The sequence below is a fragment of the Aerolutibacter ruishenii genome, from assembly GCF_007830115.1.
In the GTDB taxonomy this organism is placed as follows: Bacteria; Pseudomonadota; Gammaproteobacteria; order Xanthomonadales; family Xanthomonadaceae; genus Aerolutibacter; species Aerolutibacter ruishenii.
The window spans coordinates 54,420-112,090 of record NZ_VLKP01000006.1 but is presented as its reverse complement, the minus strand read 5'-3'; the positions used below and the strand labels follow the sequence as shown (position 1 = coordinate 112,090).

The window sequence follows — 57,671 nt, the reverse complement described above, 5'->3', positions numbered from 1 at the left end:
CACCGCGCGTAGCCAGGGTTGCGTCTCGGACGAATTCCCCGGCGAACGACCCCTGCGCACGGCCCCTGCGACACTGTGTCGCATCCCTGTTCAGCTGGAGACTTGGTGAAATTTGCCCAGTGATCCAGAGGGCAGATTCCATGCGTTCCCATCCGCTTTTCCTCGCGCTGGCCGGCGTGCTGTTTGCCGTGCCGGCCGTCGCCTTTGCGCAGGCCGGACCATCCGAGGCCGGGGCGTCCCTCGTCGCACAAGCGGCGGTTGCCGGCCCCGGTGCACCATCGGCGTCCGACGGCCCGGGGGCGACACCATCCACGCCAGGCACGGCCGGCGCAGCTGCACAGGACCCCGCTGCCGTCACGCTGCCGACGGTGGTCGTGACTTCGCTGGCGCCTACCGCGCCGCTGACAGTCGCCACCGACCCGCGCCTGCCCCGCCAGCCGGTGCCAGCCAGCGATGGCGCCGACTACCTCAAGACCATCCCCGGCTTCACCACGCTGCGCAACGGCGGCACCAACGGCGACCCGGTGCTGCGCGGCATGTTCGGTTCGCGCCTCAACCTGATCGCCAATGGTGGCGCGCTGCACGGCGCGTGTCCGTCGCGCATGGACAACACCCTGTCGTACGTCGCGCCGGAAACCTACGACCGCCTGACGGTGGTGAAAGGGCCGCAGACCGTGCTGTGGGGCCCCGGTGCGTCGGCAGGCACGGTGTTGTTCGAGCGTGATCCCGAATATTTCGAAGCGCCGGGTGTGCGGTTGCGCGCCAGTGCGCTGGCCGGCAGCCGTTCGCGCAACGACCAGGTGCTGGATGTCGCCGCGGGCAAGCCGTTGGGCTACGCGACCGTGTCGGCCAACCGATCCGAGTCCGGCGATTACGTGGACGGCGATGGCCGCCGGGTGCATTCGGCCTGGAACAAGTGGAACGCCGACGCCGCGCTCGGCTGGACGCCCGATCCCGACACCGTGCTGGAACTCAGCGCCGGCATCGGTGACGGCGAGGCGGCCTACGCCGGCCGCAGCATGGACGGCACCCGCTTCCGCCGCGACAGCCTGGGCCTGCGCTTCGAGCGCGGCGGTTTCGATGGCGCGCTGCAACGCGTGAAGGCCAACGTGTACGACAACCGCGTCGACCACGTGATGGACAACTACACCCTGCGCGATCCCGACCCCAACAGCCGCATGCCGATGGCGATGGCCTCCAACGTGGGCCGCCAGACGCAGGGCGGTCGGTTGGCGTTGTCGTGGGCGTGGACCGGGTTGGAACTGGAAGCCGGCCTGGACCACCAGCGCAACGAACACCGTCGGCGCAACGCGCCGGGCCGCCGCGCCTACCTGCTGCGCCCGTGGCTGGAGGATGCCCGCCTCGAAAACACCGGCGTGTTCGCCGAGGCCACGTTGCCCTTCGGTGAGCGCCAACGCTGGGTGGCCGGCGCGCGCATCGACCGCGCCGAAGCCACCGACCAGCGTCCCGACACCGGTGGCATGATGCCGCGGCCCAACCCGACGTCTGGCATGACCCGCGAGGAGACGCTGCAGGCCGGCTTCGTCCGCTACGAGCGTGAGCTGGCCAACGTGCCGCTGGGCTGGTACGCGGGCATCGGCCGCAGCGAGCGCATGCCCGACTACTGGGAGCTGTTCTCCCCGACCAACGGTCCGTTCGGCAGCGTCAATGCCTTCGTCGGCGTGCAGCCGGAAACCACCACGCAGCTGGATTTCGGCGTGCACTACAAGCACAGGCGCTTCGAGGCATGGGCATCGGCGTACGTGGGCCGCATCGACGATTACATCCTGTTCCGCTACGGCACCGGCACCATGGCCGGCATGACCCGCGCGCTCAACGTGGATGCCGACATCCGTGGCGGCGAAGCAGGCATCGGCTGGCGTCCGGCCGAGGGCTGGAAGCTGGACGGGTCGCTGGCGTACGCCTGGGGCGAGCAGCGCGACACCGGCCGCGCGTTGCCACAGATGCCGCCGTTGGAAGCGCGCCTGTCCGCATCGTATGAAGGCCAGGCCTGGTCGGCCGGTGCGCTGCTGCGCGGCGTGGACGACCAGTCGCGGACCAGCGTCAACGAAGGCAACGTGGTGGGGCGCGACATCGGGCCCAGCAAGGGTTTTGGCGTGTTCTCGGTCAATGCGGCGTATCGCATCGGCACGCGCATGCGCCTGAGCGCGGGTGTCGACAACCTGTTCGACCGCGGCTACGCCGAGCACCTGAACCTGGCCGGCAACAGTGCGTTCGGTTACCCGGGTGACCCGGTGCGGATCAGCGAGCCGGGCCGCACCGCCTGGCTGAAACTCAACGTGGAGTACTGATACCGAGATGATGTGTGCAGCCTGGACCTCCGGCCGCGCAACGCACCCGGTGCCGGAGGATCCGGGGTCCAGTGGCCGCTAGCCGGTGGAGGGCCATGCGCTACTCGTCGCGCGGTGTGCGCTCCGGGCCCGGTCGCTTGGCCAGCTTGCGCTGCAACGAGCGGCGGTGCATTCCCAGCAATCGCGCGGTGGCCGACACGTTGCCTCCGGTGTCGTTGAGCGCTTGCTGGATGTGCTCCCACTCCAGCCGGGAGAGCGGGGTCATGGTGTCCGGCGCGGCACCAGCCTCGTCAACCGCCTCGTCCGCCACTTCGTCGGGTGCCAGCGCCAGCGCGCGCAGGATCGCGGTGAGCGTGGCGGGCTTGGGCAGGTAATCGTCGGCCCCGCGCTTGATCGCCTCCACGGCGGTGGCGACGCTGGCGTAGCCGGTCAGCAGCAGGATGCGCATGTCCGGGCGTAGCGCGCGCAACGGTTCAATCAGCGCCAGGCCCGATTCCTGCGCCAGTTTGAGGTCCAGCACCGCGAAGTCCGGCGGCGCGGCGCGCGCCAGCGCCAGCGCGGAGTCGATGTCGAGGGCGGTGTCGGCCTCGATGCCTCGCCGCGCCAACGAGCGTTGCAGCGTGCGCAGGTACAGCGCGTCGTCGTCTACCAGCAATCCTTTCACGCGGCGCCCCCGGGAACCGGCAACCCCTTCATGTCGGTGGTCCCGGGGGCGAGGGGCACGCGAAAGCGCACGCAGCTGCCTTTCGCGCCGCTCGATTCCACCCACAGGTCGCCGCCCAGGCGTTCAGTCGTGGCGTGCGACAGCGCGAGGCCGACGCCCATGCCGTTCGCCTTGCCACTATGGAACAGCTCCGGCAGGAAGGGCCGGTCGGGATCGAAGCCGGCACCGTGGTCGCGCACGCTGCCTGCCAATGCGTTGCCATCGATGCGCAACGACAGATCGACGTGCGCACTGCCGGTGGCCAGCCCGGCATCGGCCGCGTTGTTGAGCAGCGCCAGCAGCAGGTGGCCCACGCCCGGATCGACCCGCGGAGTCGCGCCCGATGGGCCTTCGCGATGCAGCGTGACCTCGGGCCGCACCAGTTGCCACCGCGCGATCGTCTGTTCCAGGTCGACCGCGTCGTGCTGGGCGTGGTCGGCGGGGCGTGCCAGTTCGCGCACGCGTTCGCGACAGACGTCCAGCAACTGGCGCATGGTCGCTACGTCATCGCGGCTGTCCGCAGGCAACGGACTGTCCAGCAGGTCATCGGCCAGCAAGGTCAGGGTGCCGAGCGGCGTGTTGAGTTCATGGGCCACGGATGCAGCATGCGTGGCCAGGGCGACGATGCCTTCGTTGCGCACGAAACGCTCGCGCAGGTCGGCCAGTTCGCGTTCGCGCTGGCGCAACAGGCCCACCAGACGCATGGAGAAGTACAGCACCACGCCCACCATCACCAGGAAGTTCACCGCCATGCCCCACAGGTGCAGGTTGAAGCCTGCGGCGGGTCCGCCGTGCACGTGCGGCAGATCGTGGCCGAAGGTGGCCACGGCTGCGTAGGCCGCCAAGCATGCCGCGGCGGTGGCGGCCACCCAGCGCTGCGGAAGCGCCAGCGTCGCCAGGGCCAGTGGCATCACCAGCAGCGACGCGAACGGGTTCGCCAGTCCGCCGCTCCATGCCGCCAGCCACGCCAGCGCGGCGATGTCGACCAGCAGGTGGATGAAGGCTTCCACGTTGGATGCCGAGCGCGCGTGCCGCGTGCGCAGCGTCGCGACCAGATTGAAGATGGCCAGTGCGGCGATCCCGCCGTACAGGGGCGCTCGCTCCAGCGCCAGACCCATTGGCCCGGTGACGGCGGCCACGGTCAGCAACTGGCCGGCAATGGCCCACCAGCGCAGGTGGCAGAGGGTGCGCAGGAACGGCAGGGTGGAAGCGCTCATGGACGTCATGCTACCCATCGGCCACCGGCGCGGGTATGCGCTGGATCAAACCCGGCGGCGGTGCTATGACGGATGGGAACCGCGACGGGCCAAACGCAACAGGCCCGCGCGGGGCGGGCCTGTCGTTGCGCGAAACGTCGGGGATCAGCGCCCGAGTTCGAATACCACGTCGAGGTTGACGGACAATGTCGTCTCGCCCGGCTCGACCTGGGTGTCTGCCGCTTTCTCCGCTCGTGCCATCGCCATCATCGGGATCGGCCCGGGGCGCCCGAACCCGCCGCCCTCGCTGATGCTGACAATGCGGCGCACGCGCAGTCCCAGCGTCTTTGCATACATCTCGGCGCGCTGCTGCGCCTTCTTGATGGCATTGCGGCGTGCCTCGTCGTAGGCCGACTCCTTGTCGTCCACGTCGAAGTTGGGGCCGTAGACCTGGTTGGCGCCGGTGGCCACCAGCGCGTCCAGCAACTTGCCCAGCTTGCCGATGTCGCGCGCGGTGATGGTCACCGTGTTGCTGGCCTGGTACCCGGTGATGACCGGCGGCTTGTCGGGGGCGTACTGGTATTGCGGGCCCAGGTTGATGCCACTGGTCTGGATGTCGCGCTCGGCCACGCCGGCGGCCTTGATCGCGGCCACCACCTTGGCCATCTGCTCGGCATTGGCGCGCATGGCGCTGTTGGCGTCGGCGGCCTGGGTGACCACGCCGGTGGACACGGTGGCGATGTCGGGGACGCGCTTGGCTTCGGCCTGCGCCGACACCGAAAGCAGGGTGCCATCGGCGGATATCATGGCCGGCGCGGTCTGGGCGGAGGCGGTCATCGTCGCGGTGGCTCCCAAGGCAAGGGCGGCGGCCAGCGCCAGCGGGCGCAAGGTCGACCGGAACGGGGTTTGGATCATGTTCAACTCCATTTGTGGTGGTGGGAAGGGTCTTGCGTGGACGGTTAACGGTTCGTGAGCCGTCCAGGGGTTGGGGTGACCTTGACGCGTCAAGCGCAGGTTGCCATTTGGCGCGTCGTGCCGCACCGGTAACTGGAACGTCCGTCGCCTTTGGTTCAGGTGCCGAAAGGCTGCCGACGCGGCGGGCAGGCTATCCTTGGGCGATGCTCTATCTTGCCTCCCAATCCCCCCGTCGCCGCGAACTGCTGGGCCGCCTTGGCCTGGACTTCGGCGTGCTTGACCTCGACATTCCCGAGCAGCGCCAGCCCGGGGAGCACGCCGATGACTATGTTCGGCGGGTGGCGCGCGAGAAGGCGGGTGCGGGCCTGCTGAAGGTCGTGGCCACGCCGGGCGCCGTGGTACTGGGGGCCGATACCGAGGTGGTGCTGGACGATGAGGTCTTCGGCAAGCCGCGCGATGCGGAAGACGCGGCGGGCATGCTGCGTCGCTTGTCCGGCCGTACCCACCAGGTCGTGTCGGTGGTCTCGCTGGTCACGGCCGGGCGCGAGGCGCAGGCGGTGTCGGTGTCGGAGGTGACCTTCGCGCCGCTGGCCGAGGCGCACATCGCCGCGTACGTGGCCACCGGCGAGCCATTCGGCAAGGCCGGCGCCTATGCCATCCAGGGCGGTGGTGAAGTCTTCATCAGCCACTTGTCGGGCAGCTACTCCGGGGTGATGGGATTGCCGCTGCACGAGACCGCGCGGTTGTTGCGCGAATTCGGCATCGACTGCCCGCGCGTGCCGGTCGCCGCGGCGGCGCACGGCTGAGGCGCGGGCATGTCGGAAGAAATCCTGGTCAACGTCACCCCGCGCGAAACCCGCGTCGCCGTCGTCGAGAACGGCATGCTGCAGGAACTGCACATCGAGCGCGGCTGGTCGCGCGGCGTGGTGGGCAACATCTACAAGGGAAAGGTTCAGCGGGTCATGCCCGGCATGCAGGCGGCCTTCGTCGACATCGGCCTGGAGCGCGCGGCGTTCCTGCATGCCGGCGACGTGGTCAAGCCGGCGCAGATCGGCAGCGAGGAGGGCGGCGAGGCGCCACTGCCACCCACGCCCACCCGCCCGATCACCGAGCTGCTGCGCGAAGGCCAGGAAATCGTGGTGCAGGTGGTCAAGGACCCGATCGGCACCAAGGGCGCGCGGCTGACCACCCAGCTGAGCATTCCATCGCGCTACCTGGTGCTGCTGCCGCGCACCCGCGTGGTCGGCGTATCGGCGCGCATCGAGGACGAGGCCGAGCGCATACGGCTGAAGTCGCATGTGACCGCGATGGCACCGGCCGATGCCATGCACGGCTACATCGTGCGCACCAATGCCGAAGGCCAGCCCGAGGAGGCCATCGGCGAGGACATCGCCTACCTCAACCGCGCGTGGGCGCTGATCGAGGAAAAGTCGAAGTCATCGCGCGTGGGCGAGCGCGTGTACGAAGACCTCAGCCTGCCGCTTCGCGCCGTGCGCGACCTGATGCGCCGCGACGTGGAGAAGGTGAAGGTGGACTCGCGCGAGACCTGCGAGCGCCTGCGCAGCTTTGCCGCGGCCTACATGCCGGGGCTGGCGGAGAAGATCGAGCACTACACCGGCGAGCGGCCGATCTTCGACCTGTACGGGGTGGAGGATGAAATCCAGCGAGCACTGGAAAAGCAGGTGCCGCTCAAGTCCGGGGGCTACCTGGTGATCGACCAGACCGAGGCGATGACCACGGTGGACATCAATACCGGCTCGTTCCTCGGCCAGCGCAACCTCGAGGAGACGGTGTATCGCACCAACCTGGAGGCCGCGCAGTCGGTCGCGCGCCAGCTGCGCCTGCGCAACCTGGGCGGCATCATCATCATCGACTTCATCGACATGACCGATGCCGAGCACAAGCGCCAGGTGCTGCGACTGCTGGAGAAGGCGCTGGCGCGCGACCACGCCAAGACCACGGTCTACGATTTCTCGCCGCTGGGGCTGGTGGAGATGACGCGCAAGCGCACCACCGAGAGCCTGCAGCGCCAGCTCAGCGAGCCCTGCCACGAGTGCAGTGGCCGCGGCACGCTGAAGACGCCGGAAACGGTGACCTACGAGATCTTCCGCGACATCGTGCGCCAGGTGCGCCAGTTCGATGCGCAGCGCCTGCTCGTCATTGCCTCGCCCAAGGTGGTCGCGCGCATCACCGACGAGGAATCGGCGGCGGTGGCGGAGCTGGAGGAGTTCCTCGGCAAGTCGATCCGCTTCCAGGCCGACGAGCAATATGCACAGGAGCAGTTCGATGTCGTGCTGCTCTGACGCCCCGCGCAGGGCCGGCTGATGCCCACGCCGTTGCGCCGCCGCCTGCGCCTGGCCCGCCGGGGCCTTGGCTACACCATTGCCATCGCGCTGGTGCTGGTGGCGTTGTTGCTGGGCATCGTCAGCCAGGTGCTGCCGATGGCCGAACACAATCCGGAGCGCGTCGCCGCATGGCTGAGCGAGCGTGCCGGGCGACCCATCAGTTTTGACCGGGTGGAAACCGCGTGGACCCGGCGGGGTCCGCTGCTCAAGCTGGCCAACCTGCGGGTGGGCGAGGGCGCGCAGGCGTTCGTGGTGGGCGACACCGAGATGCTGGTGTCCCTGTACGCCGGACTGTTGCCGGGGCGTTCGTTCTCCGAACTGCGCCTGCGCGGCGTGGACCTCACGCTGGAGCGATTGGAGGATGGCCGCTGGCAGGTTCGCGGGCTTCCCGGCCAGCAGAAGCCGGGTGGCGATCCGTTCGCCGCGCTGGAGGGACTGGGTGAATTGCAGGTCATCGGCGGCAAGCTTGCGCTGATCGCACCTGCATACGGGCTGGATGCTCGTATTCCGCGCATCAACCTGCGCCTGCAGGTGAATGGCGAACGCGTGCGCGTGGGCGCGCGCATCTGGCCCAGGCTGGATGCGATGCCGCTCAATGGCATGCTCGATTTCAACCGTCACAGTGGCGACGGCCGCGTGTATGCGGGTGCGCGAAAGGCTGACCTTTCGGCGTGGTCGTCATTGCTGCGGCTGGCTGGCGTGGTGGGCGAAGCCGGCACCGGCCGTGCCGAAGCCTGGGGCGAGTTGCGCGGCGGCCGCATCGTGCTGGTCACGGCGGATGCGCAACTGGAGGGCGTGCGCCTGCGCGGGGCTGAACTGGCCGCGGAGGACGGGACCCGATCCACCCCGCGCGTGGACTTCGACACGGTGCAGGCGAAGGCGCGCTGGCGCGTGGTGCGCGGCGGCTGGCGGCTGGATGCGCCAACGTTGCGGATCGGCTCGGGCGCATCGCAACAGACGCTGGACGGGCTGCTGCTGGCGGGTGGCCAGCAGTTCGCCATCGTGGCGGATCGGCTGGATGGCGCTCCGCTGGTGCAGGTGCTGGCCCTGAGTGAACGCGTCGCGCCGGGGCTGCGGCATTGGCTGCTGGCTGCCAAGCCGCGTGCGGCACTGCAGCGCATCGCGATCATCGGTCGTCGCGGCGGTCCGCTGCATGCGCGCGCGCGCATCGATTCGATCGGCTTCGATCCGGTAGGCAATTCGCCCGGACTGGATGGGCTGGCCGGCGCCTTCAATGGCGATGCCGATGGCTTCGACCTGCAGCTGGATCCCGGTGCGGCGCTGCACTTCGACTGGCCACGTGGTTTCGGCGTGGTGCACGACGTCAAGCTCGACGGCCGCATCGGTGGCTGGCGGGAAGGCAAGGGCTGGCGTTTCGCCACGCCTGCGCTGCGCGTGGCGGGCAAGGGCTATGCCGCGACAGCGCGCGGCGGGCTATGGTGGCAGGGCGACGGTACCCGCCCCTGGATCGACATCGCCGCGAACATCGAAGAGGCGACGCTGCCGGCGGCCAAGGGTTTCTGGATCCATTACCTGATGCCCAAGCCGGTCGTGGAGTGGCTGGACATGGCACTGGTTTCCGGCCACCTGAGCAATGGCCGTGCCATTGTCTCCGGCGACCTGGATGACTGGCCGTTCGAGAAGCGCAACGGCCGTTTCGAAGCCAACGCCCACATCGGCAACGGCGTGCTGAAGTTCCAGCCCGACTGGCCGGCCGCGGAAGGCGTGGAGGCCGAGGCCAGCTTCATCGGCAATGGATTCACCGTCGATGGCACCGGCCGCGTCGGTGGCGTGGCTATCCAGCGGTTGCACGCCGGCATCGACAGCTACCGCGATGGTCGCCTGTCCGTCCGCGCCAGCGGCTCCGGTGACGCCGGCAGCATGCTGGACGTGCTTCGCCAGAGTCCGCTGCAGAAGCTGGACCCGGACACGTTCGCCAAGGTGTCCGCCCGCGGACCCGCCGAGGTCGACTTCAACCTGCTGATGCCGCTGGGCGACGCGCACCAGACACGGGTGGAGGGCGCCGTGCGCCTCAAGAACGCGCACCTGGCCGACTCGCGCTGGAACCTCGCGTTTGACCAGGTCAACGGCGCGGCAACGTACTCGCTGAAGGGCTTCGAGGCCGATCGGCTGGCGGTGCGACACGAAGGCTTGCCGGGTCGGCTGTCGCTGCGCGTGGGCGAGGCCTACATGCATGACCGGGCCAACGTATTCGAGGCCGCACTCGATGCCACGCTCAGCGCGGGCGCATTGCTGGACCAGGCGCCCGACCTGGGGTGGCTGAAGCCGTACCTGCACGGTCGGTCTCCCTGGACCATCTCGGTGGGCGTGCAGCCCGCGCGATCGGGACGGCCCGCCGTGACCCGGCTGCAACTGGCGTCACAGCTGCAGGGCACCGCGATCTCGTTGCCCGAGCCCTTGCGCAAGCCTGCCCATGAAGCGCTGGCGACCACCATCGACACGCCGTTGCCGCTGGGTGCGGGTGAAGTGCGTGTGGCGCTGGGCACGCGCGCGGCGCTGCGTGCCCGCGCGCAGGGCAACCAGACGGGGGTGCGTGTGCAATTGGGTGGTGGCCTGCCCAGTACGCCGCCCCCCGCCAGTGGACTGGTGGTAGGAGGCCGGAGCGATCGCCTGGATGCCATTGACTGGGTGGCCATCGCGCGCGGCGGCACCGGCAGCGGTGGCGGCTTCCCATTGCAGCGCATCGACGTCAGAGCCGCGCGCCTGCAGTTGCTCGGCGGCGTGTTTCCCGACACCCGTGTCGTGGTCGTTCCGGCGGCGGAAGGAGCCATCGCGGTGCGGGCCGAGGGTCCGTCGTTGGAAGGTGCCCTGCTGGTTCCCTCCAGCAGCAGTGCGGCGATCGCGGGACGCTTCGAGCGCGCGCATTGGCGGCCGGCCACGGAGGCCCCTGCCGCGGAGGGTGCGGTGCCGCCGGCCCAGACCCACGGAACGGTGGCGGGCAATGCGGGCGTATCCGGGCGTGCGACAGTGCAGGCTGTCGCAGGCGACCCGATCAATCCCGCCAACATTCCCCCGCTGGCGTTCGACATCGATGACCTGCGCGTTGCCGCCGCGAGGCTGGGCAAGGCCACGGTGCGCACGCGGCCCACGGGCAGGGGCATGCGCTTCGAGCAGGTGCAGACGCAGGCTCCCGGCCAGCGCATCGACGTGGGCGGCGAATGGTCCGGGACGGGTGGCGCCGAACGGACGCAGATGGATATCCGCATCGACAGCGACGACGTGGAAGCGCTGCTTGAGGGGTTTGGCATGCGCGGGCAACTGTCCGGCGGCAAGGGCAGCGCGCATTTCGATGCGGTGTGGCCGGGCAGCCCGGCCGGGTTTTCGCTGTCGAACCTGGAGGGACGGCTGACCCTGGACGTGCGCGACGGCCAGTTGCTGGAAGTCGAACCCGGCGCCGGTCGTGTACTGGGACTGCTCAGCATCGCGCAGCTGCCGCGGCGCCTGACCCTGGATTTCCGCGACTTCTTCTCCAAGGGGTTTGCCTTCGACCGCGCTGGTGGCACGGTGCAGTTCGCCAATGGCATTGCCCGCAGCGATGATCTGGGCATCCGCGGCCCGGCTGCGGACATCGATATCCGCGGCACCACCCACCTGCGCGCGCAAACCTTCAACCAGACCATCGAAGTGCACCCCAAGGCCGGTAACCTGCTGACCGCCGTCGGCGCCATCGCGGGTGGCCCGGTGGGCGCGGCGATTGGCGCGGCGGCCAATGCCGTGCTGCAGAAGCCGCTGGGCGAAATGACGGCCAGGACCTACCGGGTGACCGGACCGTGGAAGGAGCCCAAGGTGGACGTTGTCCGCGAGCCGGCACGCAAGCCGGCTGGCGAAAACACCACGGCCGAGGGCGATTAGGGCGCCAAGGCCGGCTGCAGGCCTCGAATCCCCGGCGGCTGGCACTCTCCCGTTGAAGTGGCCGGCCGGGGCCCGCATATAGTGCGTTCAACGAACGCCGTGCGTTTACATGGCGCTGTCGGCCACCCATGACGCTGCACCGGGCGCGGCCGGCAACCAGGCAGCCGGTTCAGCTCGAAGCCCGGGCCCCACGGCACCCACAACCGGATCCCACCATGACCCAGTCGCTCCAGCTTGCCGAATCCCGTCTCCTCCTGCCCGCCGGCCTTGACGCGGGCGGCCTCGAACGCGCCTTCGGCACGTTGCTGGGCCCGGGCGTGGACTTCGGTGACCTGTATTTCCAGCACGCGCGCCGCGAGAGCTGGACGGTGGAGGACGGCATCGTCAAGGACGGCGCCCACTCCATCGAACAGGGCGTGGGTGTGCGCGCCATCAGCGGCGAGAAGACCGGATTTGCCTATTCCGACGAGATCAATGGCGAGGCGCTGATTGCCGCGTCGAAGTCGGCGCGGGCGATCGCGCGTGACGGCCGCAGCCAGGCGCCGCATGCGCTGGTGCGCGGCGGCGGGCGTTCGCTGTACCCCGGCGTCGACCCGGTGGATTCGTTGGGCAACGAGGACAAGGTCGAGGCGCTGCGCCGTATCGACCGCATGCTGCGCGCGGCCGACCCGCGCGTGCAGCAGGTGGTGGTGAGCCTGTCGGGCGGCGTGGACACGGTGCTGGTGGCGCGCAGCGATGGCGTGCTGGCCGCCGACGTGCGCCCGCTGGTGCGACTGAACGTGCAGGTGATCGTGGAGCAGGACGGGCGCCGTGAGATGGGCTATACCGGTGGCGGTGGGCGCTACACCTACGCTGAACTGCTCGGCGGCGGCAAACCGGAAGCCTGGGCGCGCGAGGCGCTGCGCCAGGCGTTGGTCAACCTCGAAGCCGTCGATGCCCCGGCCGGCGTGATGCCGGTCGTGCTGGGCAGTGGCTGGCCGGGCGTGCTGCTGCACGAGGCGGTGGGCCACGGTCTTGAGGGCGACTTCAACCGCAAGGGCACGTCAACGTACGCGGGCCGGATCGGCCAACGCGTGGCCGCACCCGGCGTCACCATCGTCGACGATGGCACGCTGGAGGGCCGCCGCGGCTCACTCAATATCGACGACGAAGGCACGCCCACGCAGTGCACCACGCTGATCGAGGACGGCATCCTGGTCGGCTACATGCAGGACACGCTCAACGCGCGCCTGATGGGCATGGCGCCCACCGGCAACGGCCGCCGCGAGTCATTCGCGCACCTGACCATGCCACGCATGACCAACACCTACATGCTGGCCGGCACCCATGACCCGGAGGAAATGATCCGCTCGGTGAAGAAGGGCCTGTACGCGGTCAACTTCGGCGGCGGCCAGGTGGACATCACCAGCGGCAAGTACGTGTTCTCCGCGACCGAGGCTTACCTCATCGAGGACGGAAAAATCACCGCACCGGTGAAGGGCGCCACGCTGATCGGCAACGGCCCGGAAACCATGCAGAAGGTGCGCATGATCGGCCACGACCTCGCGCTGGACGAGGGCGTGGGCGTGTGCGGCAAGGACGGACAGAGCGTGCCGGTGGGCGTGGGCCAGCCGTCGTTGCTGATCGATGGGCTGACCGTGGGCGGCACGCAGGCGTGAGCGTTTTGGTGGCTGGCTTCGGGTGGGGCCGCCGGCATGCATGGGTATTGCTGCGCGGCTCCGTCCGCGCATCCATGCGCGGAGTCGCCGCCGTGCGCCATCCATGGCGCACTCTCCGCAATACCCATGCATGCCGACGGCCTGCCGGCCGCCAGGCAACCCGGTTTCGGAGAGGTAGAAAGACGTCAGTCTTCTTCGGGCGGGATGTCGTACAGCGGCGTCTCGCCGGAGTCGGCGTCGCCCGCGTGGCCTTCGACGATCAGTTCGCGCAGTTCACGGTACAGCTCACGGAACGCGCGCGGGGGCTTGTTGCGCTTGCGCTCTTCCAGGGCGTTGCGGGTCAGTTGCCGCAGCGACTGGCGATTGGCACCCGGGTATTCGTCCAGCAGCTGCGCCAACGCGGCGTCGCCCTCGTCGAGCAGGCGTTCGCGCCACTTCTCCACGCGGTGCATCGCCGCCACTTCGCGGCGGGCCGCCTCGCCGTCTTCGTCAAGGGCGTCGCGGATCGCCTCCAGTACCTCGTCGTCCTCGCGGCGCATCTGCTTGGCCAGGAACGCCAATTGGCGCTTGTGCGCGATATGCGAGGTGATGCGCCTGCACTCGCGGATGTGCGGCAGCAGCGAGTCGGGCACCGGCAGCCTGGCCAGTTGGGCGTCGGTCAGCGCCGCCAGCTTCTCGCCCAGCGCGAGCACTTCCAGCGCGTCGCGCCGGTTCGCGCTGCGGCTGGCGCTCAGGTATTCGCCGGTTTCGGGGTCAATGCCGCGCATCGTGTTCGTTCCTCTTTCTCCGGCCTGCGCGGTGGTTGGCGCGGCCGTTTCCGTCATTCCAGTTCCGCCGGCGCTGCCCGCGGAATCAACGTTGCAAGGATAAGCCATTGAACGCCCTGATCCCCGAACCGGCCATTCATGTCGACAGCCAGGCGCGCCTGGATACGCTGGCCGACCTGTCCCAACGCCTGTTGGCCAGTGCGAGGCGTCGCGGCGCCAGCCAGGCCGAAGTCTCGTGCTCGGAAGATGCAGGCCTCAGCGTCAACGTGCGCATGGGCGAGGTGGAAACGGTGGAGTCCACCCGCGACCGCGGCATTGCCGTGACGGTGTACTTCGGCAAGCGCAAGGGCAGTGCCAGCACCGCCGACCTGCGCGAGGACAGCCTGGAGGCCACCGTCGAGCAGGCCTGCGCCATCGCCCGCCACACCGAGGACGATGATGCGGCCGGCCTGGCCGAGCCCGAGCTGATGGCCACCGACCTGCGCGAGTTCGACAGCTGGCACCCGTGGGCCATCGACGCCGACCGCGCGATCGACCTGGCGCTGGCCTGCGAGCAGGCCGGGCGCGATACGGACCCGCGCATCGGCAACTCCGATGGCGCCTCGCTGGGCACGGGCACCAGCGTGAGCGTGTACGCCAATTCCCATGGCTTCGTCGGGCGCGAGCGCAGCACCCAGCACAGCATCGGTTGCGCGCTGATCGCGGGCGAAGGTGAGGCGATGCAGCGCGATGGCTGGTACAGCATCGCGCTGGCGGCTTCGGACCTGGAGGACGTCACCGACATCGGCCGCAAGGCAGCCGAACGGGCCGCCGCACGCCTGGCGCCGCGCCAGGTCGCCACCGGCGAATACCCGGTGCTGTTCAGCGCCGAGGTGGCGCGCTCGCTGATCGGCCATCTGCTCGGTGCGGTGTCGGGCGGCGCGCTGTACCGGAAGGCCAGCTTCCTGCTCGACAGCGTGGGCACGCAGCTGTTCCCCGACTGGTTCTCGATCGACGAGCGGCCGTTCCTGTTGCGCGGGTTCCGCTCCGCATCCTTTGACGCCGACGGTGTGGCCACGCGTGAATCGCCGCTGGTCACGGCCGGTGTGCTGCAGCGTTACATCCTCGGCACCTATTCGGCGCGCAAGCTGGGCCTGCCGACCACCGGCAATGCCGGCGGCGTGCACAACCTGCAGGTGGCGAGCAACGCCGACGACTTCGACTCGCTCGTGCGCGGCATGGGTCGCGGCCTGCTGGTCACCGAGTTGATGGGGCAGGGCGTGAACAGCATCACCGGCGACTACTCGCGCGGCGCGTCGGGCTTCTGGGTGGAGGACGGCAAGCTGCAGTACCCGGTCGATGGCGTGACCGTGGCGGGCAACCTCAAGCGCATGTTCAACGCCATCGAGGCGGTGGGCAGCGACGTGGACTTGCGGTCGCACATCCGCACCGGCTCGATCCTGGTGGGGCGGATGACGGTGGCGGGTGAGGGCTGAGCGGCCCCGCTACAGCGGAATGCGTCATCGGTTCGCGCTATGCTTCGGACCGCGGCAATTGATGCCGTCTTGACCTGACTGGGGAAATTCATGGATCAGAACGAAACCGTTGCCACGCCGCCACCGTTGCCTATGTCCGGCCAGCCTTCCAAGGAAGAGCGCCAGTGGGCCATGTTCGCCCACCTGTCGGCGCTGGCCGGCGGCTTGCTGACCTCGGCGCTGGGCGGCTGGGGCATGTTTCTCGGGCCGTTGGTGATCTGGCTGATGAAGAAGGACGAAATGCCGTTCGTGGCCGACCAGGCCAAGGAAGCGTTGAACTTCAACATCACGGTCGCTGCAGTCCTGTTGATCCTGACCGTGCTGGGCTTCGTGACACTGATGATCGGATTCATCCTGATCCTGCCGATCATGGTCCTGATCGGTCTGGCCGCGTTGGTTTTCATCATTCTGGCGGCCGTCAAGGCCAATGAAGGCGTTGCCTACCGCTACCCGCTGACAATCCGCCTGATCAAGTAAGCGCTGGCGACAGCAAGGCAGGACTGCGAGCCCGGGCGTGCCCGGGCTCGTTCCTTTCCAGGGCCCGTTCGTTTCCGCGCCACGGGCCTCCGTAGCCATCCGGGCCGTGGCAAGGGGCGGACTGCATCACAGGACCAGCTTCCTGCTCGCCAGCGCCGGCACACGGCCGTACCACATCGCCGCTGGTCATGGTCGGCAAGCTGCAGTACGCGGTCGATGGCGTGCCGTGGCCGGCAACCTCAAGCGCACATTCAACGGTATCGAGGCGATGGGCAGCGATGTGGATTCGCAGTCGTACATCCAAGCTGGCTTGACCCTGGTGGGCGGGATGATGGGCGGTGACGGCGGAGTGACATGCACTGCATGGCGCTGGCGCGGGGGGGTGCCGTAAGTTGGCTTGCGTCCCGCAGGCGATGTCTCAATATCAGGGTTGAGGCCGGAGTGTTTCCGGAAGGAGGCCGTCATGACCGAGGCTTATACCAACCCGCCCCCCGTCAACCTGACCGAGAACGAGCGCCTGTGGGCGGCCGGCGCGCACTTGGCCGCACTGGCGCTGGCCCTGCTGACCAGCTGGATGGCCGGCATCGCCGGTGGGCTGGGCGCGCTGGGCATCTGGATCCTCAAACGTGACGAGTCGGCGTTCGTGGCCGAGCACGCCAAGGAGGCCGTCAACTTCAACCTGAGCATGTTCATCTACGCCTGTGCGGCAGGCCTGATCGGTTTCCTGCTGGTCGGTGCCACGATCCTGACGCTAGGCGTGGGCATCATCCTGACCGCGCCGGCAGGGATCGTGCTGCTGTTGGCCATGGGTGCGATCGCGGTGATGTGGCTGGTGTGCAGCGTGATCGCCACCTTCAAGGCGTACAACGGCGAGAGCTATCGCTATCCGCTGACGATCCGCTTGCTGAAGTAACGCTTTCCCGCCAGATGTGTTGATACGGAAACGGCCGCGTCGCGCGGCCGTTTCCATTTGGAGCTCCGAGTTGGCGCTTCGAGTTGCCGTTGCCGGCCAGGCCAGGTTCACCCCACCACCAGGTTGGTGCTGAAATCGTCGGTGAGGCGCCGGGAGTCGTTGGGCGAAACGCAAATCGTCGGAAGGGTCAGCCCTCAGTGCTTGCGCTCGATGGCCAACCTGCCAAGTCCGGCCAGCGCATCCGCCTTCGCGCCGAACGGTGCCAAGGCGTCCTGCATCTCCGCAGCCAACTGCTGCAATCGCGCCTTCGACGCCTCCAACCCGATCAACGCGGGAAAGGTGGCTTTGTCCTGCGCGGCGTCCTTGCCCGCGGTCTTGCCGAGGGTGGCACTGTCGCCTTCGACATCGAGGATGTCGTCGCGGACCTGGAAGGCCAGGCCGAGCGCAGTGGCGAAGCGGTCCAGCGCTACGAGTTCGGCGTCGGTGGCGCCGCCGCACAGCGCGCCCATGCGCACGGCGGCGCGGATCAACGCGCCAGTCTTGAGCGCGTGCAGGCGCTCAAGACTGGCGACGTCGAGTGTGGTGCCATTGCCGGTGGCGTCCAGGTCCAGCGCCTGGCCGCCGCACATGCCGGCGGCGCCGGCGGCTTCGGCCAGCGTGCGCAGCAGGGCCACGCGCACCGCATCGGTGGCAGGCGCGTCAGCGATCACGGCGAACGCCAACGACTGCAGCGCGTCGCCGGCAAGGATGGCGGTAGCTTCGTCGAAAGCGACGTGCACGGTGGGCTGGCCGCGGCGCAGGGCGTCGTCGTCCATCGCCGGCAGGTCGTCGTGCACCAGCGAATAGGCGTGGATCAGTTCCACCGCGGCGGCGGGCGCGTCCAGCAGCGTTTCGTCGGCGCCGAACAGCGCACCGCTGGCATGCACCAGCAACGGGCGCATGCGCTTGCCGCCCAGCAGCACGGCGTGGCGCATGGCGGCGTGCAGGCGCCGGGGCGATTGTTCGGGGTCGGGCAGCACGCGCGCGAGCGCAACGTCGGCGCGGTGGCGCCAACCGATGAGGCGGTCTTCAAGCATCGGGCGCGGCGGCGAAGGGTTCTGCGCTGGCCGGGTCCTGCGGGTCGCTGAGCAGCTTCACGCGCAGCTCGGCCTGTTCCAACGCGGTCTGGCAACGGCGGTAGAGGCCCACGCCGCGCTCGTAGGCGGCCAGGGAGTCTTCCAGGCTCATGTCGCCGTGTTCCATCTTCTCGACGAGCTGTTCCAGCTCGTCCAGCGAGGCTTCGAAGTCGGCGACCGGCGATGGTTCGGATGCGGATTTGCGGGCCATGGGTGAAGTGTGCGGCGCAGCTTGCGGGCGGTCAATCGCGCGGCGTGCCGGTCGGCGGTCGCCAGTGCAGGCGGGCGCCGTGCTGGCGCAGCCACGCATCGAAAACCGACGAGTACGTCAGGTCGCCGGCCGCCAGTACGTCGCCTTCCGCAGACCGCAGCACCGGCAGGTGTTCGCGCTCCCACGGCGGCACGCCGAGGTCCTGCAGCACGTGCTTGAGTGCGTGCGAATGGGTGCGGCCCGGCAGGGTGATGCGCTCGCCGCCGTCGCGCAGGCCGACGATGGCCGGTTGCGGGAACTGTGCGGCGCCCTCCAGATGCAGGGAGCCACCGCCCGGAATGGCCAGCGGTGCATCGCCCGCCCAGAGGGTGTGCCAGCCAGCGGGTGGCGGCGGGGACAGTGGAGCCGCGTGCAGCAGATCGCGCCAGCTGCGCACCGCAGCACCCTCCCACGCGAACATCGCGCGCGCATCGGCCCGCGCGGGCAGTACCTCGTGTTCGATCTGGGCGACACCTTCCGCCGGCAGCGGCGGCAGTCCCAGACTTGCGATCCACAAACGCAGCACGCGGGCGCGACGCGTGGGGGGCAGTCCCCGCAGCACCGTGCGCGAGAGGGTCGCGGGGTCGGCGGTGGCCGCTTCGGCAAGGTGGCGTTCGTCTTCGTCGTGCAGCAGTGCCGTTGCGTCCTCGCAATGACCGGCGGCCTGCGCGAACGCGGCGCCGGCGGCCGGCCAGCGATCGCGCAGCAGTGGCATCACCCGGTTGCGCAGGAAGTTGCGGTCGAACGCGGTGTCGGCGTTGCTGGGGTCCTCGAGCCAGTGCAGTCCCCGCGTGTGGGCGTGGGCGAGCAATGCATGGCGTGGCGTTGCCAGCAGCGGGCGCCAGATGCGGTGGTCGCCCAGCGCGCTCCAGCGTCGCATGGCGGCCAGCCCATCGGGGCCGGAGCCGCGCAGCGCGCGCAGCAGGAAGGTTTCCGCCTGGTCGTCCTGGTGGTGGGCCAGTACCAATACCTCGCCGCGGCCCAGGTGCCGGGCATAGGCGGCGCGGCGCGCATGGCGTGCAGCGGCCTCCGGGCCTTCGCCGGAGGCGGCAGGCACCTGCACGCGATCCACCAGCAGCGGCACGTCGAGTGCGGCACACACCTCCACGCAATGCGCCGTCCATTGGTCGGCGTCGGCATGCAGCCCGTGGTGCACATGGAGGGCGCGCAGACCGCTTGCACGTACACCGGGCAGCGCGGCCAGCGCATGCAGCAGCACCGTGGAGTCCAGCCCGCCGCTGTACCCGACGCACAGGGGTGCCGCGGGCAGGTCGCGGAACGTTGGCGCGGGCAGCGGGGCGGTGGGAGCGGGCATCCGCGGATGGTGCCAGACATCGCGGGCGTCGGCGTTGTTGCCGGAATTGGAAAACAGCGGGCCATGGCCGTAACTTCCCTTTACCGCACCCGTCCCCATGTCGTCATTCCCAACCCGGTGAGCCATCCCGTGTCCAAACTGTTCGAGCCGCTGGCGCAGCGGTCGCTGCAGCTGCGCAACCGCATCGTCGTCTCGCCCATGTGCCAGTACTCGGCCGAAGACGGTGTTCCCAATGATTGGCACCTCGTGCACCTGGGCAGCCGTGCGGTGGGCGGCGCAGCCGTGGTGGTCGCGGAGGCCACGGCAGTGTCGCCGGAAGGGCGGATTTCCCCGCATGACACCGGCCTGTGGAACGAGGCGCAGGTGGTGGCGTGGGCGCGGATCAATGCTTTCATCGCGGAGCATGGGGCCATCCCGGCCGTGCAGCTTGCACATGCCGGACGCAAGGCCAGCACCGATGCGCCCTGGCACGGGCATGGTCCGGTGCCCGCCGCGTTGGGGGGCTGGACGCCGGTGGCGCCTTCGCCGCTGGCGTTCGATCCCCAGTCACCGGTGCCGCTCGCGCTGGACGAGGCGGGTCTGCGCAAGGTGGTCGATGATTTCGTCATGGCAGCGGGTCGCGCGTACGCGGCGGGCTTCCGTATCGTGGAGGTGCATGCCGCGCATGGCTACCTGCTGCACGAGTTTCTGTCGCCGCTGGCCAACCAGCGCGAAGACCATTACGGCGGCAGCTTCGACAACCGCGTGCGCCTGCTTCTGGAGGTGGTCGACGCGGTGCGTGCCGCGTGGCCGGCGGAACTGCCGCTGTGGGTACGGATCTCCGCCACTGATTGGGCCGAAGGCGGCTGGGATCTGCCACAGAGTGTCGAACTGGCGCGACGCCTGCGTGAGCGCGGGGTGGATCTCATCGATGTGTCCAGCGGCGGCCTGGTGCCCAACGCCCGCATCCCGTTGGAGCCGGGTTACCAGGCCCCGTTCGCGCAGCGCATCCGCGAGGAGGCGGGTATACCCACCGGAGCGGTGGGGCTGATCACCGAACCGACCCATGCCGAAGCGCTGGTTGCCGATGGCGTTGCCGACGTGGTGCTGATGGGCCGTGAGTTGCTGCGCGATCCGTATTTCCCGCGCCGCGCGGCACATGCGCTGGGAGCGGACCTGCCGCCGCCGCCGCAGTACCAGCGCGCCTGGTAACGAAAAACCGCGCCTTGGGGCGCGGTTTTCCTGGTTCGCTTCAAGCTTCGCGGTCAGGCGGGTTCAGGCCGCCTCGTATGCCCCATAACCGCGCAGGCGCTGATACCGTCGCTGCAGCAGCTCCGGTACCGGCACGTCGTCCAGCGCGTCCAGTTCGTTGAGCAGCACGGCCTTCAGGCGCTTGGCCATCTGCTTCGGGTTGCGGTGCGCACCGCCGGTCGGTTCGCGCACCACCTTGTCCACCAGCCCCAGCGAGTGCAGGCGGCGGGCAGTCATGCCCAGCTGCTCGGCGGCGTCCTTGGCCTTGTCGGCGGTCTTCCACAGGATCGAGGCGCAGCCTTCCGGGGTGATCACCGAATAGGTGCTGTATTCCAGCATGACCGTGCGGTCGCCCACGCCAATGGCCAGTGCGCCGCCGGAACCGCCTTCGCCAATCACGGTGCAGATCACCGGGATCTTCAGCTCGGCCATTTCCATCAGGTTGCGGGCGATGGCCTCGGACTGGCCGCGCTCCTCGGCATCGATGCCCGGCCATGCGCCCGCGGTGTCGATGAAGGTCAGCAGCGGCAGTTCGAAGCGCTCGGCCAGCTTCATCAGGCGCAGCGCCTTGCGGTAACCCTCGGGCTTGGGCATGCCGAAGTTGCGCTTGATCTTGGTCTTGGTGTCGCGGCCCTTCTCATGGCCGATCACCACCACGCTGCGCCCGTTGATGCGGGCCAGGCCGCCGACGATGGCGTTGTCGTTGGCGAAGGCGCGGTCACCGGCGAGCTCCTGGAACTCGTCGCAGATCTCGCGCAGGTAATCCAGGGTGTACGGCCGCGCGGGGTGGCGCGACAACTGCGACACCTGCCACGGGCTCAGGTCGCGGAAGATCTGCGCGGTGCGCTTGCGCAGCTTTTCCTGCAGGGCGTGGACTTCGGCGTCCACGTTGACCGAGGCACCGTTGTGGGCGGAATCGCGCAGTTCCTTGATCTTGGATTCAAGGTCGGCGATGGGCTGCTCGAAATCGAGGTAGTTCGGATTCATGCGGTGGGCCGTGCTTTTGGCAGGCCGGCTGCCGGGAAGGCCGACAGTCTAGCCGAAGGGGGGGCAACGTACCGAGGCGTGTGGTGTGATGCGCGGCTCAATGCGCCCAGGGCTTGGCCAGCTGCACCTTCACCGTGCGCACGCCCGGCGTCGCGCGCAGGGTGCCGGCCAGGTCCGCATCCACGCGGATCGAGTGGGTGCCGTTGATGTCCACCATGCCCGCCGCGCCGGGCACCAGCAGATCCAGCCGCAGCGGCGTCTGCCCGGGGCGCTGTTTGTCCAGCACGGCGTTGACCCGCTGCCACGTGCCCGGCACGCGCAGATCCAAACGCAGGGCCACGCGTTGCGCATGCCGCGCGCACACCTGGGCAAAATCCCAGCACCGGTTGGCCTTGAGCGCGAAGCCGCCACTGAAACTGTCCTCGCGCAGGCCACCCTGGACCACCAGCAGGCGGTCGCGCACCAGCATCTGCGCGAACTCGGAATAGGTCTCGCCGAAGAACGCGCACTCGATGCGGCCGCGGCCGTCCTCGATCTGCACGAACATCTGGCTGTCGCCCTTCTTGCGCAGGCCCACGACTTGGCCGGCGACCACGGTTTCCACTTCCTGGCGCCAGCTGCCGCGTGCCGGCTCCGGGCGGTTGGCCCAGATGGTCTCCAGCCCAGCGAGGTCGTGGCCGACCAGCCCGCGCACTTCCTCGCGGTACGGGTCGAAGGGGTGGCCGCTGAGGTACTGGCCCAGCGTGGCGTGCTCGCCGGCCAGCAACTGGCCCAGCGGCATCTCGTCGGTTTCCGGCAGGTCCAGGTGCAGGGCGGGCGCGGCCGCTTCCATGCCGCCGAACAGCGACACTTGGCCGGCGGCCTTTTCCTTGGCGATCTGGTCGGTGGCCTTGAGCACCTCGGGCAGCTGCAGCATCAGGCTGGCGCGGTTCTTCGCGAGGCCATCCAGCGCGCCGGCGTTGACCAGCGCCTCCAGCGCGCGGCGATTGAGTTTGGTGCTGTCCACGCGCTTGCAGAAATCGAGCAGGTCGTTGAACGGGCCGCCAGCGCGGCGTGCATCGACGATGGCCTCGCACACGCCGCGGCCCACGCCCTTCACGCCGCCGATGCCGTAGCGGATCACCCGCGGCTCAACGGCTTCGAACATGTACTCGGAGGCGTTGACATGCGGCGGCAGCACGTCCAGCCCCATCACCCGCGCCTCGTCGAGGAAGTTCACCACCTTGTCGGTGTTGTCCATGTCGGACGAGCACGTGGCGGCCATGAACTCGGCGGGGTAGTAGTTCTTCAGCCACGCGGTCTGGTACGCGACCAGCGCGTACGCGGCCGAGTGCGACTTGTTGAAGCCGTACTCGGCGAACTTCTCCATCAGGTCGAAGATGGGCGTGGCCTGGCTGGCCGGGATGCCGCGTTCGGCGCAACCGCTCTCGAACTTGGCGCGCTCCTTCGCCATCTCTTCGGGCTTTTTCTTGCCCATCGCGCGACGCAGCATGTCGGCGCCGCCCAGCGAGTAGCCGGCCAGCACCTGCGCGATCTGCATCACCTGTTCCTGGTACACGATGACGCCGTAGGTCGGGCCCAGCACCGGCTCCAGCGACTCGTGCGGGTAGGTGACCTCGGTATGGCCGTGCTTGCGGTCGCACCATTCCTTGTCCATCCCCGAGCCCAGCGGACCCGGGCGGAACAGCGCGGCCAGCGCGATGATGTCCTCGAACACGTCGGGCATCGCGCGCTTGAGCAGCTCGCGCATGCCGCGCGATTCGAACTGGAAGACCGCGACGGTGTCGCCGCGCGCGAACAGCTTGTAGGTGTCCGCGTCGTCCAGCGGCAGCGCGGTGATGTCCAGCGCGTCTTCGCCGGCGGCCATGCGGCGCTTGTTGATCGCCTTCACCGCCCAGTCGATGATCGTGAGCGTGCGCAGGCCGAGGAAGTCGAACTTGACCAGGCCGACCGACTCGACGTCGTCCTTGTCGAACTGCGTGACCGGACTCTTGCCGCGGCCCTCGCCGTCGTGTTCGGCGAACAGCGGGCAGAAGTCGCTCAGCGGCGAGGGCGCGATCACCACGCCACCGGCGTGCTTGCCGGCGTTGCGGGTCAGGTCTTCCAGGCTGCGCGCCAGGTCGAGCAGGTCGCGCACGTCGTCTTCGGTGCGGTAACGCTCGATCAGGTCGGATGAAGCGAGGTCCGGATTCTTCTTCGCCGCCTCGCTTTCGCCCAGCGCATCGTCCAGGCTGATGCCCAGCGTGTTGGGGATCAGCTTGGCGATGCCGTCGACCATGCCGTACGGGTGGCCCAGCACGCGGCCGCTGTCGCGCACCACCGCCTTCGCCGCCATGGTGCCGTAGGTGATGATCTGGCTGACGCGGTCGCGGCCGTATTTGCGCGCGACGTAGTCGATGACCTCGTCGCGGCGGTCCATGCAGAAGTCGATGTCGAAGTCGGGCATCGACACGCGTTCGGGGTTGAGGAAGCGCTCGAACAGCAGGTCGTACGGCAGCGGGTCCAGGTCGGTGATGCCCAGCGCCCACGCCACCAGAGAGCCTGCGCCCGAACCGCGGCCGGGGCCGACCGGGATGTCGTGCTGCTTACCCCAGTTGATGAAGTCCGCCACGATCAGGAAGTAGCCGGGGAACCCCATCTTGATGATGACGTCCAGCTCGGTTTCCAGGCGCGCATCGTAGTCCTCGCGGGTCTTGCCGGGCGCGAGCGGAGCCTTTTTCAGCCGGGCGGCCAAGCCGTCGCGCGACTGGCTGCGCAGCCACGACTCGATGGTGTGGTCGTCCGGCACCGGGAACGCGGGCAGGTAGTAGGTGCCCAGGTGCATCTCGACATTGCAGCGGGTGGCCAGTGCGATGGCGTTGTCGATCGCGTCGGGCACGTCGGCGAACAGCTCGGCCATCTCCTCGGATGACTTGAGGTACTGCTCGGCGCTGTAGTCCTTGGGGCGCTTGGGGTCGTCCAGCACGCGGCCCGAGGCAATGCACACGCGCGCCTCGTGCGCCTCGAAGCCGTCGCGGTCGAGGAAGCGCGCATCATTGCTCGCCACCACCGGGATGCCGCGCGTGGTGGAGGCATGTAGCGCGAAGTTGTTGAACGCCTCTTCGCCCTCGCGGCCGGTGCGGGTCAGTTCCAGGTGCAGGCGGTCGCCCAGCTCGCCCTTCCAGTCGGCCAGCCAGGCTTCGGCCAGTTCGTGGCGGTTGCCGGTGGCCAGGCGACCGGCCAGGCTGCCGCGGCCGACCAGTGCGAACAGGCCTTCGTTGTCCTCGCGCAGCCATTCCGGGCGCATCGCCACGCCGTCGGTGCGGTGGCCTTCCATCCACATCCGCGTGAGCAGGCGCGACAGGGTGAGGTAGCCACCGTGGTCGCGGCACAGCAGGGTCATGCGCGACGGGGCCTCGTTGCCGTCGGCCAGGCCGATGTCGGCACCGAGGATCGGCTTGATGCCGGCGCCTTCGCACGCCTTGACGAACTTCACCGCGGCGAAGAGGTTGTTGATGTCGGTCAGCGCCACGGCGGGCTGGCGCAGCATCGCGCAGCGTTTCACCAGCTCGCCGATGCGGATCGTCGAGTCGGCGAGCGAGTACTCGCTGTGCAGGTGCAGGTGGGCGAAACGTGCGGGCATGCGGCAACCGGAGGTGCAACCCGCAGGGTATCAGGCCCAGCCGCGCGGGCAAGGCCTTGACAGGGCGGGCACGTGTTCATTCCTGGCACTGGTCCAGCTGCGGTCCGCAACGCATCGGCCCCGTCGCATGCGGGGTATCCCAGCTCCGCGGCAGTGGTCTCGATCAGACCACCTTGAACGGATCTTCTGGATGGCCCCGGTGCACGTAGTGGCTTTCGTTGACCCGCAGCTTGTGACGCCACAGGGCGATTTCAGCCAGCCGGTCGCGAATCCACGCGGCCCGCTGGTCGTCGCCACTGCCCGTGGGGTGCTCCTCGGCGCGATACGCGCTGAAATCCAGGTACTCCTCGGCTTCATCGGCGAATGCGGGCCACGCCAGTTCGATCAGCAACACGTCATCCAGCAGGCCCAGCAGCGGCTCGTGGTCGGCGATGAGGTCGTCGTCGCGGTCGATGTAGTCGAGCAGCTTGCGCAGGCGCGCGGACAGCGCAGGATGGGCATCCCAGTCGGGGTCGAGCAGCATCATCCGCAATTCATCGATGCGCTGCAGCCGGCGTTCGAGCACGTCGCGCGCGGTTTCATCGGGCAGCGTGAGCAGCCAGTTGACCAGCCGGTACAGACGGTCGGGCTCAACGCGCGCGGCGTCGGGGTGAAGTTCGTGCAGCAGGGCATCGAACCCGGCGATGGCGGTTGGGCTCAACTGCAGCTTGGCCCGCAAATCGTTACTCGCACCGGTCCAGGTGTCGTAGGGCAGCGGATCCGGGGTCGGAGTAGGGGCGGAAAGGCGCATGGCACACCTCCTCGATCCGGCCTGGGGGCTAGGTCGCGTGGCGGCCGGCATGTCGCGCGACCGCGGCCGGCCCCGGGGGCCGGTCGCTGCACCGACACTATGCGCTGTCGTGGGCGGTTTGTCGTGTCCCGGGCCCGGGTTGGCGGGCGACTACCCCATGGGCCACGGTCCGGCAGCGCATTCAGAACACCCTGAACCGAGTCGGCTGCGCCGACAGGTAGCTGTGTTCACGGACGTCCCGCAGCTGCGCGGCGAGCGCGTGGGAGGCCTGCTGTTCCTCCAGCAGGCGACGGCGCTCCATCCGCGGGACCTGCACCTGGATCCGGCGCTCACGGCGGGCCTGGGTGTAGCTGCGGGCAGTGGCGGGAGTGTGGGCGGCAATGGCGGTCATCGTGTTCATGTTGGGTCTCTCTTCGGCGGCGGCACGGGGGATCCGGCGTGCTGACAGTGTCCGGCTGCCGCCGCGTTAGGGTCATGATGGCTGGCCGTGGCTTCTCTCAGCGTTCCAGTCGGTTGATGAGTGCCTCATGAGGTTTTCGTGATGGAGACGCCCGATCCTCCGCCAGGCAAGGTTTTCCGCGACGAGCGCTACCATTTCGCCGACATCGTTGTGGATGCCGCCGGTCATACCCTCACCCGGGGCGGCCAGCCCGTGTCAGTGGAGCCCAAGGTCTTCACGGTACTGCTCACGTTGCTGCGGCAACCGGGGACGCTGGTACCCCGTGACGAGTTGCTGGACGTTGTCTGGGGCCACCGCCATGTCACCCCCGGGGTACTGACGCGGGCCATCGCACAACTGCGTGCGGCCCTTGGGGATGACGCACAGCACCCCCGTTTCATCCAGACCCGGCACGCGCTGGGCTACCGGTTCATCGGGACGCTGGAACCAGGGTCCACGCCGGAGGCACCCCCATCGGCGGAACCGGCCGGCCTCCCGGGAGCGCGCGGCGCGGTCCCGGTCGAGGCTGATGTCCCCACGCCGCCGGCGGTGCCTGCCACCGCGTCTCCCGGACTCCTGATGGCGGACTCCGACCGCGGGGAACCGCGGCGATGGAGCCCGCATGGCACGACTCCGTCCACGAGCGGTCCCGATCCGCCGGTGGGCACACAGCGTTGGGAGGCAGGTCCGGAAGCCGGGATCGACGGGATGCCCGAGCCCCGCTGGCGCTGGTTTACGGTGATCGCCATCGCCGGCCTGCTGGGCGTGCTCGGCTGGTTGTGGCTGGGACGGGGCGGACCGCCGGGGCCGCGCGCGGATGCATCCGTGGCCGTGCTGCCATTCACCAGCCTGGGCAGCACGCAGGAGGACCGCTACTTCGCCGAGGGCCTCGCGGTGGAGATGCACGATGCACTGGCGGGCATCCCCGGGGTGAAGGTGGCCGCCCACCTCGGGCCGGACGCGCGCGGGCGCGCCGAGTCGGACCCGGTCGCGCTCGGCCGCGCGCTGGGGGTGGCCACCGTGCTGGATGCCACGGTGCGGCGCGAAGGCGAGCGCATCCGCATCAGCGCACGACTCACCGACGTCGGCACCGGCTACACCCTTTGGGCCCACAGTTACGAGCGCGAAGCCGCCGGCGTGTTCGAGGTGCAAAGCGAAATTGCCGGCAAGGTGGTGGAGTCGTTGGTCGGCGTGCTGCCTACTTCCCGCCCGCAACTGTCGCGTCGGCTCAAGCCCACGGTCAGTACTGCTGCCTACGATGCCTATCTGAAAGGCGTGCAGCAGTTGCTCGTGCCGCGCAGTGAGCAGGCGCTGGGGCGTGCGGTAGCCTTCTTCAAGCAAGCCCTGAAGGAGGACGCCGGCTTCGCGCGCGCCCAGGCCGGCATCTGCCGCGTCGAGATCCGCCGCTTCGAGTCCTCGCGCGACGCACCGGCCTTGAACCGCGCCCGTACCGCCTGCGACCGGGCGGCCCACATGGACCCGAACCTGCTGCTGGTGAGCCTGGCGATGGGCGACCTTGACCGGGTGCGCGGGGACTACCCCCAGGCCATCGAGCACTACACACGCGCCTTGCAGGACCAGGCCCTGCGGCCGGATGCCTATATCGGACTGGCGGCGACACAGGCCGCCCTCGGCAACAATCCCGTGGCACTGGACTACTACGAACGCGCGCACCAGTTGCGCCCTGGCGATGCCAACCTGCATAGCGAGCTGGGATACCACCACTATCTCAATGGTGATCTCGAGAAGGCCATTGCCTCCTATCGAATCGCAACCACGCTCCAGCCCGACAGCGCCAAGCTGTGGAGCAGCCTGGGCGGCGTGTACCACGTGGCCGGCCGCCGCACGCAAGCCGCCGACGCGTACAGCCGCTCACTGGCGCTCGAACCCACGTATGGCGCCTTGAGCAATTTCGCCAGTCTGCGCTTCGAGGACCGGGCCTATACCGAGGCCGCGGAACTGTATCGCCGTGCAGCCCAGTTGGAGCCCGACGATTACCGCCTCTGGGGCAACATCGGCGATGCCCTGGCCGCGGACCCGTCGACCGCGGCGCAGGCCCGCTCGCCCTATGCACGCGCCGCGACGATGGCCGAGGCCTACATGAAGCTCAAGGGCGATGACGCCATGGCACCGGCGCAGCTCGCGTGGTACCGGGCCAACCTTGACCAGGTCGATGGCGTGCGCGAGCTGTTGGCACGCGCCGACGCGATGGGCACCGAGACGGCCGAAGTGGAATTCATCGCCGCGCAGACCCTGGCCCGGATGGGTGACCGCGGCGGGGCGATCGAACGGGTGCGGCAGGCGTTGAGGGCCGGTGTCCCCTTGGAGCGCATTCGTACGTCACCCCTGCTGCGGGGCATGGATGCCGAGGCGGCGTCCGGCAGCCCGGCGCCCGCGGCATCCTCCCCGCCCCCGAAGGCCTGACAGAGGAGCACGTGATGGGTAGCGAAGACCAGGCAAAGGACGCATTCGTCATCATCCGGTACGACGCCGAGGGTAATCCGATGGCCGAACCGGCCGAGTTGCGCGTCAAGCAGGGCGCGCGCATCACCTGGCAGAACGCGTCCGGGCATGATCCGCTGTTCGTGCTTGATTTCGCGCGCCACGTGCCGCAGCCGGGCCCGCCGCACAGGCGCCTGGAGGCACACAAGAAGGATGGTCGGTACCGTGCCTCCATCATCGCCACGCCGGGCCCCGCAGCGTCCGCCGCAGCGCAGGCCGGTTCGGCGGAAGAGCGCTTCTCCTATGAAGTGCAGTCCGGCGACAAGGGCGTCGACCCGGTCATCATCATCGAGAAGTAAGCGCGAACCCGGGCACGCGGTCGTCGCCCGTCCCCAGGCATGCACGCACCGGCGCAAAGCTGCGGCGGTGCTGGGCACAAGGGCCATGCTGCCGCAGCGCCGCCAGGTGCGCCGGGGTCGGGTAACCCTTGTGCGCGTCAAAGCCGTACTGCGGCCACGTCGCATGCAGGGTATGCATGATCCGGTCGCGGGCCACCTTGGCGAGGATCGACGCGGCCATGATCGCCGGGTCGATGCGGTCGCCGCCCACCAGCGCCTCGGCGGCGCAGGGCAAGTGGCGGGGCAGGCGGTTGCCATCGATGCGCGCCAGCGACGGTGCCACGTGCAGGCCGCGCAGCGCACGTGCCATGCCTGCCATGGTGGCCTGGAAGATGTTGATGCGGTCTATCTCGTCGGCTTCGACCAGTTCGATGTGCCACGCGACCGCCTGCGCCTGGATCTGCGGGAACAGGTGCTCGCGCCGCGCTTCGGTCAGGCGCTTGGAGTCATCCAGCCCGGTGATGGGCCGTGCCGGGTCCAGGATGACCGCAGCCACGGCCACGGGGCCGGCAAGCGGCCCGCGTCCGGCTTCGTCCACGCCGGCGATCCAGCCATCGGCGGCACTGCTCACGGCGCGGCTCCCGTTCGCGCTTCGATCAATGCGGCGACAGAATCGGCAGCGCGCGCGGAGGCATCCTGCCGCAGCTGCTCATGCAGGCCAAGGAACCGCTTGGCCAGTGCGGCTTCCGCCGTCGGATCGCGCAATAGGGCCAGCGTCGCCGCCGCGAGCTTGTCCGGGGTGCAGTCGTCCTGCATCAGTTCCGGCACCACGCGTTCGCCCGCCAGCACGTTGGGCAGGGAATAGTGTTCGACCTTCAACATGCCCAGCCCCTTCACCAGCGCATGGGTCAGGGGCGAGATCCTGTACGCCACGACCATCGGCCGCTTCGCGAGCATGGCTTCCAGCGTGGCCGTGCCGGAGGCCAGCAGGATCACGTCGCTGGCCTGCATCAGCGTGCGGGCCTGGCCGTCGACCAGCTTCAACACTGGGGCCAGGGTTGCGGCGTCGGCATGCCGCGCCAGCACCTGTTCGAAGGCGTGGCGCGCGTGCGCGTTCGCCATGGGCACCACGACCTGCAGACGGGGTTCAGCGGCCAGCACGCGCGCGGCGGCGGCCAGGAAGTCATCCGCCAGCCGGTTGATCTCGCCCACGCGCGAACCCGGCAGCAACGCCAGCAATGGCCGGTCCACCGCCAGCGACAGCGCAGCGCGGGCCGCGCCGCGGTCGGGCTCCAGCGGCATTTCATCCGCCAGCGGGTGCCCGACGAAACGTGCGTCGACGCCATGCCGGGCGTAGATCGGTGGCTCCATGGGGAACAGGCACAGCACACGGTCGGCAGATAACCCGATCTTCTCGGCGCGCTTCTCGCGCCACGCCCATACGGACGGGCTCACATAGTGCACCGTGCGGACGCCGCGCTGCTTCAGCCATCGCTCCACGCCCAGGTTGAAATCCGGCGCATCGATGCCGATGAAGACATCCGGCTGCCATGCCAGCAGCCGCTCGCGCAGATGGCGACGCAGGCGCAGCAGGCGCGGCAGGTGGCGCAATACCTCGGCAAGGCCCATGACCGCCAGTTCGTTCGCGTCCCACCATGCGTCCAGGCCGGCTGCGCGCATGCCATCGCCGCCAATGCCCGCGAACTCGGCATCGGGGAAATGGCGACGAAGCTCGGTGATCAGGCCGGCCCCGAGGATGTCGCCGGACGCCTCGCCCGCCACCAGCGCGATGCGTCTACGGCGCGGCGGGCAGGCGGCGTCCGTGGTGGTCACGGCGGTGCGCTCAGCGCAGCAACGGACGTTCGGCGCTGTCGATGAACTCGATCAGGTCCTGCACGTCCTGGCTACCGGTGGTGTCGGCCAATTCGGCCAACGCGAGGCGCGCATCGGCCAGCGGCGCACCGGACACGTACAGCGCGCGGTAGGCGCGCTTGATCACGGCGATGCGCTCGGCGTCGAACCCGCGGCGCTTGAGGCCTTCGCTGTTGATGCCGCGCGGTCGACCGTAGCCGTCCTGCGCCACCATGGTGAACGGCGGCACGTCGCCGTTGACGAACGCGCCCATGCCGATGAACGCGTGCGCGCCGATCCGGCAGAACTGGTGGATGCCGGCGAAGCCGCTGAGGATCACGTGGTCGCCCACGGCCACGTGTCCGGCCAGCGTGGCGTTGTTGGAGAACACGCAGTGGTCGCCCACGATGCAATCGTGGGCTACGTGGGTGTACGCCAGCAGCCAGTTGCCGTTGCCGATGCGGGTGATGCCGCCACCGCTGCCGGTGCCGCGGTTGACGGTGCAGAACTCACGGAACATGTTGCGGTCGCCAATGACGAGTTCGACGCGTTCGCCTCCGAACTTCTTGTCCTGCGGCTCGCCGCCAATCGCGCAGTGGCCGATGAACCGGTTGTCGCGCCCGATGGTGGTGGGGCCGTGTACGCTGCAATGCGGACCAAAGGTGGTGCCGTCGCCGACCACCACCTCGACACCGATGTAACAGAACGCGCCGACCCGAACGCCTGCGCCCAGGCGTGCGCCGGGCTCGACCACGGCGGAAGGATGGATGGCCGGCGTGCCGTCCATGTTCAGGCCTTTGCCTCGGCGCACAGGATTTCGGCGCAAGCGGCCTGTTCGCCATCCACGCGCGCCACGCCCGAGTACACCGCCATGTTGCGGATGGTCCGCGTCAGCGTCACCTCCAGCTCCAGCCGGTCGCCTGGCACCACCATGCGCGAGAACTTCGCACCGTCCACTTTCACCAGGTAGAACAGCTTGTCCGTGCTGGGACGGCCTTCGGTGGCGATGGCCGAAAGCTGGGTGAGCAGGCCGCCGGCCTGGGCCATGGCCTCCACCACCAGCACGCCCGGCATCACCGGGTGCCCGGGGAAGTGCCCCTGGAAGAACGGCTCGTTGGCGCTCACGTTCTTGTACGCCAGCACGCGCTTGTTGGGTTCCAGCTCGACCACCCGGTCGACCAGCAGGAACGGGTAACGGTGCGGCAGCAGTTGCTGGATCATCGGCACGTCGATCGGCAGCTTCAACGCGGGGGCTTCAGTCTGGCTCATCATCAATCCTCTGGGCGGTCCATTGCGTGCATCCATGCGTCCGTGCATGGATGTTCCTTGTCCGTTCCGACCTCAGTCGTGGTCCTGTCCCGCATTGCCGACGCGCCGGGCAATCCGGTCGAGTTGCTTGAAGCGGGCGGCATTCTTGCGCCAGCTGCGATTGTCCATCAAGGGCGTGCCCGAGGAATACTCCCCGGGTTCGCGGATCGAGCTGGTGACCAGGCTCATGGCGGTGACCACCACCCTGTCGCAGATTTCCAGGTGGCCCACCACGCCCGCCGCACCGCCGATCAGGCAGTAGCGGCCGATCCTCGCGCTGCCGGCCACCGCGGCGCAGCCGGCCATCGCCGTGTGCGCGCCGACATGGACGTTGTGGCCGATCTGGATCTGGTTGTCCAGCCGCACGTCCTCCTCAAGCACGGTGTCCTCGATGGCGCCCCGGTCGATGGTGGTGTTGGCGCCGATCTCGCAATCGTCGCCGACGCGGACGCCACCCAGTTGCGGCACGTTGAGCCAGCGTCCGGCGTCCATCGCCAAGCCGAAGCCCGCGGCGCCCAAAACCGCGCCCGGATGGATGCGCACCCGCTGGCCGATCACCACCCGCGTGACCAGCGTGACCCGCGCGATCAGTTCGCTGCCGGCGCCGACCACGCAATCGTCGCCGATCACGCAACCGGGGCCGACCATCGCCCCAGACTCGACGCGGCTGCGCGCACCTATGCTCACGAATGGGCCGACATGGGCATTCGGTGCCACATGGGCGGTGGCATCCACCACGGCCGACGGGTGCATGCCCGGTTCGCGCACCGGCAACGGCTCGAACAACGCGGCGATGCGCGCAAAAGCCGCATACGGATCGCGGGCCACCAGCGCGGTGCCGGCGAACCCCTCGGCGTCGCCTTCGCGCATCACCACCACACCGGCGCGTGTGGCCACGAGCTGGCTGCGGTACTTGGGGTTGGCGAGGAATGCGAGCTGCCGGGGACCCGCGCCCGCGAGGGTGCCGACGCCACTGACGCTCGCCTCGACGTCGCCACGCACCTCCAGATTGAACCGCGCCGCCAGGTCGGCGGCGCGGAACACTGTGCTCCCGATGGTGCCTGCCGCGATCACGGCGTTAGAAATTGCCGCCGAAGGTGAACTGCAGGCGTTCCAGTTCGTCGTCGTCTTCCTTGCGGATCGGCATTGCATAGCTGATCGAGATCGGCCCCATTGGCGAGCGCCACATCAGCGCCACGCCGGAGGATGCCCGCAGTTCGCCCGCATCGAAGGCATCGAGGTCGCGGAACACGTTGCCGAAATCGACGAAGGCCGAGACGCGGGCCGCCGGGGTATCAAGCAGGGTGGGGAAGAACATTTCCACCGAGCCCACGGTCTTGAGCGAACCGCCGATCGGCTGCGTATAGGCGCTGCCGGCGAAGGCCGCCTCGCGCGGGCCCAGGGTGTTGTCGCGGAAACCGCGCACCGAGCGCGTGCCGCCCGCGTAGAAGTTCTCGAAGAACGGCAGGCCGTCGGCGGTCAGGGTCCGCACGTAGTCCGGGGACGTGCCCGGGATGCAAGGGTCGCTGGGCGGCGGCGGTGGCGGCGCGGGCACCATCGGGGTGGTGGGATCATTGTCGTGGTCGACCGGCGCACCCTGTGGGGTGAAGCAGACGTCACGGACGAACGAGTCGCCGTAGCTGTCGCCGTAGCCCAGTTCGGCCCGGGTGTTCAGCACCAGGTGGCGTGAAAGCGGCCAGAACTTGGAGACGTTGTAGTTGATCTTGAAGTACTCGACCGTCGAGCCTGGCAGGGTCGCTTCAAGCCATACGCGCTGCGACATGCCGGCGGTGGGCGTCAGGCCATGGTTGAGCGAGTTGCGGCCCCAGCCGATCTCGCCACGCCATGCATGGAACGTACGCTGGCCCAACGCATCGATGTAGTTGATGATGCTTGGCGGCGTGGCGCCCTGGAACGTCAGTACCTCGTTGCTGTCGACGCCGAACAGCGCCGTGATCGTATCGGTCTCGGAGATCGGAATGCCCAGCACCGTCTGCGCCGCGCCACTGGTGGTCGAGAACTGCGCAGTGTTGAAATCGGAGCTGTCGTACTCCTTCCACCACAGGTTGTAGCCCAGCGACACGCCATTGTCGGTGAAGTACGGGTTGACGTACGAGAAGTCGTAGCGCTGCAGGTAGTCGTTGCGCTGGGCATTGACCGACATGCGGTTGCCGCTGCCCAGGAAGTTGTTCTGCGCCAGTTGGATCGACGTGGTCAGGCCGGTCAGCTGCGAGAAGCCCAAGCCGAACATGAAGCTGCCCGACTGGGTTTCCTTGACGTTGTAGACCACGTCCACCTGGTCGTTGCTTCCCGGCACCGGTTGCGATTCGACGTCCACCGTCTCGAAGTAGCCCAGGCCCTGCAGGCGGATCTTCGAGCGGTCGATGGCGGCCTGCGAATACCAGCTGCCCTCGAACTGGCGCAACTCGCGGCGCAACACCTCGTCGCTGGTGCGCGAGTTGCCCTTGAACACCACGCGGCGCACGTTGACGCGCGGTCCCGGAACCACCTGCATGTTGATGCCGACGGTTTTGTCATCGCGGTTCACGTCCGGGATCGGATTGACCTGCGCGAAGGCGTAGCCGATGTTGCCCAGCGAGGCGATGATGGCGTCCGAACTGATTTCCAGCAGGCGGCGGGAGAAGATCTGGTCCTTCTGCACCAGGACCATCTTCTCGACCTGGTCCTTGGGCAGCACCGTGTCGCCGGTAACCTCGACGCTGGATACCTTGTACTGGTTGCCTTCGGTGACGCCGGCGCTGATGAACATGTCGCGGCGGTCCGGGCTGATCGACACCTGCGTCGAGTCGATGGACACGTCCACGTAGCCACGGTCGAGGTAATAGTTGTTCAGCTTTTCCAGGTCGCCCGAGAGCTTCTCGCGCGAGTACTGGTCATCGCGCCGGTACCAGCTGAGCCAATTGTGCTCCTGCGACTCCCACGTGTCCCGGATGACTTCTTCGGAGAACTTCTCGTTGCCGACCAGGTTGATGTGGCGGATCTTCGCGGCCTTGCCTTCCTTGACGTTGATCGTCAGGTCGACGCGGTTGCGGTCCAGCCTGGACACCGTCGGGGTGATCTCGACGTTGTACTTGCCGCGGTTGTTGTACTGGCGCGTCAATTCCTGGGTGACGCGGTCCAGCGCCAGGCGGTCGAAGGTGCCGCCCTCGGTCAGCCCGATGTCATTGAGGCCCTTGGTCAGGTCCTCGGTCTTGATGTCCTTGTTGCCGGTCAGCGTCAGCTTGTTGATGGCCGGCCGCTCGCTGACGGCCACCACCAGGATGTCGCCCTGGCGCCCGATGGTCACGTCCTCGAAAAAGCCCGTCTTGTAAAGCGCCCGGATGGCGTCGCCGATGCGCGCGGCATCGACCGTGTCGCCACGCTCGATCGGCAGGTAGGTGAAGACGGTGCCGGCCGCGATGCGCTGCAGGCCGTCCACGCGGATGTCGCTCACGGTGAAGCTGCCGGCGGTCGGAATATCCGGCTGCACGCCACCCAGCGAGAACGGTGTCCCGGACTGGGCCAGCACTGGCATGGCGGGCGCCATGGCAGCGGCAAGGGCGAGGGCAAGCAGGCGGCGATTGGGGGTTCGCGTCATCATCACGTCCGGTTGGGGGCGTTGCCGTTCAGGAGCAGGGCAGGGCAGGCTGGTCTGCATCAGCGGACCAGGTTGTTCAGGATGTCGTTGTAGAACGCCAGCCCCATCAGGCCGGCGATCAGCGCCAGTCCGATGTACTGGCCGACCGCCATGGTGCGATCGCTCACCGGGCTGCCCTTGACCAGCTCGATAAGGTAATACAGCAAGTGACCGCCGTCCAAGACGGGGATCGGCAGCAGGTTGAGGATGCCCAGGCTCAGCGACAGCATCGCGAGCATCGACAGGTACCAGGCCGCGCCGTGGTTGGCATACGCGTTGGCGGCCCTGGCGATCGTGATCGGACCGGCCACGGTGTTTTCCACCGAGACCCGGCCGGTGAGCGCGCGGCCAATCATCGCGAACATCTCCCTGGCCTGGTGCAAGGCCTCGCTCGCCGCGGCGGGGACCGCTGCCAGCGGGCCGTACTGGAGCGTGGCGTCCTTGGCCGGCTCGGCCGGCCGCGCTGCCGCCACGCCCAGTGCCCAGTAGGCATCGCCTGTCGCCGGCGTGACGCGGGCAGGCGTCATTTCCAGCGCCAGACGCTCGTCGCCACGGCGCACCTCCACCATCGCCGGGCCGCCGCGTTCTCCCAACTGCTGCACCAGCGGGCCGATGTCGGTCCAGTCGGCAACCGGGTTCCCGTCGACCGCCATGATGTGGTCGCCTTCGGCCAGCACGCCCCAGGCGGGCATGCCCTCGGCCACGGTGCCGACCACCGGCGGGACCATCAGGTGCCGCGGCAACAGGCCGATGGCATCGACCGCACGGCGCTCGTCGAACGCGGCTGGAAGCCTGGACAGCCCGAGGGTGCGCGTGCGCTCCGCGCCTCCCGGGGTACGGATGCGGACGGCAACGTCCGCGTGGTCCAGCGCCGCCGGGATCAACGCAAGCTGGGCCTCGCTCCAGGTGGGCGTTTCGCGGTCGCCGACGGCAAGCAGCACGTCGCCACGCTGCAGTCCGGCCTGTGCGGCGATGCCCTCCGCCTGCCCCACCACGGGCGCGTAGTCTGGCCGTCCCAGCACGAACATCAGCCAGAACAACGCGACGCACAGCAGCAGGTTGGCCACTGGACCCGCCGCGACGATGGCGATGCGCTTCCAGACCGACTGCCGGTTGAACGCCCGTGCGACATCGGCGGGGGCCACGTCGCCCTCGCGCTCGTCCATCATCTTCACGTAGCCACCCAAGGGGATGGCGGCCACGGCGTAAACCGTGCCATCCGCACCGCGCCGCTCCCACAGCGGTTTGCCGAACCCGACCGAGAAGCGCAGCACCTTGACCCCGGCGCGGCGGGCCACCCAGTAATGGCCGAACTCGTGGAACGTGACCAGCACCCCGAGGCTGACGATCAGCCACCAGACCGAGCCGATGAACTCAGACATCGAACGCCTCCTTTCGAAGCGTGGCGGGCACGGCGATGGCGCGGAGGGTGGTCATGCAGGGACGGCCATGCGTTGGATCGACTGCCCGGCAAGGTGGCGTGCCTCCCGGTCGGCCTCGTGCAGCACCTCCAGCGACGTGGCCGGGGTGGCGGGAAGCGCGTCCAGGGTCTGCTCCACCAGTGCGGGTATGGCAAGGAAACCGATCCGGCGCTGAAGAAACGCTGAAACCGCGATTTCGTTGGCGGCGTTGAGCACCGCCGGGGCGGTGCCACCGGCCGCCAATGCCTCGAAAGCCAGGCGCAGACAGGGAAATGCCTCCAGGTCCGGGGCCTCGAAATCCAGGCGCCCGCCCTGGGCCAGCAGGTCCAGCCCGGACACGCCGGAACTGATGCGTTCGGGCCAGCCGAATCCCACCGCCAGCGCGGTGCGCATGTCCGGCAGGCCGAGTTGGGCCAGGGTCGACCCGTCGACGAATTCCACCAAAGAGTGCACCAGGCTCTGCGGGTGCACCCAGACGCCGATGCGGTCGCCGTCCACGCCGAACAGGTGGTGGGCCTCGATGACCTCCAGCCCCTTGTTCATCAGCGTGGCCGAATCGACGGAGATCTTCGGGCCCATCGACCACTTCGGGTGGGCCACGGCCTGCTCGGGCGTCACCGTGGCCAGTTCGGCGCGGGCGCGTCCTCGGAACGGTCCGCCGGACGCCGTCAACACGATGCGGCTCAGGCCGGCATGCGCGTGCGCGTCGGGCAGGCACTGGAAGATGGCATTGTGCTCGCTGTCCACGGGCACGATGGTGGCGCCGTTGTCGTGGGCGGCCTGCATCAGCAGTTCACCGGCCAGCACCAGCGATTCCTTGTTGGCGAGCAGGATGCGCTTGCCGGCACGCGCGGCCGCCAGGGTGGATGGCAGCCCGGCGGCACCGACGATGGCGGCGACCACGGTATCGCATGCGTCGGAGGCGACGAGTGCGTCCAGGATGCCGTCCCCGGCATGGGCCTGGGTCGCCAGCCCGGCGGCACGCAGGCCGGCTTCCAGCGCGGGAAGCCCGGTCGGGTCGGCAATGACGGCGTGCAACGGGTGGTGCACCGTGCACAGTGCGACCAGCGCCTCCACGTTGCGTCCCGCGGCCAGCACGGTGGCCCGCAGCCGGTCAGGATGGCGCGCGATCACGTCCAGCGCCGATGCACCGATCGATCCCGTGGCTCCGAGGACGGCAACGTTGCGCATGCTCAGAAGCCCAGCAGCGCCTTGCCCAGCGCGAACACCGGTAGTGCGGCGATGACGCCGTCGACGCGGTCGAGGATGCCGCCGTGACCGGGGATGAGGTTGCTGGAATCCTTGGCGCCAACGTGGCGCTTGAGCAGGCTTTCGAACAGGTCGCCGACCACCGAGAGCAGCACAGCCACCAGCGCAACCAATGCCACGGCCGGCAACTGCGCGGCGCTCGCGCCCGCGAACAGAGCGAAGCCGATGCCTGCAAGCACGCCGCAGACCACGCCGCCGATCAGGCCTTCGATGGTCTTGTTGGGGCTGATCCGCGGCGCCAGCTTGTGCTTGCCCAGCTTGCGGCCGACGAAATACGCGCCCGAATCCGCCGCCCAGACGATGGCCAGCGCGGTCAGCAGCCAGCGGTGGCCGTTGGGTTCGGTAGCATGGATCCACACCAGTGCACACCAGGCCGGGATCATGGACAGTGCGGCCGCCGCCAGCTTGAACGCGCGCGCGTAGCCGTCGTGGTTGCTGGCAAATTCGTAGCGGCCCAGCCACGCCAGCGCCAGCAGCCACCAGATCACGCCAATCACCGAGGCCAGCTGGTACAGCGCGAGGGTGGTGCCGGCATTGGTGCGCGACGCCCACACGATGGCGGCAATCATGGCCACGTGCACCGCAAGCAACACGGTGCGCGCCAGCGTGTCCTCGATTTCGGCCAGGTCGAACCATTCCCACAGGCCGGCCAGGAAGATCACCGCCGACAGTGCGGCGACCCACGGCGTGGGCAGCAACAGGATCGCGGCGATCGCAGCCGGTGCCATCACAAGTGCGGCAAGCAGACGGGTTCGGGTCATCAGGAAATCTCGTTTTGCCATCCGGCAACCTGCGCGCCGGTCAGCCCGAATCGGCGTTCGCGGTTCGCATAGTCGTCCAGCGCCTGCTGCAGGACGATGGCGTTCATGTCAGGCCACAGCGTATCGGTGAACCACAACTCGGTATAGGCCAGCTGCCACAGCAGGAAATTGCTGATGCGCAGGTCGCCACCGGTGCGGATGAAGAGGTCCGGCATGGGCAGGTCGGCCAGTGCGATGCGCGCGCCGACGGCGTCCTCGTCGATGTCCTCCGGGCGCAGGCGCCCTTCGGCCACGTCACGGGCCAGCGAACGCGCCGCCTGGGCGATGTCCCAGCGGCCGCCGTAGCTGGCGGCGATGCCCAGGTGAAGCGCCGTGTTGGCCTCGGTCAGCGTCTCCGCCACATGCATGCGCGCGCGGATCGCCTCGTTGAAGCGCTCGCGCTCGCCGATGAAGCGAACCCGGACGCCGCGGCGGTGCAGTTCCTGCACCTCGCTCTCGAGCGCATTGAGGAACAGCTTCATCAGCGCGCCGACCTCGTCCTCCGGCCGCCCCCAGTTCTCGCTGGAAAAAGCGAACAGGGTCAGCGCCTGGACGCCACGGTCCAGGCAGAAGTCGATGCACGCGTTGACCGCCCGCGCGCCGGCGCGGTGGCCGATCATGCGCGGGCGACGTCGGCGTTCGGCCCAGCGGCCATTGCCGTCCATGATGATGGCAAGGTGGCGCGGGACCCGGACGGTGGCCGGTGCGGGCGGGGTGGCTTCGGAGCTCATGCGAGACGGTTCAGACCCGTCAGACCGCCATGAGTTCCTGTTCCTTGGCCTTGATCACTTCGTCCACGTCCTTGATGGCACTGTCGGTGATCTTCTGGATCTCGTCCTCCGCACGGCGCACGTCGTCCTCGGTCACCAGCTTCTCCTTGAGCAGCTCCTTGACCTGGTGGTTGGCGTCGCGGCGGATGTTGCGGATGGCGATCTTGGCGTCCTCGCCGTTGGCGTGCACGACCTTGGTCAGGTCCTTGCGGCGCTCCTCGGTCAGCGGGGGCAGGTTGATGCGGATGACCGTGCCGGCGGTGGTCGGGGTCAGGCCCAGGTCGGAGTTGATGATCGCCTTCTCCACGGCGGCCACCATCTGCTTTTCCCACGGGGTGATGACCAGCGAGCGGGCGTCGCTGATGGCGATCGAGGCCACCTGGGTCAGCGGCATGTCCGAGCCGTAGTAGTTGACCTTCAGGTGGTCGACGATGGCGGGGGATGCGCGGCCGGTGCGCAGCTTGGTCAGGTCGTGGCGAAATGCTTCCACGCTCTTGGCCATGCGGGTCTGGGCGTCTTTCTTGATGTCGTTGAGCATCGCCGGCTCCGATCCTGTAGCGGTAATCGCGGGATTATAGGGGGAGCGGAGGGGTGCGGGCCATGAAAGCGGCGCGGGGAGCGTCCGCGGGGGGCGGTCGCAGGGGCGTCACATGGCGGTCGACGCATGGACGCAGGGCAGGTTTCAGTGCCTGTGGCCCGGCCCGTGGTCGTGGTCGTGGTCGTGCCCGTCGGGGTGGCCGAGGCCGTCGTCGTCGTGGCCGTGCGCGCCCTCGAGTTGTCCGTGCGGCGCCCGCTCGTGCAGGTCGTGCCTGCACGACTTCCCGTGTTCCACCTGCAACGTCGGGTGGTTGATGCCGAAACGCTCGTCCAACGCCTGGTTGAGTGCGTCGATGAAGTGGTCGTGGTGCTCGTCGTAGGGGCGCACCAGGTGCGCGGTCATGGCTACTTCGCCCGCGCCCAGCGACCAGATGTGCACGTGGTGCACCGCAATAACGCCGGGCTGGTCCCTGAGGAACGCGGCCACCGCCTCCTGGTTGATGTTCTTGGGTACGGCATCCATTGCCGCGTCAAAACTCTCGCGCAGCAGCAGGAAAGCGCTCACGGCCACCACCAGGCCCACCAGCAGCGCGGTGGCGGGGTCCAGCCACGCCCAGCCCCGCCACCAGATGCCCAGTCCTGCCACCACAGCCGCCAGCGACACGGCCGCATCGGCCATCAGGTGCAGGAAGGCGCCGCGCCGGTTCAGGTCGTGGGCGTGGCCATCGCGCACGAACCAGGCGGCACCGAGGTTGACCGCGATGCCGATGGAGGCCACGACCATGACCGGCATGCCGGGCACGTCCGGCGGGGCGGTGAAACGGCGGATGGCCTCCCAGGCCAGCGCGCCGGAAAACGCCACCAGCAGCGTGGCATTGGCCAGTGGCGAGAGCAGCGTGGCGCGGCGCCAGCCATACGTGTGGCGGCCCGTGGGCGGGCGTCGGGCGATGACCGCCGCGCCCCAGGCCAGGGCCAGCCCCAGCACGTCGCCGAAGTTATGCAGCGCATCCGACAGCAGGGCCAGCGAATTGGTCGCGAAGCCGTAGCCAGCCTCGAGGACGGTGTATAGCAGGTTGATCAGCGTGACCGCGGCGAACGCGCGGGTGCCGTCGTGCCCGTGTCCGTGCCCGTCGTGGCCGTGGTGGTGGAGCGACATGGCCTGCCCGGGGTGCAGCGTCAGGCCGCCGCGCCGTTGCGGCCCTGCACCAGCGTGCCGATCTTCTCGCCGCGCAGGATCCGCAGCAGCACGCCCGGCTGGCTCATGTCGAAGATGCGCAGCGGCAGGTCACTGTCGCGGCACAGGGCGAAGGCCGCGGTATCCATCACCTGCAGGTCGCGGGCAATGACCTCGTCGTAGGTCAGCTGGTCGTAACGGACCGCATCCGCATGCTTTTTCGGGTCCTTGTCGTACACCCCGTCGACCTTGGTGGCCTTGAGCAGCAGGTCCGCGCCGATCTCGACCGCGCGCAGGGCGGCGCCGGAATCGGTGGTGAAGAACGGGGCCCCGACGCCCGCGGCGAAGATCACCAGCCGTCCCTTCTCCAGGTGGCGGATGGCACGGCGGCGGATGTAGTCCTCGCACACGTCGTTGATCTTGATGGCGCTCATGACCCGCGCCTTGCCGCCCAGCTTTTCCAGCGCGTCCTGCATGGCCAGCGCATTGATGACGGTGGCCAGCATGCCCATCTGGTCGCCGGTGACCCGATCCATGCCGCCGGCGGCCAGGCCCGCACCGCGGAAGATGTTGCCGCCGCCGATGACCAGGGCAATTTCCGCCCCGGCCTCGCGCGCCTCCATGACCTCCTGGGCCAGGCGGCCGATCACCTTGGGATCGATGCCGTAGTCCTCGTCGCCCATCAGCGCCTCGCCGGAGAGTTTCAGGAGGACGCGGCGGTAGGCGAGTTGGGACATGGGGGCCTCGGTGGTCAATGGGCAGCGGAATTGTAACTGACGCACCCGGTCCTGCACCCATCATGGTGGCGGTGAGCGGGCGACGCGGCCCGCGCGCCATGCGCGGCAATTCCTGTCCGGCAAAAAAAGAAAGGTCGCGCAGTGCGCGACCTCTCCAGGTGCAGCGATGTCGCGACTGGGCAGGTCAGACCTGCATAGCCTTGGCGACCTCGGCGGCGTAGTCTTCCACCACCTTCTCGATGCCTTCGCCCACGACCAGGCGCTGGAAGCCGATGACTTCGGCACCGGCGGCCTTGACGGCCTGCTCGACGGTCTGGTCGCCGTTCAGCACATACGGCTGGCCGTACAGGGTGACCTCGTTGACGATCTTGTTGATCTTGCCGCTGATGATCTTCTCCAGGATGTCGGCCGGCTTGGCCTTGTCCTTGTCGCTCATCTTGGCCAGCTCGATTTCCTTTTCCTTCTCGACGAAGGCGGCCGGGACGTCGGCAGCCTTGACGTACGGCGGGTTCATCGCCGCGACGTGCATCGCGATGCCACGGGCCAGCTCGGCGTCGCCGCCCTTGAGCTCGACCAGCACGCCGATCTTGCCGCCGTGCACGTAGGCCGCGACGTTGTTGTCGGTGTTGACCACGGCCAGGCGACGGACCTGGATGTTCTCGCCGAGCTTGGCGATGGCGGCGGCGCGGGACTCTTCCACGGTCTCGCCGGACGCGACCTTGGCGGCCTTCACCGCTTCGGCGTCGGCGGCGCCGGCAGCCAGGGCGGCCTGGGCGACGGCGTTGGTGAAGGCGATGAAGTTCTCGTCCTTCGCCACGAAGTCGGTCTCGGAGTTGATCTCGACCAGCACGGCCTTGCCGCCGTCCTGGGCCAGCGCGATGCGGCCTTCGGCGGCCACGCGGTCAGCCTTCTTGTCGGCCTTGGCCAGGCCCGACTTGCGCAGCCACTCGGCCGCGGCGTCGATGTCGCCGTTGTTCTCGGTCAGGGCCTTCTTGCACTCCATCATGCCGGCGCCGGTGCGCTCGCGGAGTTCCTTGACCAGGGAGGCGGTGATTTCTGCCATGGGAATTTACCTCGATGTGTGGCCGGACCGGGCGCAGCGGGCAGGCTGCGATGGGCCGGATGGGGCGGGGCACAGGCTCCCCGCTGCGTCCGGACCGGCAAAAGTGGGCGATGGCGTGAAGCCACCGCGGTGAACGCCGCCGGCCAGTCTGGCGCGGCGGCGTTACGGCACGCTTACTCGGCCGAGTCGGCCTTGGCCTTCTTGGCCGGAGCACGACGGGCCTTCGGGGCCTCGGCGGCCTCCTCGCCCTCGGCGGCAGCGGCGAACTCTTCCTCGCGCACGCCGGCCTGCGGAGCAGCGGCCTTGCCTTCCAGCACCGCGTCGGCGGCGGCGCGGGCGTACAGCTGCACGGCGCGGATGGCGTCGTCGTTGCCCGGGATCGCGTAGTCAACCAGCTCCGGGTTGTAGTTGGTGTCGACCACCGCGATGACCGGGATGCCGAGCTTCTTGGCTTCCTTGATCGCGATGTCTTCGTGGCCGATGTCGATCACGAAGATGGCGTCGGGCAGGCGGTTCATTTCCTTGATGCCGCCCAGCGAGGCTTCCAGCTTGTCGCGCTCGCGGCGCAGGCCCAGCACTTCGTGCTTGACCAGCTTCTGGAAGGTGCCGTCGGTCTCGGCGGCTTCCAGTTCCTTCAGACGGGCGACCGACTGCTTCACGGTGCGGAAGTTGGTCAGGGTGCCGCCCAGCCAGCGCTGGTTCATGAACGGCATGCCGCAGCGCTCGGCCTCTTCCTTGATGGCATCACGCGCCGAGCGCTTGGTGCCGAGGAACAGGATCATGCCGCGCTTCTGGGCGACGCCCGAGATGAAGTTCATCGCGTCGTTGAACAGCGGAACGGTCTTCTCGAGGTTGATGATGTGGATCTTGCCGCGGGCGCCGAAGATGTACGGGCCCATCTTCGGGTTCCAGTAGCGGGTCTGGTGGCCGAAGTGGACGCCGGCTTCCAGCATCTGGCGCATGGTGATCTGGGGCATTGCTTGTAACTCCAGGCAGTGGAACCGGCCGCGGAAAGGTGTGCGGCTGCCCGCGCACGGGGCGGGGGCAAGGGTTCCGGGGTTGGGCCTCCCTGTCGCTTCCGTCTCCGAACCCCACGGCCCTTAAGGAATTGATCCATAAGGACTTGAGGGCACCCCGGGACGGGCTGTGGCGGCAGGTGTGTATTCGCCTGGGACTGAGGTTGAACCCCGTCACTGACGCCCGGCGTGGGCGGCATGTGGCCGGACAATCCGGGCACATAGCCGCGAAAGTTTAGCTTGAGTGGCAACCCGGGGCAACTTACCCAGGTGGCTTGGGCCCAGGGAGGTTGTCAGGGCTGTGGAGCTCGGGGCAATGGGGCGGCCAGACACCCGGACAACCGGGCAACGGCCCAGTGGAGGGCAGGTCGGCAGTGAGCTGTGGGTACCTGGGAGCGCCGGGGAGGGACAGCGGGCAGGAGAAGGCGGGTGGAGGAGGGAGTGGGCGATGGGCTTGGGTTGTGGAAAAGCGGGCCATGGATGACCCGCGGCCCGACTCGCGGCAGGATGCCGCGTTGGAGGGCTGGAACAACCCGAGCCCATCGCCCGCTCCCGTTCGGCAGCCAGCCCAGGCGCACTTCCCCCAGCAACCATCAGGCAACCCCAGTGCGGATCAGGGATAATGTGCGAATGGCAATCACCCTCAAGACCCCCGAAGACATCGAGAAGATGCGCGTCGCCGGCCGCCTGGCCGCCGAAGTGCTGCAGATCGTCGCCCCGCACGTGAAGCCGGGCGTGACCACCGAGGAACTGGACCGCATCTGCCACGACCACATCGTGAACGTGCAGCAGGCCATCCCGGCCAACGTCGGCTACAAGGGATTCCCCAAGACCGTCTGCACCTCGGTCAACAACGTCATCTGCCACGGCATCCCCGGCCCCGGCAAGGTGCTGAAGGAGGGTGACATCGTCAACATCGATGTCACCGTCATCAAGGACGGCTGGCACGGCGACACCAGCCGCATGTACTACGTCGGCACCCCGTCGGTCATGGCCAAGCGCCTGGTCGAGGTGACCCGCGAGGCGATGTTCCGCGGCATCCGCATGGTCAAGCCGGGGGCCACGCTGGGCGATATCGGCGCGGCCATCCAGGCATACGCCGAGGCCGAGCGCTTCAGCGTCGTGCGCGAGTACTGCGGCCACGGGATCGGCAAGGTCTACCACGAGGACCCGCAGGTGCTGCATTACGGCCATGCCGGTGAGGGCGTGGTGCTCAAGCCGGGCATGACCTTCACCATCGAGCCGATGATCAACGAAGGTACGCGCCATACGCGCCTGCTGCCGGATGGCTGGACCGTGGTGACCAAGGACCGCAAGCTCTCGGCACAGTGGGAGCACACCGTGGCAGTCACCGACGACGGCGTGGAGATCCTGACCCGCCTGCCGGGCGACGACAACGACCTATGAGCGGCGAGGGCGCCGGCGACGCCCCTGCACCGGAGCCGGTGGCCGGCCTCTCCGATCCGGGTACGTCCCCGCTGGATGACGCGACATGGGCCGCGGCCGCACGCGCGGCGGTGGCGCGACTCGACGCCACGTTGGCGACATCGTTCAAGGCCGATTGCGACATCGATCGCCTGCTGAAGGCGCGGACCGCTGGCGTGGACACGCAGGTCGTGGCCGCATGGCGGCGCTGCGTGGACACCGACGAAGGCCTGGCGCTGTTCGCCGTGGGGGGTTACGGCCGTGGCGAGCTGTTCCCGCAGTCGGACATCGACCTGCTGGTGCTGGCCGAGCCGTCGGCCCAGGTCGCCCACGCCGACGCGTTGGCGCGCTTCATCGCCCTGTTGTGGGATGCAGGGTTGCAGGCGGGGCATGCCGTGCGTTCGGCGATGCAATGCACCGAGGCGGCCGCCGACCTCACCGTCATGACCGCGCTGCTGGAATCCAGGCCCCTGGTGGCGGAAGACGCGGCCACCGTTGCCCTGCAGGACGCGGTCAGCCCTTCGCTGGTGTGGCCGGCACGCGACTTCTTTGCCGCCAAGCGCGAGGAACTGCGGCTGCGCCACGCACGGTACGGTGACACCGCCGACAATCTGGAGCCCAACCTGAAGGAAGGGCCGGGTGGCCTGCGTGACGTGCATACCCTGCGCTGGATGGCGCTGCGCATCCTCGGGACGGGCGACATGGATTCGCTGGTCGCCATCGGCCTGATGGGAGCGGATGAGGTTGCCACCATCCGACGCGAACGACAGGCGCTGTCGCGGCTGCGTTGGGGGCTGCATCTGGTGGCCGGAAAACGCGAGGAGCGCCTGCGTTTTGATTACCAGAAGCTGCTGGCGGCGCGGTTGGGGCACGAGGACAGCGCCGGCAATCTCGGCGTCGAGCAGATGATGCAGGGCTTCTATCGCAGCGCCGCGCTGGTGCTGCGGATCGGCGACCGGTTGCTGCAGCGTTTCGAGGAGCAACTCGAAGGCGAGGCCGAGCCGGAACCGATCGATGACCTGTTCGAACTGCGCCGGGGGTACCTGGCCGCGCGTGATCCGGTCTGGCCGCGCACGCCCGATGCGATGCTGGCGCTGTTCGCGGTGTGGGCCCAGCGCACCGACGTGCGCGGCCTGCATTCGCGCACGGCCCGCGCGTTGGCCGAGACGCTGCCGATGCTGCCGTCGTACGAAGAGGCAGCGCCCGCGCTGCGGCATCGCTTCATGCAGTTGTTGCGCGGGCCGAATCCGGTGGGCACGTTGTCGCGCATGGCGCGGCTGGGCCTGTTGGGCCGCTGGATCCCCGCGTTTTCCAACGTATCCGGTCGCATGCAGTTCGACCTGTTCCACGTGTACACGGTGGACCAGCACACGCTGGCCGTACTGAAGAACCTCGCCTCGTTCGCGTCCGGGCAGGCAGACGAACGCTTCGTACTGGCCCACGAGGTCTGGCCACGCCTGCACAAGCCGGAATTGTTGCTGCTCGCCGGGCTGTTCCATGACATCGCCAAGGGGCGCGGGGGCGACCATTCCGAACTCGGCGCGGTGGATGCGCGCGCGTTCTGCGAAACGATGGGCCTGTCCGAAGGCGCCACCGCGCTGGTGGAGTGGCTGGTCCGCCAGCACCTGTTGATGTCCTTGACCGCCCAGAAACAGGACATCGCCGACCCGGACGTGATCCACCGCTTTGCCACGGTGGTGGCCGATCGCGAGCGGCTGGACCACCTGTACCTGCTGACCTGCGCCGACATCGCGGGCACGTCGCCCAAGCTGTGGAATGCGTGGAAAGACCGCCTGCTCGCCGATCTGTACACGGCCACGCGACTGGCGTTGCGTCGCGGGCTGGAGAATCCGGTGGCCGCCGCCGAGCGGAGTGCCGAGACGCGCGCCGGTGCCAAGGCCATGCTCGGCGCCTTCGGCGTGCGCGACGAGGAAGTGGATGCGCTGTTCGCACGCATGCCCGATGTCGGCTTCCAGCGCGGGCGCCCCGACCAGTTGGCCTGGCAGGCGGCATCGCTGCGGGGCGTGGCGACCGGCGAGACGCGCGTGCGTGCCCGTCCCGTGTCGGCGCATGCCGGCGCGTTGGAAGTGTTCGTGCACTCGCCCGACCGGGATGGGCTGTTCGCCGCGATTGTCGCCACGCTCGACCGCTGTGGTCTGGCCATCCAGCAGGCGCGCGTGCTGGATGGCCCGCATGGCACCATCTTCGACAGCTTCGAGGTGGTGCCCGCCGATCCGCGCACCACGCCTTCGGCCGAGGACATCGAACGCCGGCTCGCCATGGCGCTTGCCGGCTCGCTGGAGGCCATTCGCCCCGCGCGTCGCGCGCAGCCGCGCCACCTGCGCCACTTCCGCATCGTGCCGCAGGTGGGCTTCTACACCCTCGACGCGAGTGGCCAGCCGCGCACCATGCTCAGCCTGGTGTGCAACGACCGCCCGGGCCTGTTGGCCGACGTGGCGTGCGCGCTGCGTGACCAGGGCCTGCGCGTGCACGATGCCCGTATTGCCACCTTCGGCGAACGCGCCGAAGACGTGTTCCAGATCACCGACGAGCGCGACCTGCCGCTCGACGACCCCGCACAGCAGGCGCTCCGTGAAGCGCTGCTGGCCTGCCTAGATGGAGAAAGCCGATGAGTCCCGCCAAGAAGACCGCCCGCAAGACCGCACGCAAGAAGGCCGCGCCGAAGGGCCCCGGAGTGGATGAGCTGAAGTTCATGGTCGACAGCGCCTGGGAACGGCGCACGATGCTCACCCTGGACGAAATCGAGGGTTCACTGCGCGAGACGGTGGAAAGCGTGATCTCGGGGCTGGAAGACGGCCGGTTCCGCGTCGCGGAGCCCGACGGCGACGGCGGCTGGAAGGTCAACGAGTGGTTGAAGAAGGCGGTGCTGCTGTACTTCCGCGTCAACGACATGCAGGTGGTCGAGGGCGCGCCAGCGCCGTTCTGGGACAAGGTCCCGGCCCGGTTCGGCGGCTACGGCGAAACCGAGTTCCGCAAGCTGGGCGCGCGCGTGGTGCCGGGCGCGATCGCCCGCCGTGGCGCCTTCATCGGCAAGGACGTGGTGCTGATGCCGAGCTTCGTCAACATCGGCGCGCACGTGGGCGAAGGCACGATGGTCGATACCTGGGCGACGGTGGGTTCCTGCGCGCAGGTGGGCAAGCACTGCCACCTGTCCGGAGGCGCCGGGATCGGTGGCGTGCTGGAGCCGCTGCAGGCCACCCCGACGATCATCGAGGACCACTGCTTCATCGGCGCGCGCTCGGAAGTGGTCGAGGGCTTCGTCGTTGGCCACCACAGCGTCATCGGCATGGGCGTGTTCCTGGGCCAGAGCACCCGCATCTACAACCGCATGACCGGCGAGATCAGCTACGGCCATGTCCCGCCGTACAGCGTGGTCGTGTCCGGCCAGTTGCCGGCCAAGGACGGCTCGCATTCGCTGTATTGCGCGGTGATCGTCAAGCAGGTCGATGCGAAGACCATCGGCAAGACCAGCATCAACGACCTGCTGCGCGGCCTGGCGGACTGACCGGCATGACCACGCTGTACGGATTGAAGAACTGCGATACGTGCCGGAAGGCCACCCGATGGCTGGACCGCTTCGGTGTCGCGCATGCCTTCGTCGATTACCGTGACGAGCGGCAGGCGCCGGACACGCTGGTGGCATGGAAGGAACAACTGGGCGGCTGGGAGGCGATGCTCAACAAGTCGTCCACCACGTGGCGCACGTTGCCGGAGGCGCGAAAGTCGCCCGGATCGGATGCCGAGTGGAAGCTGCTGCTGAAGGAATATCCGCAACTGATCCGTCGTCCGGTGGTGGTGACCGACGATGGCGTGGTCACCCAGGGCTTCAGCGACAACGGCTTCAAGAAGCGGTTTGGCGTCGGCGCTTGAGGTGCGGCATGCGGGAGCATGGTGATGGGTGAGGCGGACAGGGTGCACGGGAGCGGCGTGGCGGCGGACGATCGGCGGGCAAAGGACATGGGCGGGCAGGCGCTGGCGCTGGCCTGCGAACTGATCGCGCGCGCGTCGGTGACGCCGGACGATGCCGGTTGCCAGCCGCTGCTGGCGCAACGCCTGGAACAGGCCGGTTTCCGCTGCGAGCATCTGCGCTTCGGCGAGGTCGACAACCTGTGGGCGGTGCATGGCGATGACGGCCCCACCCTCGTGTTGCTGGGCCACACCGACGTGGTCCCGCCCGGTCCGCGCGAGGCGTGGGCCAGCGATCCGTTCGTGCCCGAGGTGCGTGATGGCGTGCTGTACGGCCGCGGCGCGGCGGACATGAAGGGCAGCGTCGCAGCGTTCGTGGTGGCCGCCGAACAGTTTGCCCATGCGCACCCTGCACATCCCGGGCGCATCGCCATCCTGTTGACCTCCGACGAGGAGGGCGATGCAATCGATGGTGTGCGCAAGGTGGCCGAAGCGTTCCACGCGCGCGGCGAGCGCATGGACTGGTGCGTGACCGGTGAGCCGTCGTCGAAGGCCGTGCTTGGCGACCTGTTGCGCGTGGGTCGCCGCGGCAGCCTGTCGGCCACGCTCACGGTGCGTGGCGTGCAGGGCCATGTGGCGTACCCGGAGAAGGCGCGCAATCCGATCCACCTTGCCTTGCCCGCGCTGGCGGCGCTGACCGCACGGCGCTGGGACGAGGGTTACGAGACCTTCCCCCCGACCAGCCTGCAGGTGAGCAACATCCACGCCGGCACCGGCGCGAACAATGTCATCCCCGGTGAGCTGCAGGTGCTGTTCAACCTGCGCTACAACCCGACCTGGACGGCCTCGCAGCTGGAGCACGAGTGCGAGGCCATCCTGCAGGCCCATGCGCTGGACTATTCGGTGCACTGGCATCGCAGCGGCGAGCCCTTCTACACGCCTGAAGGCCCGTTGCGGGCCGCGGCGCGCGAGGTGCTGGCCGGGTTTGCCGGCGCGATGCCGGAGGAAAGCACCGGTGGCGGCACCTCCGATGCGCGCTTCATCGCGCCGCTGGGGACGCAGTGCATCGAGATCGGCCCGGTCAATGCCAGCATCCACAAGGTGGATGAGCATGTGCGCGTGGCCGATCTGCAGGCGCTGCCGTCGCTGTACCTCGCGTTGATCGAGCGGATGTTGCTGGCCCGCAGCGTGTAATCAGCGGGCAGGGACTGCGGCGTCAGCGCTGGGTAGGCACCATGCGCAGCGTGTGCCGGGCCGCCCCGGGCAGGAACGGCGTGGGACGGCCGTGCACCCAGTCGTCGTGGCCGGCTCCCCAGAAGGGCGACAGCGGGTGTCCGCTCTGCCCGCCGGGCATGTGCGCGATGCCTTCGGCCTCATGGCCGGGCGCCACGACCATGCGCTGCGACGCACCCTTGTCGGGCGTCTGCACGCGCGGCACGGCCGTATCGCCCGGCAGCGGTTCAAACGGCATGCACAGCCACGGTTTGGCGAAGGCGGGCAGCGCGCCGGCCAGCGGATGGCAGATGTTGGCCGTGTTCTGCTCGCCCCAGGTGCGCTGTTCCAGCGGCCCCTGGCGCATGAGCGCATCGCGGGTTTCGATGGCAGCATCCTCCAGCAAAGCGTCCCACGAGGCGTAGCCCGTCGGCAGCAAATGCGCGGGCCGCGCGGTGACCATCGGCCACGCCACGCCTTCCAGCTGCGGCAACGAGGGCAGCGCCGCATTGTCACCCAGTGCGGCGCGGGCCGGCGCCAGCAGGCCGGCTTCGATGCGGCGGTTGACCGCCAGTCGCCAGGTGCGCACCAGCCGGTAACTCACCGCATCCGCCGCGGCGCGGCCTTCCCAATGCTTGGCCGCCGTGGCCAGGGCCGTCAGCGCTGGACGCCGGGTGCGTGCGGCGCTGTCACGCAACAGGTGCCACCACGGGGTCAGCAGCCCGGCCCGGTCATCGAGCTGGATGGCGAGCAGGGTGCGCTCGTCGAATTGCTCGTGCGTGAACAGCGCATCGCGGATCTGCCGGGCCCGTGTCCCGAGCACGTAGCCTCCGTCGCCGATGCGGTCGAGCGCGTGGCCGTCCACCACGCGGCTGTTGGCGGTCCACAGCCGGCCGGCGGGCGGGTCGATCACGGCCGGCGCCCCGGCAGTTGAAACCGGCCACGGCCGGCAGGCATCGCCTTCCTCCACCAGATGGTGGATCGAGCAGCCCGCACCGCGCAGTGGCATGGGCCCGAGCATGCGCCACGCGATGCGACCGGTGCGGTCGCCGATCACGAGGTTCTGGCCGGGTACGGCGGCGGTGTCGGCGAAGGCGAGCGCCTGGTCGAGCGATCCTGCGCGGGCGAAATGGCTCAGCCCGAAGTTCAGCGCGCCCGGCAAGTGCGCGGTCCAGCGCAGGGCCAGGGCGGTGCCGTCCGGTTCGCGATGCAGGATCGGGCCCCAGGCCGATTCCTCCACCGTGAAGGGTTCGGGACGGCCGCCCGCAACGGCGATGGGCTCATCATGCCGCACCGTCGGTTCACAACCCGTGGACACATTGCGTGTCGGGCACGGGCGCTCGCGGCGCCAGTCCAGCCAGTCGCCATAGCCGTTGGTGAAACCCCAAGCCACGTGGCCGTTGCTTCCCACCACCACCGTGGGAAGACCGGGCAGGGTGAACCCGGTGACGTCCACGCGGCCGCCCGCGGCCATCGCGTCCGCATAGCGCAAGCGGGCGCGGAACCAGATGTTGGGCGCGCGCAGGCCCAGGTGCATGTCGTCGGCGACGATGGCGCGGCCATCGCGCGTGAGCGCGCCGGCCACCGCGAAGTTGTTGCTGCCGGTGGCGGCGATGTCGTCCAGGCGGCGGGTGCTGGCCGACCGTGCGCCGGCAAGCGTGCGCAGGTCCAGTTCGGTCGCGGAAGGCAGGGGCGCATCGCCGCGGGCGCGTCCGGCGATCGGTGCGTCCCATTGGCTGCCGTCGTAGGCCAGCAGGTTGAACAGGGGCGCGGGCAAACGCGGCTGCAGGCGCCACAACGCCAGTTCGCGCGCATTCCCGGGGTCGTGCAGGTCGAAGTACATCGCGAAGCCGGTGAGCGCGCTGTCCTCCGCACGCCATGGTTCGGGGCGGGTGCGCAGCAGGAGATACGGCCAGGGACGCGTGCGCAGCGCGGCCAGGCCGGCATTGACGCCTTCGACATAGGCATCCAGCACGGCGCGCTTGTCACCGGCAATGCGTGCCAGGTCACGCGTCACCCGTGCGCGGATGCGGTGCACGCGCCGGGACTTGTCCAGCTCGACCGCCCGTTCGCCAAACAGGCCCGCGAGTTCGCCAGCGGCGGTGCGGCGCATCAGGTCCATCTCGAAGTAGCGTTCCTGCGCATGCACATACCCCAGCGCGCGCATGGCATCGGCTTCGCTGACGGCGTCCACCGTGACGATGCCCAGTTCGTCGCGCTGCACGGTCACAGGCGCGGACAGTCCCGGCGTCGCGAGCTGGCCATCGAGCTGCGGCAGGCTGCCGCGCAGCAACCACCACCCGAGCAGCGCCGCCACCGCGGCCACCCCCACGATCAGCACGAACCCCCGGCGAATCCACTTCATGGCCTGCACCTCCTGCGATCAGCATATCGGATGAACGGGGTGGGACTGCTGCGCTTCGTTTCAGCGGAAAGCATCGCTTGCGCAGGCCAGGGGGATGCTGCAGGATGAATCCATGAGTTCTGTTGCCTCTCCCTCCAGTACCTGCACCGCCCGCCTCGGACGCGGTTGCGCCCTGGTGCGCGGCAATAACGTGAATAACAACGCCAGCCTCCCGCAGGCCGGCGACTAGCACTTGTAAACGCTACTCGCTCTCTCCAAGGCCTGCACTGCGAAGTGCGGGCCTTTTTGTTTCATCTCCCTCTCCCAAGGAAACCCCCGCCATGTGTTCCATCCTCGGTGTCTTCGATCTCCGGCCCGGCGTAGACCTCTCGCCGCTCAGGCCTCTGGCCCTGTCGTTGTCAGCGCGGCAACGCCACCGCGGCCCTGACTGGAGCGGCGTGCACGTGGACGCCGCCGCCATCCTCGTGCACGAGCGCCTGGCCATCGTGGACCCGTCCGGTGGCGCACAGCCCATCCGCTCGGCCGATGGCGCACTGGTGCTGGCCGTCAACGGCGAGATCTACAACCACCGCGACCTCGAACGTCGCCTGGCCCGTCCTTACGCGTTCCAGACCGGCTCGGACTGCGAGGTGGTCAACGCGCTGTACCGTGACGGCCGCGACGTCGGCACGTGGCTGGGACAGTTGAACGGCATTTTCGCCTTCACCCTGTGGGATCGCGAAACCCGACGCGTGGTGGTCGCCCGCGATCACATGGGCATCTGTCCGTTGTACTGGGGCCATGACGCCGACGGCCGGTTGTGGGTGGCCTCGGAGATGAAGGCGCTGGTGCGGGTGTGCGATGACGTTGCGCCATTCCCGCCCGGCCACTACTACGACAGTGCCGACCCGCGCTGCGCGGATGGCGCCCCGATCCGCTACTACGAGCGCGCCTGGCGCGACTACGCCACGGTGGAAGGCGTGGCCGCCGACAGGACCGAGCTGCGCGAGGCGTTCGAGCGCGCGGTGCACCGGCAGATGATGAGCGACGTGCCCTATGGCGTGTTGCTGTCGGGCGGGCTGGACTCGTCGCTGGTGGCGGCGTGCGCGGCGCGCTTCGCCCGCCGTCGGGTGGAGGAGGACGACCAGTCGGAGGCGTGGTGGCCGCGCCTGCATTCGTTCGCGATCGGCCTGGAGGGATCGCCCGACCTCAAGGCCGCGCGGATCGCCGCCGATGCGCTGGGCACCGTGCACCATGGCTTCACCTACACCTTCGAGGAAGGCCTGGACGCGCTGCCCGAGGTGATCCGCCACATCGAGACCTACGACGTCACCACCATCCGCGCCTCCACGCCGATGTACCTGCTGGCCCGCCGGATCAAGGCGATGGGGGTGAAGATGGTGCTGTCGGGCGAGGGCAGCGACGAGATCTTCGGCGGCTACCTGTACTTCCACAAGGCGCCCAACGCGCGCGAGTTCCACGAGGAGCTGGTGCGCAAGCTCGACGCGCTGCACAGCTACGACTGCCTGCGCGCCAACAAGTCGATGATGGCCTGGGGTGTGGAACCGCGCGTGCCGTTCCTTGACGTGGAGTTCCTGGACGTGGCCATGCGCATGGACGCCGCGCACAAGATGGCCGGCGCGCGCGCGGACGGCAGCGTGCGCATCGAGAAGGCGATCCTGCGCGAGGCCTTCGAGGGTTACCTGCCCGCGGAAATCCTGTGGCGGCAGAAGGAGCAGTTCAGTGACGGCGTCGGTTACGGCTGGATCGATGGACTGAAGGCGCACGCCGAGGCGCAGGTCAGCGACGCCGAATTCGCCACGGCGGAACAGCGTTTCCCGATCAATCCGCCGCAGACCAGGGAAGCGTACTTCTACCGTCGGATCTTCGAGCAGTTGTTCCCGGGCGACGCCTGTGCGGAAACCGTGCCGGGTGGCAAGTCGATCGCCTGCTCCTCGCCAGCCGCGATCGCGTGGGACGCGGCGTTCGCCAGCATGGCCGATCCGTCGGGCCGGGCAGTCGCGGGGGTGCACCAGGCCGCGTTGGCCTGACTACCCGTGGCTGGAGGGGCGGGGGCAGGGGCGGGAAGCTCCGTGGCCGACGGACGGCCGCTTCCCGCAGGTCGCCGCGTTCCCTTCTCAGGCAATGGCCAGCACGTTCCATGGCAAGTCCCAGCGTGGTGAGTCCGGGGTCGCGGCCGGAGGTGGTGCCGCGCGTGCCGGGGTTGTGCACGCGCCTGAGAGCGCGAGCGAGTTGGACGACATGGTGCTCCGCCTGGCCGGGATGTTGTTCGGCTGCGAGGAAGGCCGGCTGGTTTGGGTGTCGGGTCTGTCTCCTGATGGGGAACCCGTGCGCCACCAGTGGCCAACCACACCGCTGTCGCGTGCGGAGTGGACGCTGATCGCGGAGGCCAGACGGCTGCGCGCGTGCGTTGTGCGCCCCGCGGGACGGCAGGGTTGGCTCTTGGCCGCGCATCCTTTCGAGCACGCGCAGGCCGTCATGCTTGCGGAATGGCCCGAAGACAGCGGGCTGCCCGACACGCCACCGGCTGGCCTGACGGAGTTCCTGTCGCTGTTGGCCCTGCGGATGCGCGTGGAGGTTGAGCTGGGCGCGGCGCGGCGCGCAGCCGGCCGGATGGAAAAGGCCGCCAAGTTGCAGAGCGCGTTCTACCTGATCGCCGACCTGGCCAGCAGCGAACTGGACATGCAGGAAATGCTCCGGCGCGTCCAGGCGGTCGTCAAGGGGTTGCTGTACGCGGACAATTTCTCGATCTCGCTCTACAACCCCGAACGCGACACCTTGCGCTTCATGTACTTCTCTGACGGGAAGTCGCCCACGGCATTCAACGTGGGCACGGAGATTCCCGGTTCCCGCCTGGCCAACAGCCTGACGATGGCCGTGATCCGGCAAGGCCGGTCGTTGCAGGGACCTTCGCGATGCCTGCGCGAATTACTGGGTCTGGAGGGTGCGGGCGAGTTCGGGCCCGAGAGCGTGGACTGGCTGGGCGTGCCGATGATCGCCGAAGGCCGCGTGCAAGGCGCGGTGGTGGTGCAGTCATACGACCCCGGCCAGCGGTACACGGACGCGGACCAGGCCCTGCTGGCCTTCGTCGCACAGCACATCCTCACGGCTCTTGAGCGCAGGCAGGCGCATGATGAGCTTGAACGGCGGGTGGAAGAGCGCACACAGGCGCTGACCCAGGAAGTGCGCGAGCGCCAACGCGGCGAGCGGTTGCAGACGGCGCTGTTCCAGATCGCGGACCTTGCCAGTTCCGAGCTGGACATGGCCGAGATGTTGCGTTGCATCCATGACGTGGTGCGCGGGCTCATGTATGCGCGCAACCTGCTGATCGTGCTGCATAACGACGAACGGGACACGCTTCGCTTCATCTACCACGCTGATGAGATGGACCCCGACCTGGTGGCCATCGACGTCGACGTGCCGGCGGAGACGATGCGTGACACCATGACCCTGGGCCTGGTGCGCCACGGGCGACCCGTCATGGGTCCGCCCGCCCGCGTCACCGCGCAACTGGGCATTCCCGAAGGGGTGTACGTCGGCGCCATGGCGGAGGACGTGCTGGGCGTGCCGATGGTGTCGGAAGGCATCGTGCGCGGGGCGATCCTGGTCCAGAGCTACGACCCGGCAGTCCATTTCGAAGCCGACGACCGGGCGCTGCTCACGTACGTGTCACAGCACATCCTGACGGCGCTGGACCGCAAGCAGGCGCAGGCCGATCTGGAACGCCGCGTGGAAAGCCGCACCCGGGAACTGGCGGCGGTGGTAGGGGAGTTGCGCGCGCAGATCCGGGAGCGCGAGCGGGTCGAGCAGCAGCTGATGCACGAAACGCGCCACGACTCACTCACCGGACTACCGAACCGTGGCTTCCTCTACGACGCGCTCGATCGTGCCATCGCGCGGCGGCAGCGCAATCCCGACCACAGTTTCGCGGTCCTGTTCCTGGACCTGGACCGGTTCA

At 68.7% G+C, this 57,671-nt stretch carries 46 protein-coding genes (2 of these 46 cut by a window edge); 19 read left to right on the top strand and 27 right to left on the bottom strand.

Features of this window, described 5'->3' with window-relative positions:
* On the top strand, positions 1-12 hold the 3' end of the coding sequence (gene rlmH / locus IP93_RS08460; RefSeq protein ID WP_144814460.1) for a 23S rRNA (pseudouridine(1915)-N(3))-methyltransferase RlmH. It extends 459 nt beyond the left edge of the window; the window shows 12 of its 471 coding nt (coding positions 460-471); its start codon lies beyond the left edge, outside the window; it ends in the stop codon at positions 10-12.
* Between the two features lie 128 nt (positions 13-140).
* On the top strand, positions 141-2,312 hold the full coding sequence (locus IP93_RS08455) for a TonB-dependent copper receptor (RefSeq protein ID WP_144814457.1): 2,172 nt from the start codon (positions 141-143) through the stop codon (positions 2,310-2,312).
* A 100-nt stretch (positions 2,313-2,412) separates the two neighbouring features.
* Here the strand turns inward: IP93_RS08455 and IP93_RS08450 are convergent, their stop codons facing one another.
* From IP93_RS08450 to IP93_RS08440, 3 genes are all read right to left on the bottom strand, one after another.
* Positions 2,413-2,976 (bottom strand): response regulator transcription factor, encoded by a 564-nt coding sequence (locus tag IP93_RS08450; RefSeq protein WP_144814454.1) that lies wholly within the window; start codon positions 2,974-2,976, stop codon positions 2,413-2,415.
* Positions 2,973-4,232, bottom strand: coding sequence for an ATP-binding protein (locus tag IP93_RS08445; RefSeq protein WP_199747164.1), 1,260 nt, complete (start codon positions 4,230-4,232; stop codon positions 2,973-2,975). Before IP93_RS08445 ends, IP93_RS08450 begins: the two co-directional genes overlap by 4 nt.
* A gap of 144 nt (positions 4,233-4,376) precedes the next feature.
* Positions 4,377-5,126 (bottom strand): SIMPL domain-containing protein, encoded by a 750-nt coding sequence (locus IP93_RS08440; protein WP_144814448.1) that lies wholly within the window; start codon positions 5,124-5,126, stop codon positions 4,377-4,379.
* A gap of 203 nt (positions 5,127-5,329) precedes the next feature.
* Between IP93_RS08440 and IP93_RS08435 the strand changes: the two genes are divergently transcribed.
* The 4 genes from IP93_RS08435 (at position 5,330) to tldD (ending at position 13,002) form a co-directional block, all read left to right on the top strand.
* Positions 5,330-5,932 (top strand): Maf family protein, encoded by a 603-nt coding sequence (locus IP93_RS08435; protein WP_144814447.1) that lies wholly within the window; start codon positions 5,330-5,332, stop codon positions 5,930-5,932.
* A 9-nt stretch (positions 5,933-5,941) separates the two neighbouring features.
* Positions 5,942-7,429 (top strand): ribonuclease G, encoded by a 1,488-nt coding sequence (gene rng / locus IP93_RS08430; RefSeq protein ID WP_144814444.1) that lies wholly within the window; start codon positions 5,942-5,944, stop codon positions 7,427-7,429.
* Positions 7,430-7,450: 21 nt separating this feature from the next.
* The gene (locus IP93_RS08425) at positions 7,451-11,344 is read left to right on the top strand and encodes a YhdP family protein (protein WP_144814442.1); all 3,894 of its coding nucleotides are present in this window, start codon (positions 7,451-7,453) and stop codon (positions 11,342-11,344) included.
* 215 nt (positions 11,345-11,559) lie between these two features.
* Positions 11,560-13,002, top strand: a complete 1,443-nt coding sequence (gene tldD / locus IP93_RS08420; protein WP_144814439.1) for a metalloprotease TldD — start codon at positions 11,560-11,562, stop codon at positions 13,000-13,002.
* A gap of 185 nt (positions 13,003-13,187) precedes the next feature.
* On the opposite strand, the gene yjgA is transcribed toward tldD, so the two are convergent.
* Positions 13,188-13,769 carry a ribosome biogenesis factor YjgA gene (yjgA, locus tag IP93_RS08415; protein WP_144814436.1) on the bottom strand — a complete coding sequence of 194 codons (582 nt, stop codon included), beginning with the start codon at positions 13,767-13,769 and terminating at the stop codon, positions 13,188-13,190.
* A 107-nt stretch (positions 13,770-13,876) separates the two neighbouring features.
* On the opposite strand from yjgA, the gene pmbA reads away from it, so the two are divergent.
* The 3 genes from pmbA to IP93_RS08400 all read left to right on the top strand — a co-directional run bounded on the left by pmbA (position 13,877) and on the right by IP93_RS08400 (position 16,673).
* Entirely contained in the window at positions 13,877-15,244 is a 1,368-nt protein-coding gene (gene pmbA, locus IP93_RS08410) for a metalloprotease PmbA (protein ID WP_144814434.1), read from the top strand.
* A 90-nt stretch (positions 15,245-15,334) separates the two neighbouring features.
* On the top strand, positions 15,335-15,760 hold the full coding sequence (locus tag IP93_RS08405) for a DUF4870 domain-containing protein (protein ID WP_242006812.1): 426 nt from the start codon (positions 15,335-15,337) through the stop codon (positions 15,758-15,760).
* Positions 15,761-16,223: 463 nt separating this feature from the next.
* Positions 16,224-16,673 carry a DUF4870 domain-containing protein gene (locus IP93_RS08400; RefSeq protein ID WP_144814431.1) on the top strand — a complete coding sequence of 150 codons (450 nt, stop codon included), beginning with the start codon at positions 16,224-16,226 and terminating at the stop codon, positions 16,671-16,673.
* Positions 16,674-16,867: 194 nt separating this feature from the next.
* On the opposite strand, the gene ispA is transcribed toward IP93_RS08400, so the two are convergent.
* Genes ispA through tilS form a run of 3 tightly spaced genes read right to left on the bottom strand, consistent with a single transcriptional unit; the run spans position 16,868 to position 19,353 of the window.
* On the bottom strand, positions 16,868-17,749 hold the full coding sequence (ispA, locus tag IP93_RS08395; RefSeq protein ID WP_144814430.1) for a (2E,6E)-farnesyl diphosphate synthase: 882 nt from the start codon (positions 17,747-17,749) through the stop codon (positions 16,868-16,870).
* A complete protein-coding gene (locus IP93_RS08390; protein ID WP_144814427.1) occupies positions 17,742-17,999 on the bottom strand; it encodes an exodeoxyribonuclease VII small subunit in 258 nt (85 codons plus the stop codon). The genes ispA and IP93_RS08390 overlap by 8 nt, the downstream gene beginning before the upstream one ends.
* A 31-nt stretch (positions 18,000-18,030) precedes the next feature.
* The gene (gene tilS / locus IP93_RS08385; protein ID WP_144814424.1) at positions 18,031-19,353 is read right to left on the bottom strand and encodes a tRNA lysidine(34) synthetase TilS; all 1,323 of its coding nucleotides are present in this window, start codon (positions 19,351-19,353) and stop codon (positions 18,031-18,033) included.
* 63 nt (positions 19,354-19,416) lie between these two features.
* Between tilS and IP93_RS08380 the strand changes: the two genes are divergently transcribed.
* The gene (locus tag IP93_RS08380) at positions 19,417-20,544 is read left to right on the top strand and encodes an NADH:flavin oxidoreductase/NADH oxidase (RefSeq protein WP_144814422.1); all 1,128 of its coding nucleotides are present in this window, start codon (positions 19,417-19,419) and stop codon (positions 20,542-20,544) included.
* 63 nt (positions 20,545-20,607) lie between these two features.
* On the opposite strand, the gene IP93_RS08375 is transcribed toward IP93_RS08380, so the two are convergent.
* The 4 genes from IP93_RS08375 to IP93_RS08360 all read right to left on the bottom strand — a co-directional run bounded on the left by IP93_RS08375 (position 20,608) and on the right by IP93_RS08360 (position 26,382).
* Positions 20,608-21,570, bottom strand: coding sequence for an acetyl-CoA carboxylase carboxyltransferase subunit alpha (locus tag IP93_RS08375; protein WP_144814420.1), 963 nt, complete (start codon positions 21,568-21,570; stop codon positions 20,608-20,610).
* A gap of 97 nt (positions 21,571-21,667) precedes the next feature.
* Entirely contained in the window at positions 21,668-25,192 is a 3,525-nt protein-coding gene (gene dnaE, locus IP93_RS08370) for a DNA polymerase III subunit alpha (protein WP_144814417.1), read from the bottom strand.
* Positions 25,193-25,355: 163 nt separating this feature from the next.
* Complete coding sequence (locus IP93_RS08365) at positions 25,356-25,982, bottom strand: hypothetical protein (protein ID WP_144814414.1); 627 nt, start codon at positions 25,980-25,982, stop codon at positions 25,356-25,358.
* 181 nt (positions 25,983-26,163) lie between these two features.
* Positions 26,164-26,382, bottom strand: a complete 219-nt coding sequence (locus IP93_RS08360) for a hypothetical protein (protein WP_144814411.1) — start codon at positions 26,380-26,382, stop codon at positions 26,164-26,166.
* A 141-nt stretch (positions 26,383-26,523) separates the two neighbouring features.
* Here IP93_RS08360 and IP93_RS08355 point away from each other — a divergent pair, with 141 nt between their 5' ends.
* Together IP93_RS08355 and IP93_RS08350 are read left to right on the top strand one after the other, a co-directional pair.
* Complete coding sequence (locus tag IP93_RS08355) at positions 26,524-28,845, top strand: tetratricopeptide repeat protein (protein ID WP_144814409.1); 2,322 nt, start codon at positions 26,524-26,526, stop codon at positions 28,843-28,845.
* Positions 28,846-28,859: 14 nt separating this feature from the next.
* Positions 28,860-29,222, top strand: a complete 363-nt coding sequence (locus IP93_RS08350; protein WP_144814407.1) for a hypothetical protein — start codon at positions 28,860-28,862, stop codon at positions 29,220-29,222.
* Here the strand turns inward: IP93_RS08350 and rnhB are convergent.
* The 15 genes from rnhB to rpsB all read right to left on the bottom strand — a co-directional run bounded on the left by rnhB (position 29,209) and on the right by rpsB (position 44,745).
* On the bottom strand, positions 29,209-29,832 hold the full coding sequence (gene rnhB, locus IP93_RS08345) for a ribonuclease HII (protein ID WP_242006811.1): 624 nt from the start codon (positions 29,830-29,832) through the stop codon (positions 29,209-29,211). The genes IP93_RS08350 and rnhB overlap by 14 nt on opposite strands.
* Positions 29,829-31,034, bottom strand: a complete 1,206-nt coding sequence (gene lpxB, locus IP93_RS08340; protein WP_144814402.1) for a lipid-A-disaccharide synthase — start codon at positions 31,032-31,034, stop codon at positions 29,829-29,831. Before lpxB ends, rnhB begins: the two co-directional genes overlap by 4 nt.
* Positions 31,035-31,044: 10 nt before the next feature.
* Entirely contained in the window at positions 31,045-31,839 is a 795-nt protein-coding gene (gene lpxA, locus IP93_RS08335; RefSeq protein ID WP_144814400.1) for an acyl-ACP--UDP-N-acetylglucosamine O-acyltransferase, read from the bottom strand.
* Positions 31,840-31,841: 2 nt separating this feature from the next.
* A complete protein-coding gene (gene fabZ, locus IP93_RS08330) occupies positions 31,842-32,321 on the bottom strand; it encodes a 3-hydroxyacyl-ACP dehydratase FabZ (RefSeq protein ID WP_144814398.1) in 480 nt (159 codons plus the stop codon).
* 72 nt (positions 32,322-32,393) lie between these two features.
* Positions 32,394-33,416: a UDP-3-O-(3-hydroxymyristoyl)glucosamine N-acyltransferase gene (lpxD, locus tag IP93_RS08325; RefSeq protein WP_242006820.1), complete on the bottom strand. Its 1,023-nt coding sequence runs from the start codon at positions 33,414-33,416 to the stop codon at positions 32,394-32,396.
* A gap of 22 nt (positions 33,417-33,438) precedes the next feature.
* Positions 33,439-35,958: an outer membrane protein assembly factor BamA gene (gene bamA, locus IP93_RS08320; protein ID WP_144814393.1), complete on the bottom strand. Its 2,520-nt coding sequence runs from the start codon at positions 35,956-35,958 to the stop codon at positions 33,439-33,441.
* Between the two features lie 59 nt (positions 35,959-36,017).
* Entirely contained in the window at positions 36,018-37,379 is a 1,362-nt protein-coding gene (rseP, locus tag IP93_RS08315; protein WP_144814390.1) for an RIP metalloprotease RseP, read from the bottom strand.
* 51 nt (positions 37,380-37,430) lie between these two features.
* A complete protein-coding gene (locus IP93_RS08310) occupies positions 37,431-38,609 on the bottom strand; it encodes a 1-deoxy-D-xylulose-5-phosphate reductoisomerase (RefSeq protein ID WP_144814388.1) in 1,179 nt (392 codons plus the stop codon).
* Between the two features lie 2 nt (positions 38,610-38,611).
* On the bottom strand, positions 38,612-39,448 hold the full coding sequence (locus IP93_RS08305) for a phosphatidate cytidylyltransferase (protein WP_144814386.1): 837 nt from the start codon (positions 39,446-39,448) through the stop codon (positions 38,612-38,614).
* Positions 39,448-40,218: a polyprenyl diphosphate synthase gene (uppS, locus tag IP93_RS08300; RefSeq protein ID WP_144814383.1), complete on the bottom strand. Its 771-nt coding sequence runs from the start codon at positions 40,216-40,218 to the stop codon at positions 39,448-39,450. Before uppS ends, IP93_RS08305 begins: the two co-directional genes overlap by 1 nt.
* A gap of 19 nt (positions 40,219-40,237) precedes the next feature.
* Positions 40,238-40,795: a ribosome recycling factor gene (gene frr / locus IP93_RS08295; RefSeq protein WP_144814382.1), complete on the bottom strand. Its 558-nt coding sequence runs from the start codon at positions 40,793-40,795 to the stop codon at positions 40,238-40,240.
* A gap of 144 nt (positions 40,796-40,939) precedes the next feature.
* Positions 40,940-41,950 carry a cation diffusion facilitator family transporter gene (locus IP93_RS08290; protein WP_144814379.1) on the bottom strand — a complete coding sequence of 337 codons (1,011 nt, stop codon included), beginning with the start codon at positions 41,948-41,950 and terminating at the stop codon, positions 40,940-40,942.
* A gap of 20 nt (positions 41,951-41,970) precedes the next feature.
* Positions 41,971-42,705: a UMP kinase gene (gene pyrH / locus IP93_RS08285; protein WP_144814378.1), complete on the bottom strand. Its 735-nt coding sequence runs from the start codon at positions 42,703-42,705 to the stop codon at positions 41,971-41,973.
* A gap of 184 nt (positions 42,706-42,889) precedes the next feature.
* Complete coding sequence (gene tsf, locus IP93_RS08280; RefSeq protein WP_144814375.1) at positions 42,890-43,768, bottom strand: translation elongation factor Ts; 879 nt, start codon at positions 43,766-43,768, stop codon at positions 42,890-42,892.
* Positions 43,769-43,941: 173 nt separating this feature from the next.
* A complete protein-coding gene (gene rpsB, locus IP93_RS08275) occupies positions 43,942-44,745 on the bottom strand; it encodes a 30S ribosomal protein S2 (RefSeq protein WP_144814373.1) in 804 nt (267 codons plus the stop codon).
* A gap of 669 nt (positions 44,746-45,414) precedes the next feature.
* On the opposite strand from rpsB, the gene map reads away from it, so the two are divergent.
* The 5 genes from map to dapE all read left to right on the top strand — a co-directional run bounded on the left by map (position 45,415) and on the right by dapE (position 51,330).
* Positions 45,415-46,191 carry a type I methionyl aminopeptidase gene (gene map / locus IP93_RS08270; protein ID WP_144814371.1) on the top strand — a complete coding sequence of 259 codons (777 nt, stop codon included), beginning with the start codon at positions 45,415-45,417 and terminating at the stop codon, positions 46,189-46,191.
* A complete protein-coding gene (glnD, locus tag IP93_RS08265) occupies positions 46,188-48,842 on the top strand; it encodes a [protein-PII] uridylyltransferase (RefSeq protein ID WP_144814368.1) in 2,655 nt (884 codons plus the stop codon). Before map ends, glnD begins: the two co-directional genes overlap by 4 nt.
* Positions 48,839-49,735, top strand: a complete 897-nt coding sequence (dapD, locus tag IP93_RS08260) for a 2,3,4,5-tetrahydropyridine-2,6-dicarboxylate N-succinyltransferase (protein ID WP_144814365.1) — start codon at positions 48,839-48,841, stop codon at positions 49,733-49,735. The genes glnD and dapD overlap by 4 nt, the downstream gene beginning before the upstream one ends.
* Before the next feature lie 5 nt (positions 49,736-49,740).
* The gene (locus IP93_RS08255) at positions 49,741-50,100 is read left to right on the top strand and encodes a Spx/MgsR family RNA polymerase-binding regulatory protein (RefSeq protein WP_144814363.1); all 360 of its coding nucleotides are present in this window, start codon (positions 49,741-49,743) and stop codon (positions 50,098-50,100) included.
* A gap of 87 nt (positions 50,101-50,187) precedes the next feature.
* Complete coding sequence (gene dapE / locus IP93_RS08250; RefSeq protein ID WP_144814678.1) at positions 50,188-51,330, top strand: succinyl-diaminopimelate desuccinylase; 1,143 nt, start codon at positions 50,188-50,190, stop codon at positions 51,328-51,330.
* A 22-nt stretch (positions 51,331-51,352) separates the two neighbouring features.
* Here the strand turns inward: dapE and IP93_RS08245 are convergent, their stop codons facing one another.
* Positions 51,353-53,713 (bottom strand): penicillin acylase family protein, encoded by a 2,361-nt coding sequence (locus IP93_RS08245; protein ID WP_144814360.1) that lies wholly within the window; start codon positions 53,711-53,713, stop codon positions 51,353-51,355.
* Between the two features lie 320 nt (positions 53,714-54,033).
* Between IP93_RS08245 and asnB the strand changes: the two genes are divergently transcribed.
* Both asnB and IP93_RS08235 read left to right on the top strand, forming a co-directional pair.
* Positions 54,034-55,743 (top strand): asparagine synthase B, encoded by a 1,710-nt coding sequence (asnB, locus tag IP93_RS08240; protein WP_144814357.1) that lies wholly within the window; start codon positions 54,034-54,036, stop codon positions 55,741-55,743.
* A gap of 412 nt (positions 55,744-56,155) precedes the next feature.
* Positions 56,156-57,671: the 5' portion of an EAL domain-containing protein gene (locus IP93_RS08235; RefSeq protein ID WP_158636308.1), read on the top strand. It continues 1,145 nt past the right edge of the window; 1,516 of the gene's 2,661 nt are visible here — the first part of the coding sequence; it begins with the start codon at positions 56,156-56,158; its stop codon lies off the right edge, out of view.

Coding starts and splice junctions, on each gene's coding strand:
- dnaE (WP_144814417.1), bottom strand. CDS start 25,192: ATGCCCGCACGTTTCGCCCACCTGCACCTGCACAGCGAGTACTCGCTC.
- ispA (WP_144814430.1), bottom strand. CDS start 17,749: ATGCTTGAAGACCGCCTCATCGGTTGGCGCCACCGCGCCGACGTTGCG.
- IP93_RS08290 (WP_144814379.1), bottom strand. CDS start 41,950: ATGTCGCTCCACCACCACGGCCACGACGGGCACGGACACGGGCACGAC.
- IP93_RS08400 (WP_144814431.1), top strand. CDS start 16,224: ATGACCGAGGCTTATACCAACCCGCCCCCCGTCAACCTGACCGAGAAC.
- IP93_RS08350 (WP_144814407.1), top strand. CDS start 28,860: ATGGGTAGCGAAGACCAGGCAAAGGACGCATTCGTCATCATCCGGTAC.
- IP93_RS08245 (WP_144814360.1), bottom strand. CDS start 53,713: ATGAAGTGGATTCGCCGGGGGTTCGTGCTGATCGTGGGGGTGGCCGCG.
- IP93_RS08425 (WP_144814442.1), top strand. CDS start 7,451: ATGCCCACGCCGTTGCGCCGCCGCCTGCGCCTGGCCCGCCGGGGCCTT.
- lpxA (WP_144814400.1), bottom strand. CDS start 31,839: ATGGACGGCACGCCGGCCATCCATCCTTCCGCCGTGGTCGAGCCCGGC.
- IP93_RS08305 (WP_144814386.1), bottom strand. CDS start 39,448: ATGACCCGAACCCGTCTGCTTGCCGCACTTGTGATGGCACCGGCTGCG.
- rpsB (WP_144814373.1), bottom strand. CDS start 44,745: ATGCCCCAGATCACCATGCGCCAGATGCTGGAAGCCGGCGTCCACTTC.
- IP93_RS08380 (WP_144814422.1), top strand. CDS start 19,417: ATGGCCGTAACTTCCCTTTACCGCACCCGTCCCCATGTCGTCATTCCC.
- uppS (WP_144814383.1), bottom strand. CDS start 40,218: ATGAGCTCCGAAGCCACCCCGCCCGCACCGGCCACCGTCCGGGTCCCG.
- tilS (WP_144814424.1), bottom strand. CDS start 19,353: ATGCCCGCTCCCACCGCCCCGCTGCCCGCGCCAACGTTCCGCGACCTG.
- IP93_RS08360 (WP_144814411.1), bottom strand. CDS start 26,382: ATGAACACGATGACCGCCATTGCCGCCCACACTCCCGCCACTGCCCGC.
- bamA (WP_144814393.1), bottom strand. CDS start 35,958: ATGACGCGAACCCCCAATCGCCGCCTGCTTGCCCTCGCCCTTGCCGCT.
- IP93_RS08310 (WP_144814388.1), bottom strand. CDS start 38,609: ATGCGCAACGTTGCCGTCCTCGGAGCCACGGGATCGATCGGTGCATCG.
- IP93_RS08365 (WP_144814414.1), bottom strand. CDS start 25,982: ATGCGCCTTTCCGCCCCTACTCCGACCCCGGATCCGCTGCCCTACGAC.
- rng (WP_144814444.1), top strand. CDS start 5,942: ATGTCGGAAGAAATCCTGGTCAACGTCACCCCGCGCGAAACCCGCGTC.
- tldD (WP_144814439.1), top strand. CDS start 11,560: ATGACCCAGTCGCTCCAGCTTGCCGAATCCCGTCTCCTCCTGCCCGCC.
- IP93_RS08435 (WP_144814447.1), top strand. CDS start 5,330: ATGCTCTATCTTGCCTCCCAATCCCCCCGTCGCCGCGAACTGCTGGGC.
- IP93_RS08445 (WP_199747164.1), bottom strand. CDS start 4,232: ATGAGCGCTTCCACCCTGCCGTTCCTGCGCACCCTCTGCCACCTGCGC.
- IP93_RS08375 (WP_144814420.1), bottom strand. CDS start 21,570: ATGAATCCGAACTACCTCGATTTCGAGCAGCCCATCGCCGACCTTGAA.
- tsf (WP_144814375.1), bottom strand. CDS start 43,768: ATGGCAGAAATCACCGCCTCCCTGGTCAAGGAACTCCGCGAGCGCACC.
- asnB (WP_144814357.1), top strand. CDS start 54,034: ATGTGTTCCATCCTCGGTGTCTTCGATCTCCGGCCCGGCGTAGACCTC.
- IP93_RS08255 (WP_144814363.1), top strand. CDS start 49,741: ATGACCACGCTGTACGGATTGAAGAACTGCGATACGTGCCGGAAGGCC.
- dapD (WP_144814365.1), top strand. CDS start 48,839: ATGAGTCCCGCCAAGAAGACCGCCCGCAAGACCGCACGCAAGAAGGCC.
- IP93_RS08455 (WP_144814457.1), top strand. CDS start 141: ATGCGTTCCCATCCGCTTTTCCTCGCGCTGGCCGGCGTGCTGTTTGCC.
- IP93_RS08355 (WP_144814409.1), top strand. CDS start 26,524: ATGGAGACGCCCGATCCTCCGCCAGGCAAGGTTTTCCGCGACGAGCGC.
- IP93_RS08390 (WP_144814427.1), bottom strand. CDS start 17,999: ATGGCCCGCAAATCCGCATCCGAACCATCGCCGGTCGCCGACTTCGAA.
- pyrH (WP_144814378.1), bottom strand. CDS start 42,705: ATGTCCCAACTCGCCTACCGCCGCGTCCTCCTGAAACTCTCCGGCGAG.
- rseP (WP_144814390.1), bottom strand. CDS start 37,379: ATGTCTGAGTTCATCGGCTCGGTCTGGTGGCTGATCGTCAGCCTCGGG.
- glnD (WP_144814368.1), top strand. CDS start 46,188: ATGAGCGGCGAGGGCGCCGGCGACGCCCCTGCACCGGAGCCGGTGGCC.
- dapE (WP_144814678.1), top strand. CDS start 50,188: ATGGGCGGGCAGGCGCTGGCGCTGGCCTGCGAACTGATCGCGCGCGCG.
- IP93_RS08440 (WP_144814448.1), bottom strand. CDS start 5,126: ATGATCCAAACCCCGTTCCGGTCGACCTTGCGCCCGCTGGCGCTGGCC.
- frr (WP_144814382.1), bottom strand. CDS start 40,795: ATGCTCAACGACATCAAGAAAGACGCCCAGACCCGCATGGCCAAGAGC.
- map (WP_144814371.1), top strand. CDS start 45,415: ATGGCAATCACCCTCAAGACCCCCGAAGACATCGAGAAGATGCGCGTC.
- IP93_RS08405 (WP_242006812.1), top strand. CDS start 15,335: ATGGATCAGAACGAAACCGTTGCCACGCCGCCACCGTTGCCTATGTCC.
- yjgA (WP_144814436.1), bottom strand. CDS start 13,769: ATGCGCGGCATTGACCCCGAAACCGGCGAATACCTGAGCGCCAGCCGC.
- fabZ (WP_144814398.1), bottom strand. CDS start 32,321: ATGAGCCAGACTGAAGCCCCCGCGTTGAAGCTGCCGATCGACGTGCCG.